Below are 56,504 nucleotides of genomic sequence, written 5' to 3' on the forward strand. Positions count from 1 at the left end.
GGAGTCGATCGGCTTGAGCAGCTCGGTCGATCGGCCCCCGGCCGATCCGACCGCCCCATCCGGAAGCCGGCTCAAAGGCGATCTCGCACGCCCTGGCGGAGCCAGGGCCAAAAATACAGTTGTTCATTTTCCGACCACGCGCCGGACCCCGACCGGGCACGCCCCGGCCCGCTGGCGTCCCCATCATGAGTCGCCCTTCCCCCCGACCCAGGAGGACTCATGATCCGCAAGCGGATCGTGGCCGCGCTCGCCGCGGCGACGCTGGCCGCCGCCGGCGTGGTTACGGCGGCCGTGACGAACACCGGTGAACCGGACGTGGCGCCCGCCGCCGCGGCCGTGCCGGCGTTCGACCACATCGTGCTGGTGATGTTCGAGAACAAGAAGGCCTCGTCCATCACCTCGTCGGCCGCTCCGTACTTCACGTCCTTGGCAAGCCAAGGCGCGAAGTTCACCAGCTCCTTCGCCATCACCCACCCGAGCCAGCCCAACTACGTCGCCCTGTTCTCCGGCGCCACCCAGGGCGTCACGAGCGACTCCTGCCCCGCCAACCTCGGCAGCAAGGCCAACCTCGGCCAGCAGCTGATCGGCGCCGGCAAGACGTTCAAGGGCTACTCGGAGTCCATGCCGTCCGACGGTTACACCGGCTGCTCCAGCGGCACCTACATGCGCAAGCACAACAGCTGGGTGGACTTCTCGAACGTCCCGGCGGCCAGCAACGTCCGCTACTCCAGCTTCCCCACCGACTACACGAAGCTGCCCACGGTTTCCTTCGTGACGCCGAACATGTGCAGCGACATGCACGACTGCTCGATCGGCACGGGTGACACCTGGCTCAAGAGCCACCTCGACTCGTACGCGCAGTGGGCCAAGACGCACAACAGCCTGCTGATCGTCACGTTCGACGAGGACAGCGGCACCTCGGTCAACCAGATCTACACCACGTTCGTCGGCGCCCACGTGAAGCCGGGCAGCTACTCCGAATCCATCAACCACTACACGGTCCTGCGCACCATGGAGGCCTCATACGGCCTGCCGGGTATCGCGGGCGCGGCGAGCAAGTCGCCGATCCTCGACGTCTGGCAGTGATCCCTCCCGCGGGCGCGTCCACTGTGGACACTTTCGGCACAGTGGGCGCGCCCGCGGGCTCCAGAAGGGCGCGTGGCGTGTACCTCTCCACCATCGGCCGCAGCGAGCACAAGGTCTCCCGAGGGAAGATCGCCGCGAACGTGCTCGCGCTCGGCACCGTCAGCCTCGTCACGGACATCTCCTCGGAGATGGTCACGGCGGTGCTGCCCATCTACCTCGTCCTCAGCCTGCACCTGAGCCCCGCGATCTACGGCCTCGTCGACGGCCTCTACACCGGCGCGACGGCGCTGCTGCGGCTCGTCGGCGGCTACCTCGCCGACCGCGTGAGCCGGCGCAAGGCCATCGCCGGGATCGGGTACGCGATCTCGGCCGTCGCGAAGCTCGGACTCGTCGCCGCCGGGGCGTCGGCGGGCGCGATCGGCGCGGTGATCACCGCCGACCGCACCGGGAAGGGCCTGCGCACCGCCCCGCGCGACGCGCTGATCACCTTGTCGGCGCCGCAGGACATGCTCGGGCGCGCGTTCGGCGTGCACCGCGCGATGGACAGCGCCGGCGCGTTCGCGGGACCGCTCGTGGCGCTGGGCGTGCTCGCGCTGGTCGGCGCTTCGAGCACCGACGCGTTCGACGCCGTGTTCGTCACCAGCTTCTGCATCGCGGCGATCGGCGTGCTGCTGCTGATCCTCTTCGTGCGGGACCACCGCACTCCCCGCCCGGCCACGGGCACGGTGTCCCCTCGCGCGGCGGCAGCGTTGCTGAAGTCGGCGCCCGTGCGGCGGCTGCTGATCGCCGCGTGCGTGCTCGGGACGGCGACCATCGGCGACGGTTTCGTCTACCTGCTGCTGCAACGCCGGGAAGACATCGGCACGGGCTGGTTCCCGCTGCTGGCCGTGGGCACGAACCTCGCCTACCTCGTGCTGGCCGCGCCGCTCGGCTCACTGGCCGACCGGTTCGGGCGGCTGCCGGTGGTGCTCTGCGGCTACGGCGCGCTGGTCGTGGTCTACCTGCTGCTGGCCGGGCCGGTGTCGGGCTGGCCGCTGGTGGTGCTGTCGCTCGCGCTCTACGGCGCGTTCTACGCGGCCACCGACGGCGTGCTGATGGCGCTGGCGGGACCGGTGCTGCCGGAAGCCCTGCGCACCACGGGCATCTCGCTCATCCAGACCGGCCAGGCGGTGGCGTACTTCGTTTCCTCCGCGATGTTCGGGCTGGCGTGGCAGGTGTGGGGCATCGGGCCGTCGATGGCCGTGGCGGCGGGCGCGGCCGTGCTCGCGATCGTGGTGACGTTCGGACTCCTTCGGAAGGCGCGATGAAAACGCGGATCTTGGTGGCAGTGGCGGGCGTCGTGGTGCTGGTCGCCGCGGCGGCGGTGTACGTCGGGATGGCGGCGGCGCGCAACCGCGATGTCGCGGCCACCGGCACGGTGTCCCTGGCTCCCGGCCCGCGGCTGCTCGTGCGCAGCACGGCCGACGCCTCGCGTGGCCACGTCGTCACGGTGTCGATCACGGACCCGGGCGGCCCGCGCGCGGTGTCTCCGGTGACGTGCGCGCGCGTCTACGCCGCCGCGGGCACCGGCCTGTGCCTGCGCCAGGACGGCGACCTGACGACGTACCAGCTGGCGGTGCTCGACTCCGGGCTCACGTCGAAGCGCGAGATCCCGCTGGTCGGCCTGCCCAACCGCGCGCGCGTCTCGCCGAGCGGCAACCTGGTCGCGTGGACGGTGTTCGTCACCGGCGACTCCTACAACGGCGGCGTGTTCTCCACCCGCGCCGGCATCCTCGACACGCGCACGGGCGAGCTGGCGCCGTCGCTGGAGGACTTCGCGGTGACGCTGAACGGCAAGCCCTACCAGGCCGTGGACCTCAACTTCTGGGGTGTCACGTTCACCCGCGACGACCACACCTTCTACGCCACGATGTCCACGGCCGGGCACCGCTACCTCGTGCGCGGCGACTTCCGGGCGCACACGATCGTGTCCATCCGGGAGAACGTGGAATGCCCCTCGCTGTCGCCGGACAGCACGCGCATCGCGTTCAAGTCGGCCATCGACGACGACCCCGCGAAGGGCTGGCGCCTGTCGGTGCTCGACCTCGCGTCGGGCCGCGTGACGCCGCTGGCCGAGACCCGCAGCGTCGACGACCAGGCGGCGTGGCTCGACGAGCGCTCCGTCGCGTACGCCATTCCGCGCGGCACCCAGCACTCGGATGTCTGGACGGTGCCGGCCGACGGCAGCGGAGTGCCGCGCGTGCTCGTGCCGGACGCGGAGTCGCCGGCGGCGCTGGGCTGATCGTCGCCCGGACCCCGACGAGTGTCAGACTTGTCCGGAACAGCGGATCTGACACCGAGGGAGAGCGATGAGCACGGAGCCGGACCCGGCCGACGTGCTCGCCGCGGAGCTGGCCGCGCTGCGTGCGAGCGCCGGCAACCCGTCGTTCCGCAAGATGGCCGAGCGCTCCGGCTGCATCTCCCACACCACCTTGCACGAGGCTGTGAAGGGCACGCGGTTCCCGTCGTGGGAGACCACGCGGGAGTTCGTGAAGGCGTGTGGCGCGGACGAAGAGCCGTGGCGGGCGCGGTGGGTGGAGCTCAAGGGCGTGCCGCCGGTGCCGGAACCCGTCGCGGTCGCCGCGCAGGCCGCGCCGGGTCCTGCCGAGCCTCGCAGTCCCGAGCCGGACGTCGAAGGTGTCCGCCTCGCCCCGCCGCCGCGCAAACGCTCCACCCGGCGGAACGCGCTGGTCGTGGCCGCTGCCGTGATCGCCGTGCTCGCGGCGGTGGCCGCGTTCGTCATCCCCGGCAAGCTGAGCACCCCGGCGGGCGACGCGAGCGCCCGCGTCCCCGGCGACAACACCAAGTTCATCGCCGACGTGACGGTGCCCGACGGCACGGCGGTGCACGTCGGCGTGACCGTGCAGAAGGTGTGGGAGCTCGAGAACTCGGGTTCGGTCCGCTGGCACGAGCGCTACCTGCAGCGCATGGACCTGCCGCCCGCGCCGGGCACCTGCCGCACGCCCGACCGCGTGCTGATCGGCGACACCGCACCCGGCGAGCACGTGATGATCAGCGTGCCGGTGACGGCGTCGGACGCGCCGGGCCGCTGCTGGATCGGCTGGAAGATGGTCGACGCGGCGGGCACGGAGTTCTTCACGACGAAGCGTCCGGTGTACGTGCTGGTGACCGTCGTCCCCTGACGCTGTCAGATTCTGTAAGACCTGGTCAGGTCGGTACCGAACACCCCGTTCCCGCCGGAAAATGGATCGCAGCGAAGGCGTGCCTCCCCCGTCTTCGACGGATTCTGGGGGTCGGTCCGTGGGGTGGCCCGGGCGAAGGGTGCCCCACGGACCGCCGATTTCACGCCGTGCGGCGGAATGTGCTCCGGTAGGCGCTGGGCGGCACCCCGAGCGCGCTCTGCAGGTGCTGGCGCAGCGACGCCGCCGTGCCGAAGCCGCAGTCGGTCGCGATGCGGTCGATCGGCAGGTCCGTCTCCTCCAGCAGCTGCCGCGCGCGTTCCACGCGCTGCTGAGTGAGCCACTGCAACGCCGAGATTCCGACCTCCTCCCGGAAGCGCCGCGTGAACGTCCGCACGCTCATCGCCTCCTTCGACGCCAGATCGCGCAGCGTCAGCGGCCGGTCGAGGTGCTCCAGCGCCCACGCCCGCGCGGCGCCCGTCGAGGCGGCCTGCGGCTCGGGCACCGGGCGGCGGATGAACTGCGCCTGCCCGCCCTCGCGGTGCGGGGAGACGACGGTGCCGCGCGCGACCTCGTTGGCCACGGCCGCGCCGAAGTCGCGCCGGATCAGGTGCAGGCAGAGGTCGATGCCGGACGCGACGCCGGCGGAGGTGAAGACGTTGCCGTCTTCGGTGTAGAGCACGTCCGGGTCCAGCTTCACGCGCGGGTACTCCAGCTGGAAATCACACGCCGAACGCCAGTGCGTGGTCGCGCGGCGGCCGTCGAGCAGGCCCGCGGCGGCGAGCACGAACGCGCCGGTGCAGATCGACGCGATGCGCGCGCCGGGGCGGATGCGGTCGATGGCGCCGGCCAGCGCCGGCGGGTACTCGCGGCCGGTGGGCTCGTACTCGAGCGACGACGCCGGGATCACCACCGTGTCGGCCTCGGCGATCGCCTCCGGCCCGACCGCGACGGGGATGACGACGTCGGAGTCGGTGCGGACGTCGCCGGGCTCGGGCGTGCAGGTGACCACCTCGTACAGCGGCTCGCCCTCGGCTGAGCGCGCCTGGCCGAACAGCCGGTGCACGATGCCGAGCTCCATCACGAGCATGCCGTGGCGCACGAGCACCGCCACGTGGTGCCTCTCCGGGTGCCGAAAAACGGACATGGCCGGATTCTTTCACAGGTTGTCCATCGGGCCACTTTTCCCGAGCCAAGCCGGGAGCGACCCTGACGACATGAACGTCCTCTGGCTCTTCGCCCACCCCGACCCGCACTCCCTCGGCGGCGCGCTGCGCGACGATGGCCTGGCGACGCTGCGCGCCCTCGGCCACGACGTGCGCGAGTCGGACCTGTACGCCATGCACTGGAACCCGGTCGTCGACGAAATCGCGACGGTTCCGGACGACGTCCGCGCCGAACAGGCCAAGCTGACTTGGGCCGATGCCGTGGTCTTCCAGTTCCCGCTCTGGTGGTACGGCACGCCCGCCACGCTGAAGGGCTGGTTCGACCGCGTCTTCGTGAAGGGCTACGCCTACGACGTCCACCGCCCCGACGGCCGCCCCGCCCGCTACGGCGAAGGCGCGCTGGCCGGCAAACGCGCACTGGTCGTCGTGACCACCGGCTCGCCCGCCCCGGCCCTCGGCCCGCGCGGCGTCAACGGCCCGCTGCCGGACCTGCTGTTCGGGCTGCAGCACGGCACGCTCTTCTACACCGGCATGTCGGTGCTACCGCCCTTCGCCGTGTACGACGCGGACCGCATGACGGCGTGCGCGTTCGCTTCAGCCGCTTCCGGTCTCCGTTCGCGGTTGCGGGATCTCGCATGCACGGAGCCCCTCCCGTTCCGCCCCCAGAACGGCGGCGACTACGGCCGTGACCTGGTGCTTCGGCCCGAAGTCGCCCCCGGCCGCTCAGGCCTGGACGTTCACCTCGGCTGAGGGCTGCCGGATCACCTCGACGACGCTGGCCACACCGTGCTTTCCGTGGCCCTTCGCGACCGCCCGGTCGAACAGCGCACGCACCGCCGCCGGCACCCGTGCGTCGAGACCCTGTGACGCCTCGACGAGGTGCGCCAGCCCGCGCACGTTGATGTCCACAGAGGACACCTCCGTGCGGTAGTCCCCTGACGCCACCGCCTCTCCGAGCCGCGGCAGGTTCGCCCCCACGGCGTCGAGCCAGCCCGTCGCCACCGGCGTGAACCGCTCCGGCGCCACACCCTCGCCGCCGACCGCCGAAGAGAAGCCGGGCCGACGGCGTGCCGATTGCCTGCGGCAGGGCCCTGATCACGCCGTCGACGTAGGTAATGCCGCGCTGCGAAGCCCACTCTGCCGTGGCACGGGCTTCGGCGGGCGTGCCGGAGGTCAGGTTCACCAGCGTCGTCCCGGCGGGGAGCCGTTCGAGCACCGGCCGCTGGGTGTTGTATGTGGACAGACAGGTGACGACGACCTCACGTGCCTCGGCGGGGTCGGCCAACACGGCGAACCCAGCGGCCTTCCCGGGGCGTGCGGTTCCACACGGTGACGTCGCACCCGGCGCGCCTGAACGCCGCCGCAAGCGCCGAGCCCATCCGCCCCAGCCCGAGCACGCTGACCTGCTTCGGATTCCTTTCCATGGCACCGATGCTGCGGGGTGGCTTTACTGGGATCTCAAGCGCAGCGTGGCGGGGATCAGCGAGAAGATGCTGATCCAGTCGTTGCGCGAACTGGAGCACGACGGGATCGTGCACCGCGAGGCCTACACCGAGATCCCGCCGCGCGTCGAGTACTCGCTCACCGAGCGCGGGCAGGCGCTCAACACCGCACTGCTGAGTCTCGGCGAATGGGGGCGAGACGAACATGCACCACATCGCCACCACCCGAGGCGCGCTGCCCGCGCGCGGTCGCTGACGCCTACCCGGTGAAGAGCGACGCGGCCGACTTCATGGCCGTGTCGTCGGCCAGCACGTCGCCGGGCCTGCTCCCGTTGCCCAGCAGCACACCACCCCAGTGCATGCCCAGATACGCGGCGGTCTTCTCCAGCGTGCCCACCAGCGGGTCGGCCTGCTCGGGCCCCTCGCTCAGCACGCTGACGCCCCACAGCGTCTTGCCCTTCATCCGAGCCTTGAACTCCGCCCCCGGCACCCGCATCCACCCCGACCAGTAGTCCAGGTACAGCTTCACGCTCGCCGCGACCGAGTACCAGTACACCGGCGAGGCGATCACCAGGTCCGTGGCCGCGAACGTCGCGTCCATCAGCACCTTCTCGTTGCCCGCCGGCTCCGGGTGCTCACCGAAGCCGTGCCGCCGGTCCTCGAACGCGGGCAGCGGCACCTCCGGCAGCCGGATCCACGTTTGCTCGTGCTGCCGGGGGATCTCCCTCGCGGCGCGCCGGGCCAGCATCTCCGTGTTGCCCCCGGCGCGAGCGGCTGCCGCCAGGAACAAGAAGCTCCGATCCATCACGATCTCTCCCCGGTCAGATCTATGCATGTGCATTCAAATGTTGTCACTGCATGTACTCTGTCGTCAAGGGGAGGGCCGATGAGCAACGACGAAGACGCCTGGGGCCGGCTGCTCCTGCTCCACACCCGGGTCGAGCAGGAGCTGGCGAAAGCCTTGCAGCGCAAGCACGGCATCGGGTTGTCCGAGTACCGGGCGCTCGGCAAGCTGGCCGCGGCGCCCAAGGGCGAGCTGCGGATGCAGGAGCTGGCCGAGGCGGTGGGGCTGAACCAGAGCTCGGTGAGCCGCATGGTCGCGCGCCTCGAGGACCGGGGCCTGAGCGTCCGCGATCTCTGCGAAGACGACCGCCGGGGCGTCTACTCCGTGATCACCGAAGCGGGCCGCGCCCGGCACGCCGAGGTCGAGACGACCTACCGCACCACGCTCACGGCCGCGCTCGACAAGGCGGGCGCCGACCCGTCACTGGCGGCCGCGATCGCGTCAGTCCGAACCGCCTGACGCCGACCCCCTCGACAAGCTCAGCCCAGCGCGCGGTTGTACGGCGCGAACCGCCGCGCCGCTTCGCCCGGCAGCGACCGACCGCCGTGGACCAGACGGGGGGCCGGGCCGATCGGCAGCAGCCCCGACGCGCGGCACCACTCGGAAAGGCCCGCCTGGGCCAGATCCACGTCCACCCGGATCCGCCCGCCGGCCGCCCGCGCGATGCCGCGGACCAACGCCCGGGCCTGCTCCTCGTCCGGCGCGACCACCGGACCGATCACCGTCACGCCGTCCAGCACCGTGCCCAGAGCGAACCCGTCGTCGGTCACGTGGACGTGCTCGGCCTCGAACAGCAGCCGGTCCAGCAGCGCTTCTCGCGCAAAGCCCTGCGCGCCGGCGTCGAGCGAGTACACCCGGGCCACATCGGCCGGTGTGATCGGCCGCGAAGCCGGACCACCGTCGTCGGCGAGCACGCCGATGTGGCCTTCGCAGCCGCCGTCGACCACGAAGCCCAGCGACTCGTACAGCCGCAACCCGAAGTCGCTCGCGTGCAGGAACACCGTGGCGTCGCCGGCGGCCTCGACCGCTGCGGAGGTCACGCGGCCGCCCAGGCCCTGACGTTCGTGCCGAGCGGCGACCACGACCATCGAGATCGACGCGACCGGTCCCGTCTCGACCAGGATCGAGGTGGCGGCGAGCCCGCCGTCGGGGGAGTCGATGCCGAAGCCGCGGCCGACGTCGAGCAGGATCGACCATTTGCGGTGCTCCCGCGGCCAGTCGCGGTCGGCTCCGAGATCGAGGCAGGCGGACAGGTCGGCGGGCCCGAGCGGGCGGACGGGAAGCACGCCGCCAGCCTATGCCCGGGGAGGCGTACGCCACACGCGAAGCGACCTGGCGGTAGCTAAGCTCCGCTTCATGAGCAGTGCGACGCAGCCGCTCGGGACTCCGCCCGAGGAAGAACCGGACATCCACACCACGGCCGGCAAGCTCGCGGACCTCTACCGCCGCTACGACGAGGCCGTGCACGCCGGATCCGAGCGTGCCATCGAGAAGCAGCACGCCAAGGGCAAGAAGACGGCCCGCGAGCGCATCGACCTGCTGCTCGACGAGGGCTCGTTCGTCGAGCTCGACGAGCTGGCGCGCCACCGCTCCACCAACTTCGGGCTGGAGAAGAACCGTCCGTACGGCGACGGCGTGGTCTCGGGCTACGGCACCGTCAACGGGCGGCCCGTGTGCGTGTTCTCCCAGGACGTCACGGTCTTCGGCGGCGCGCTCGGCGAGGTGTACGGCGAGAAGATCGTGAAGGTCATGGATCTCGCGATCAAGACCGGCTGCCCGATCATCGGCATGAACGAGGGCGGCGGCGCGCGCATCCAGGAAGGCGTGGTCTCCCTCGGCCTCTACGCCGAGATCTTCCGCCGCAACACCCACGCGTCGGGCGTGATCCCGCAGATCTCCCTGATCATGGGCGCGAACGCCGGCGGGCACGTCTACTCCCCAGCGCTCACCGACTTCGTGGTGATGGTCGACGAGACCTCGCAGATGTTCATCACCGGCCCGGACGTCGTGAAGACCGTGACGGGCGAGGACGTGACCTTCGAGGAGCTCGGCGGCGCGCGCACGCACAACACCAAGTCCGGCGTCGCGCACTACCTCGGCTCCGACGACGAGGACGCGATCGCCTACGTCAAGGAACTGCTGTCGTACCTGCCGCAGAACAACCTGTCCGAGCCGCCGGCCTTCGAGCCGGGTGAGCCCGCCGGGTTCTTCGACGACGTGACCGACACCGACCGCGAGCTCGACACGATCATCCCCGACTCGCCGAACACGCCGTACGACATGCACGAGGTCGTCACCCGCGTGCTCGACGACGGCGAGTTCCTCGAGGTCCACGAGCTCTTCGCGCCCAACATCCTCGTGGGCTTCGGCCGCGTCGACGGCCAGAGCGTGGGCGTGGTCGCGAACCAGCCGACGCAGTTCGCCGGCTGCCTCGACATCGCGGCGTCGGAGAAGGCAGCGCGGTTCGTGCGCACGTGCGACGCGTTCAACATCCCCGTGCTCACCTTCGTGGACGTGCCCGGCTTCCTGCCCGGCACCGACCAGGAGTGGAACGGCATCATCCGCCGCGGCGCGAAGCTGATCTACGCCTACGCGGAGGCCACGGTCCCGCTGGTCACCGTGATCACGCGCAAGGCCTACGGCGGCGCGTACGACGTAATGGGCTCCAAGCACCTCGGCGCCGACGTCAACCTGGCCTGGCCGACCGCGCAGGTCGCCGTGATGGGCGCGCAGGGCGCGGCGAACATCGTGCACCGCAAGACACTCGCGGCCGCCGCGGCCGAGGGGCGTGACGTCGACGCGCTGCGCGCCGAGCTGATCCAGGAGTACGAGGACACGCTGCTGAACCCGTACGCCGCCGCCGAACGCGGGTACGTCGACTCGGTGATCGTGCCAGCGCACACGCGCGGCCACATCACGAAGGCGCTGGCGCTGCTGAAGACCAAGCGCGAAACGCTGCCGCCCAAGAAGCACGGCAACATCCCCCTGTGAGGTCTCCCGTGAGCGATCGCCCCTTGCTCCGCGTCGTCCGCGGCAACCCGGACGACGCCGAACTCGCCGCGCTCACCGCTGTTGTCGCGGCGGTGGCGGCGTCTTCGGGTGGCTCGCCCGCGCCCGAGCGGCGGACATCGTGGTGGAACGACCGCGCGACGCGGCTGGGCACGATGCCGCAGCCGGGCGACGGCGCGTGGCGGGCTTCGGCGCTGCCGCGCTGACCCGCGCGCGGTCCCCGCGAGCACGGCGCTGAACTGCGGTCGGCCGAGCCGAACCCGGGGTGAGCGTGCGGTCGGGCGACATAGAATTATGTTGTGGCACAACGTCCTCATGGGCGTCATCGGCCACGCCGTCCATCCCGCAGCGCATCTGGCGGACCCGCACAGCCCTGTGGTCCGAGTCGAGATTCTCGGTGACCTCGCCTTCTCGATCACCGACGACCAACTCTGCCCGGCCGAGCGCTGCCGCGTGCCGGAATACGGCTACTTCGCATCGCTGCTGGACCCAGACCGATGGACACTCGCGGCCGCCTCAGTGGGGAGCAAACGGACCGTCGTCGAGGTGGCGGGACGGTTGCGGCCTGCGCCAGGAACTCATAGGCCTGCACCCGGTCGGATCGCCCGAGTCGTTCACCGCATCCCACGGGGCGGCGCGCGACCGGAACGATCGAGTTGGATCCCGACTGCCTTGGCTCGGACGCCGAGTCGCGGGCCCGGGAACCATTCGGTGCACCCACCGCACCCAATGTGGCATTCGGTGCGTTCAACGCAACCAACGCCGCGTTGAGGCCGGGCGTCAGATGCCCGTGCAACCGTTCACGACGCGGTCGGCCAGCGCGTCGGTGAACTCGCGCGTGACCGGCGCGCCCGTGACCAGCACGCGGTAGTGGACGGGCCCGATGGCCTGCTCCACCAGGCAGTCGAGCTCGGTGTCGGCGGGGAGTTCGCCGCGGGCGACCGCGCGTTCGAACGGCAGCCGGTCGCGTTCGTGCTGCCCGTGGATCTGCTCCGCACGCAGCCGCGCGGCCAGCTCCGGGTCGTGCTGTGCCTGGCCGATCAGCGCGCGGAACACCGCGCCGGCGTCGGCCGTGGTCAGGAAGGTCGCCACAGCCGCAAGGTGCTCCCGCAGGTCGCGGCGCAGGTCGCCGTGGTCGGGCGGCACGAGCTCCTCGGCGAGGTCGTCGCCCAGCGCGTCCAGCAGGATGTCCACTTTGGACGGCCACCAGCGGTAGATCGTCTGCTTCGCCACGCCTGCGGCCGCCGCGATCCGCTCGATCGTGAGCCCGGCGAAACCGTGTTCCACCAGCAGGTCGTCGGCGGCCTCCAGCACGGCGCGGCGTGCGTCTTCGCTGCGGCCGTAGCGGTTCCCGTGATGCCGGCGCGTGTCCGGTGCAGTGGTGTTTCCCACCTCGGCGAGCCTAATCGGCTTCTAGACAAGACGCAACGTCGCGTCTAGCGTAGGCCGCGGCAAAAGGGGGTCACTCGACATGTGTTCCGCGTGTGGCGTGCCGACGCACGTCCTGGAGGAAGGCGGCGGGGACGGCGCCGTCGCGACCGCGCCGCGCAAGTTCGCCGCGCTGTACAACAGGGACTGCCGCCCGTACCTGTTCGGCGCGGCGCTGGCGATGATGGCCGACAACATCGAGCACGTCATCACGTACTGGGTGCTGTGGGAGAAGTTCCACTCGCCCGCGCTCACCGGCTTCGAAGTGATCAGCCACTGGGTGCCGTTCCTGCTGTTCTCGGTGTACTTCGGCGGGCTGGCCGACCGGCACGACTGCCGGCGGATCATCCAGGCCGCGCAGGTGTTGTTCATGCTCGTGTCGGCACTGTGGGGCGTGCTGATCCTCACCGACATGCTGCAGGTCTGGAGCGCGTGCGTGCTGCTGATCTTGCACGGTGTCGCGGGCGCGGTCTGGGGTCCGGGCGAACAGCTGATGCTGCACGACTTCGTCGGCCCGTCCGAGCTGCCGAGCGCGGTGCGGCTCAACGCGACCTTCCGCAGCCTGGGAATTCTCTTCGGCCCGGTCGTCGGGTCGGCACTGCTGCTCGGGCTGGGGCCGGTGGCGGGGATCTTCGTGAACGTCGCGTTCTACCTGCCGCTCACGATCTTCTTGTTCCGCACCAAGTTCACCGGCCACACGCGCGACGGCGGCATTGTGGCACGGCCGCGCGTGGGACTGTTCGACTCGGTGCGGGTACTGCGTGAGGTCGGCGCGAACCCGACGATGGTCGGGATGATCATCCTGGCCGGGCTCGGCGCGTTCTTCGTCGGCGCGTCCCTGCAGAGCGCGATGCCGATCTTCGCTCAGGACCTGGGCGCGGGCAGCGCCGGCACGGCGTACGGCGTGCTGCTGTTCGCCAACGGCGCCGGCGGCGTGCTCGGCGGCATCCTGCTGGAGGCGACGGGCCGGATCAAACCGAGCGTGTTCGCGGCGGTGGTCAGCACGGCGATCTACGGGTTGTCGAGCCTGTTCTTCGCGATGACGGCGAGCTATCCGCTGGCGCTGGTGCTGCTGGTGATCGGCGGCGTCGCGAACCTGGCGTCGATGTCGATCGGGCAGACGGTGGTGCAACTGCTGGCGAAACCGGCCGAACGCGGGCGGGTGATCGGGGTCTACAACGTCTCCGCCAACGGCCTGCGCGCCGGGAGCGGGTTCACCGTCGGCCTGCTCGGCGCGGCGGTGGGGGTGCACTGGTCGCTGGGGTTGAGCGCGGCCGCGCTGACCGTGGGCACGGGTATTTCGGGCTGGTACTCGCTGTGGGGGAAGCGGGCGCGGGAGGCTCGGAAGCAGCTGCAGCACGTGGCCGACTGAGGTTCTGGAGTCCTTTCGGTGCCCGCCGCCCCTTGCCCGGCGGGCACCGTCGTTTGCGCTGGTCACGCACAGCGACCGCGGTTTTGTCGGTGCCGCCGGTTACGGTGTCTTGGTCGGGTCCAAGCCTTGCCATCACCGTGCGCGACAGCGCGCTCACCAGCGCAAATCACACTGGACCCGCCAGTGCGCGAAGTCGTATAGTCCCATTGCATATAGTCCACATGGAATAACCACGCCGGACCACTCGAAAGGATCAACAGCCATGGTTGCGGCGAAGCTGACCGCTCTGGGGGTGGCCGTGCTGGAGCTTCTCCACGAGAAGCCGATGCACCCCTACGAGATGGCTCAGCTCATGCGCGAGCGCTACGTGGACCAGCGCGTGAAGCTGAAGGCCGGGTCGCTCTACCACACCGTGGAACGGTTGCAGCACAACGGTTTCGTCGAGATCGTCGACACCCAGCGCGACGGTCGGCGGCCTGAGCGGACCGTGTACGCGATGACAGCGGCCGGCAAGGACGTGTTCGAGCAGCGAGCTCGGGAAATGCTGGGCGACGTCGCCCAGGAGTACCCGGAGTTCCTCAGCGGGCTGGCGGTCATCGACGACCTCGGCCGGGACAAGTCGCTGGCCGAGCTGGAGCATCGCCTCACACTGCTGCGCGCGAGCGTCGCGGCGGACCAGGTGATGTTCGAGAACGTGCGGGACAACGCGGTCCCCGAGATCTACTGGCTCGACTTCCGCTACGCGGCCGCCCACCGGGCTTTCGAGCTCGAGTGGTGCGAACGCCTGCAGGCCGATCTTTCCTCAGGGCGCATCCGGTTCCAGGACGAGAAGCCCTCCCTCAGCCTCATCACCAAGGAAAATCATGAACGCAAGACAAGCTAACCCTTGGGCCGCGCTGAGCGCGTTGTGCCTGGGGTTCTTCATGATCCTGCTGGACACCACCATCGTGTCCATCGCCGTGCCGAACATGCTGAACAAGCTCAACACCGGCTTGAACTCCGTGGTGTGGGTGATCAGCGTCTACCTGCTGACCTACGCCGTGCCGATGCTGTTCACCAGCCGCCTTGGCGACCGCTTCGGGCCGAAGCGCGTGTTCCTCGCCGGCCTGGTCGTGTTCACGGGCGCGTCGCTGTGGTGCGGCCTGTCCGGCAGTGTCGAGATGCTCATCGCGGCGCGCGCCGTGCAGGGCCTCGGCGCCGCGCTGATGACGCCGCAGACGCTGGCGTTCATCACGCACCTGTTCGCGCCCGCCAAGCGCGGTCCGGCGATGGGCGCGTGGGGCGGCGTCGCCGGCCTGGCCACGATCGCGGGCCCGCTGCTCGGCGGCGTGCTGGTCGACCACCTCGGCTGGGAGTGGATCTTCTTCGTCAACGTGCCGATCGGCGTGATCGCCATCGTGCTGACGGTGCTGCTCGTGCCCGACTGGCAGCCGAAACACGCGCACGCCTTCGACTTCATCGGCATCTTCCTGTCGGCGGCCGGGCTGTTCTGCCTGGTGTTCGGCGTGCAGAACGGCCAGCAGTACGACTGGGGTACGGTCTTCGCCGGCATCACGGTGTTCGAGTTCATCGGCGCCGGCGTGGTGCTGCTCGTGGCGTTCGTGCTGTGGCAGAAATACAACCGCCGCGAACCGCTCGTGCCGCTCGCCGTGTTCGGCAACCGCAACTTCTCCGCGGGCACGCTCACGGCCACCACGGTCGGCTTCACGATGACCGGCATGTTCCTGCCGCTGATCATCTACATCCAGACGGTGCTCGGCCTGAGCCCCACGCTCGCCGGTGTGCTGACCGCGCCGATGTCGCTGCTGTCGGGCGTCATCGCGCCGTTCGTGGGCCGCGCGTCCGACCGCATCAACGGCAAGTACCTCGTGATGGGCGGGCTTTCCCTGCTCGCGCTGGGCATCGGCATCATCGCCGCGCAGGCCCGCCCGGACACCAGCCCGTGGGCGCTGATCCCGGCGCTGCTCGTCTGCGGTCTCGGCATCGGCTGCATCTTCTCGCCGATGAGCAACCTGACCATGGCCTCGGTGCGGCCCCAGCTCGCCGGTACCGCGTCGGGCATCTTCAACACCGCCCGCCAGGTCGGCGGCGTCCTCGGCAGCGCGGCCATCGGCGTGCTCCTGCAGGCCCGCATCAGCGCCTCCATCGCCGACGAGGCCACCACCGCCGCGGCGCAGCTGCCCGAGCAGTACCGCCAGCCCTTCGCCGACGGAATCGCCCACGCCGCCGCGTCCACCGGCGAGTTCGGTTCCTCCGCCGGCCGGGCCGCGCCCATCCCGGGCCTCCCCGCCGACATCGCCGCCCAGGCGGGCCGCCTCGCCTCCGAAGCCGTCCACAACGGTCTCACCGACGCCGCCCGCGCCACGCTGATCCTGCCGATCGCCGTGCTCATCCTGGGCGTCCTCTCGGCGGCCTTCCTGCGCCGCGTGACCCCCCGCCCCGCCCCGACGGCCACCACCCCGACCACGTCGGAAACCCCGGTCACCGCCTGACTCGGCAGGCACGCCAAGCCTCGTGAGCGCGGGCTTCAACTGACGCTCGCGAGGCTTGGCGAGGGCGCAACTCGAGCGGCTCTCGTCCCATCCGCGCCGGCGGAGCGGTAATCGCGTGTCGAACGGCGTCAGCCGCCCGATACACCTGCCACCATCAGGCCTCGGGATTCGGTTTGCGTCGAGACGGCGGCAGCCGCTGGGCTGTGAGTGTGCGGGTCGGTCCTCACCGGCTCCAGGGCTCACAAGTTAATGGCGGAGAGCACAGCTGGAGAACGACTCAAAGGCTCGCGGGCCGCACGCCGTTCGCTGGAGTAGCCGCCCCCTGCTGTCAGGTCGGTGGGCTCAGCTCGACGCTGCCATGAGGACGTGCAAGACACAGATCTTCATCGCGGATGTCGAGGGTGGCAGCGAGATTCATGATCAGCAGAGCAATGCGCAGCGCCGAAACCCGGCTGAGCGCCGGGCTCAACCCACCAAGCCGGATCACCTTAGCGGCGCGAGGCCGCACCGACCTATCCCCGCCTGCCGGACCGGTCGCGTCCTCCGTGGCCTCGGCCGCCGCCGGCCAGCGAGCGTACGGGCCGGTTCTCGCCGACGCCAACCAGCCCACACTCACGGGACTTGGCCAGTACGGCCGAAAAGACGTGCTGCCCCTCGGCCTCCGGTGCGGGAGCCGGGGCCGAGGGGCGGCACGTTTACCGCGGGAGAGAACGTCGAGGGGTCAGCAGTCAGGTGCGGCTGGGGCCAACCGGCCGGTCACCGGCACAGCTCACCCGCGCACAGGCGGGGAGCTCTTCAGCGCCTCAGAACCACCAGCACGAACAGGGTCGCGGTGTTTCGGCGCGCGCAGGCGTGCCCACCACGCGGAGCGCAGCCTGGTCGGCGGCGTGGATTCCATCACCCGGACCGTCATGCGGCACCGTGGTCCTTCCCGGCATCTGCCTTGATACCGTCGAGACGAGCTGAGGTCGATATGTTGCGAGCAACAACAAACTAGCTCCACGATCGGGTGTTGCAGGTCACAATTCGGCAACGCTCGCTACGCGCGGTAGCTTTCACCCGTGCGTCTCGTACTTGCTTCCCAGTCCCCCGCCCGTCTTGCGTTGTTGCGCGCCGCCGGGCTTGAGCCGAGTGTCGTGGTGTCCGGCGTCGATGAGGACGCCGTGGCGGCGGCGCTTACCGATCCGGCGCCCGATGAGCTCGTGATGGCGCTCGCCGCGGCGAAGGGCAACGCCGTGTTCGCCGAGGTGGCCGGTATCCACTCCGACGCGGTGATCGTCGCGTGCGACTCGATGCTGTCGATCGGCGGCGAGATGGTCGGCAAGCCCGGCACGCCGGAGGTCGCGCGGCGGCGGTGGGAGGTGATGGCCGGCAACTCCGGCGAACTGCTGACCGGCCACGCCGTCATCCGCGTCGAGAACGGTCACCGCACCAAGGAAGCCGCCGGCACGCAGCGCACCACCGTCCACTTCGGACGGCCCAGCGCCGAGGAGCTCGACGCCTACATCGCCACCGGCGAGCCGCTGCAGGTGGCGGGCGCGTTCACGCTCGACGGGCTCGGCGGCTGGTTCGTCGAGGGCATCGAGGGTGACCCGTCGAGCGTCATCGGGCTCAGCCTGCCGCTCGTGCGCCGCCTGCTGACCGAGGTCGGCGTGAGTGTCGTGGATCTCTGGACGCCTCCCACATCCTGAGAAGACTTTCACTCCACCGAGTGATCGAAGAAAGTTCATGTTCGGCCCGGTTCGGGCCTGAACGGGAACTTTCGACCTCTGGGGTGGCTTCGTGTCCTTCCTCCGCGCGTACACCAAACCTCGAGTCTTCGCGGCCGCGGTGATCGGCTCGCTCGTCGTGGGCGCGGCGCTCGGCGTCCTCGCCCGGACGACGAGCGCCACAACGCTGACCAACGTCCTCCACGAAATCGGCGAAATCTTCACGACGCTGCTGCAGATCGCGGTGATCCCGCTGGTCTTCACAGCGATCGTGGTCGGCATCACCAGCCTGCGCGGCCTCGGCGGCGGGCGCACGGCCGCGCGGCTCGGCGGCCGGACAGTGCTGTGGTTCGCCATCACGTCGTTCATCGCCTCGCTGATCGGCATCGCGATCGGCAAGCTGTTCAACCCCGGCGCCGGCGGCCTCGGCGCGGGCATCGCGGCCACGGCGAAGAACGCCGACAAGGCCGCCAAGAGCGTGAGCAGCTGGGGTTCGTGGGACTCCTTCATCGACGGGCTGCTCCCCCAGAACTTCTTCTCTGCCTTCACCGACGGCAACACCCTGCAGGTGCTCTTCCTCGCCGTGCTGATCGGCGCCGCGGCCTACAGCCTGGGCGACAAGGCCAAGCCGTTCGTCGACTTCACCACGAGCGTCTTCGAGATCATCCAGCGCTACCTCGGCTGGATCGTGCGCCTGGCCCCGCTCGGCATCGCCGGCCTGATCGGCGCCGCCGTGTCCAACTACGGCGACGCCCTCTTCCGCCCGCTGCTCTCCACCACGGCCGCGGTCTACGTCGGCTGCCTGCTGGTGCTGTTCGTCGTCTACCCGATCCTGCTGAAGTTCGTCGCCAAGATCAGCCCGGCGACGTTCTTCGCCAAGGCCGGCACGGCGATCCAGTTCGCGTTCGCCTCGCAGTCCTCCGCCGCGACGCTGCCGCTCACCCGCCAGGCCGCGGTGAACCTGGGTGTCGAACCGTCCTACGCCGCCTTCGCCACCCCGCTCGCCAGTGCGACCAAAATGGACGGTTGCGCCGCCGTTTTCCCCGCCATCGGCACCATCTTCATCGCCAACCTTTCGGGCGTGCAGCTGAGCATCGGGCAGTACGTGGGCATCGTGGTGGTCGCCGTGCTCGGCGCGCTCGCCACCGCGGGCACCACGGGCTGGCTCACCGCACTCACGCTCACCACCGCGTTCATCGGCCTCGACGCCAAGCAGGTGGCGCTGGGCATCGCGCTCATCTACTCCGTGAACCCGATCATGGACATGATGCGCACGGCCACCAACGTCGCCGGTCAGATCGTGGTCCCGACCATCGTCGCCCGCGCCGAAGGCCTGCTCGACGACACGGTGCGCGACACCCCGGCCCCCAAGGTCCAGGCCGAGCCGGTCAGTGCTTGACCAAATCGCCTGACCAAATCGCCTGACCAAATCGCCTGACCAAGCAGCCTGATCCGACGCGACGGCGGCTGGGCAACAGCACCAGCCGAACTCAGCCGCCGTCCGCACACGGCCGCAGCTCCGAGGCCCGCACCTCAACCTGCGGCCACCCCCTCAGATCCGACGGCGACGCCACCTTCTTGGTACAGCCGAGCTCCATACCGTTGAGCTGGTAGACCTCGGCGAGCACCGGCGCGGCCTGGCACTTGGGCGTGCCCGGTGTCGCATCCGGACACTCGTGCCGCACGACGATCACGTCGGGCCGGCCGTCGGTGTCGACGTCGAAGAGCGAAAGCGTGCCGGCATCGGCGAAGTAGGGCTTCCCGAAGTCGCGCCACACCCCGCCCGAGCCGACGAGCAGCTCGCCGAACGCGCCGCCCGCGCCGTCGCCCCCGCCGACGTCGCCGGTCACGAGGCACGCCGACGTCTCCCCCGCGATGCAGCGCAACGACTCCGCGGTGAGCTTCGCCCCCATCGTGGTGATCGCGAGCTCGAACTCCGTGCCGGGCTGCGGCCCCACTTGCACGCGCCCCCAGCCGCCGGACGCGTCGGAGAGCAGCACGACCGGGGTACCGCCCACGGTCATCGCGGCCAGCTGGCGGCACGCGCCGCTGCCGCAGGTCGCCGCGGTGGGCGCCGCCGGCTCCAAGCTCACGGGCGGAACGCCGGGCGCGCCGTCGGGTTTCGGGCGCAGCACGACGACGACCACCAGCGCCGCCACCGTCACCACGGCGGCGAGCACCGCCGTGAGCAGCGCGGACCGCGGGGTCCGGGTCGGCGAGATCCGCATATCCGAGACTGTAGGCGACCTTGCAGACGGTGGCCGTCTATGTTGTTCCGGTGACGAACCCCAATCTCCCCCCGGCGCTGTACCTGCCGACCGGCCCGGTCTCCGGGACCACCGACGGCGGCACCGGTGCCAACATCGAGCTGCGCCGCACCCCCGACGGCCGCGTGGCCCTGGTCGCGTTCACCGCGCTCGACCGGCTGATCGACTGCTGCGGCGAGCACCAGCCGTGGATCATGATCAACACCGAGCACCTGCCGAAGATCCACCAGGTCAACCCCTACGACGTGATCGTGCTCGACTCCGAACTCCCGGTCGAGCTGCGGCACACCGCGCGGGTATAACGAAACCACCGGGTGGTCCAGCTCTCATCCCAGCGGGTAGTGCGGTCCGTAGACTCCGGGACACCAGGCAGTGGAGCTCACGGGAGGTACCGGGTGACCGAGCAGGACGTCGCGAGCACGGGTGGTCCGGTGACCAAGATTCTCGTCGCCAACCGCGGTGAGATCGCGGTCCGCGTGATCAGGGCGGCGAAGGACGCGGGTCTCGAAAGTGTGGCCGTGTACGCCGATCCCGACCGCGACGCACCCCACGTGCGCCTGGCCGACGAAGCGTTCGCGCTGGGCGGCACGACCGCCGCCGAGAGCTACCTCTCCATCGACAAACTCCTCGACGTGGCCAAGCGTTCCGGCGCCGACTCCGTCCACCCGGGATACGGGTTCCTGTCGGAGAACGCCGATTTCGCCCAGGCCGTACTGGATGCCGGGCTCACGTGGATCGGCCCGAGCCCACAGTCCATTCGCGACCTCGGCGACAAGGTGACCGCGCGGCACATCGCGACGCGCGCCGGCGCGCCGCTCGTGCCCGGCACCAAGGAGCCGGTGAAGAACGCGGACGAGATCATCGCGTTCGCCGACGAGCACGGCCTACCCGTGGCGATCAAGGCGGCGTTCGGCGGCGGCGGGCGCGGCCTCAAGGTTGCCCGCACGCGTGAGGAAATCCCCGAGCTGTTCGAGTCCGCGACGCGCGAGGCGGTCGCCGCGTTCGGCCGCGGCGAGTGTTTCGTGGAGCGCTATCTCGACAAGCCGCGCCACGTCGAGGCGCAGGTACTGGCCGACCAGCACGGCACCGCGATCGTCGTCGGCACGCGCGACTGCTCGCTGCAGCGCCGCCACCAAAAGCTTGTCGAAGAGGCGCCCGCGCCGTTCCTGTCCGACGACCAGCGTCGGCGCATCCACGAATCGGCCAAGGCGATCTGCAAGGAAGCCGGCTACTACGGCGCCGGCACCGTCGAATACCTCGTGGCCACCGACGGCACCATCTCCTTCCTCGAGGTGAACACCCGCCTGCAGGTGGAGCACCCCGTGTCCGAGGAGACGACGGGCCTCGACCTCGTGCGCGAGATGTTCCGCATCGCGCGCGGCGAGAAGCTGCGCATCACCGAAGACCCCGAGCCGCGTGGGCACTCCATCGAGTTCCGCATCAACGGCGAGGACGCCGGCCGCGGTTTCCTGCCGGCGCCGGGCACGGTCACGAAGTTCATTTCGCCCAACGGCCCCGGCGTGCGCGTCGACTCCGGAGTGGAGTCCGGCAGCGTGATCGGCGGCCAGTTCGACTCGATGCTCGCGAAGCTGATCGTCACCGGTTCCGACCGTAACAACGCGCTCGAGCGCAGCCGGCGCGCGCTGGCCGAGTTCGTGGTGGAGGGCATGGCGACCGTGCTGCCCTTCGACCGCGTGATCGTGGACGACCCGGCGTTCATCGGCGACGAGAACGGTTTCTCCGTGCACACGCGCTGGATCGAAACCGAGTTCGACAACAAGATCGAGCCGTTCGTCGCACCTGATGCCGAGGCCGAGGAAGAGGCGCCGCGGCAGAACGTGGTGGTCGAGGTCGGCGGCCGGCGGCTCGAGGTGTCGCTGCCGGGCGGGTTCGCGTTGGAAGGCGCGGGCGGCGGAGCGACGGCCACGAAGGCCAAGCCGCGCAAGCGCTCGGGCGGCGCGAAGGCAGCGGTGAGTGGCGACGCCGTCACGGCGCCGATGCAGGGCACGATCGTGAAGATCGCGGTGGAGGAAGGCCAGCATGTCGAGGCGGGCGAGCTGATCGTGGTCCTCGAGGCGATGAAGATGGAAAACCCGGTCACGGCGCACAAAGCGGGCACCGTCACGGGGCTTTCGGTCGAGGTCGGCGCCGCCGTGACCCAGGGCACGCAACTTCTGGAGCTCAAGGACTGAAGTTGTGCCGAATGTCGTGGGTTCCCGGGCCCGTGGCGGCATACCATCGTCGATGTGACAGAGGTTCCGTCTCCGCAACTGCGGATCAGCGACCAGGAACGGGAATCCGCGCTGAATGCGCTCGGTGAGCACATGAGCGCGGGGCGGATCGACATCGACGAGTACGGCGAGCGCTCGGCGCGCATCACCGCAGCCAAGACGCGGGGTGAGCTGGCGGGGCTGTTCGGCGACCTCCCTGCTCCGCACCCGGTCTACGGCGGTGCGGAGCCTGTGGCGCCCGTTCCCGGCGCGCCTCCGGTTCCCGCCCCTGCTCCGCAGACGGCGGTAGCCCGGCCGGACGGGTGGAACGGTGGCCAGCGAGTGGTGGCCGCGCTGGTACCGCTGGTGTGGATCGCGAGCATCGCGCTTATCGCGACGAGCACGCTGCCCGCGTGGCCGCTGGTCATCGCGCCGATCGCGCTCAGCATCATCGGCCGAGCACTGTGGGGCCACGGCGGCACCCACCACCACGACCACCGGGACCGCCACCGCGAGCACCGCATCGACCACCGCGAAGCCCGTCGCGAGATGCGCGACGAGATGCGCGACGAGTTCCGTCGCCGACGCGACCGCTGGTGAGGCGCACCCCCGTGTCCGACATGCGGTTGAGCGACGAAGAACGCCAGGACGCCCTCGACGTGCTTTCCGAGCACGTCCGCACCGGCCGCCTGGACGTCGACGAATACGGCACCCGTTCGGCCAAGGTCACGGCCGCCAAGCGGGTCAGCGACCTGGAACCGCTGTTCGACGACCTGCCCTCACCCCGGCCGAGCGCGCTGCTGGCCATTTCGCGGCCCGGGGCCACCGCCGTGCCCGCTCCGAGTCCAGCCGGCGACAGTGCGTTGATGCGCTTCGCCCTGCGGTTCGCCGTGCCGATCGCGGTGGTGGTGGCGATCGCGGTGTTCGTGCTGTCGCGCGGGCGGCTCATCCTCGTCTTCGCGCTGCCCCTGGCGATCCTCCTGATCACGGGCTGGCGCCGGCGCTGATCCACCGATCGGTGGAGGCCGGCGTCGAACGGTGGACCCCGGCGTGCGCGTCGAGCTGCGAGAATCGCGCCCATGATGGGTGTGGTGCCGGGTGCCGTGCACCCGCGCGGCGAGCGGCTGGCCGGGCCGCTGTTCGCCGCGATCGGGATCGTGGCGCTCGCCGTGTGCACGATCTGGGCGGCGGGTGACCACGTCAGTTCGGTGACGCTCGTCGTCGCGGGCCTGTCGGCGGCGTGGCTGCTGCTGCTCGTGCCCTTGTTCCCGCGACGGGCGCAGCACCCGTGGCTCGCGGTCGGGTTCTTCGCCGGCCTGCTGACCGGGGCGGCCGCCCTTACGACGCTCGACACCACGTATACGGCCTTCGCGTCGATCGGCTACCCCATCGCGTTCGTGTTGTTCGCCGCCCGCTGGAGCATCTTCGCCGTGACCGCGACGGCCGTGGTTCCCTTGCTGGCCAAGGGAATCTGGGGCACGGACACGCCGACGCCGGCCTGGGTGTTCGTCGCCTCGGTGGTCGGGCCAATGCTGTATGCCGCGTGGTTCGTCGGCGCGGAGAACGACAAGCGGCGACGCGCCAACGCGGCCCTCGCCGAGGCCAACGCGCGGCTCGAAACCGCGCTCGAGGAGAACGCCGGGCTCCACGCGCAGCTGCTCACGCAGGCACGCGAGGCCGGCGTGCACGACGAACGCCAGCGCATGGCGCGCGAAATCCACGACACGCTCGCGCAGGGCCTGACCGGCATCGTCACGCAGCTGCAGGCCGCGGACCGGGCGTCGTCCGCGGAGTCGCGGCAGCGCCACCTCACCCAGGTCCACACGCTCGCCAAGGACAGCCTCACGGAGGCCCGCCGCGCTGTGCAGGCGTTGCGGCCCGAGCCGCTCACGGACTCGCGGTTGCCCGAAGCGTTGGCGGAGCTGGCGCGTCGCGTCAGGGACACCTCGGGCGTCGCGGTGACGGCCGAGACCTCCGGCGAACCCGTGCCGCTGCTGCCGGAGCTGGAGGTGACGCTGTACCGCGTGGCGCAGGAAGCCTTGGCCAACGCCGAAAAACACGCGCGCGCTTCGCGTATCGCCGTCTCCCTCACCTACGCCGGCGACGTCGTCCTCCTCGACGTCCGCGACGACGGCGCCGGCTTCGACCCTGCGTCACCGGCGCGTGGCGACGGCACCGGCTTCGGCCTGCAGGCGATGCGCCAGCGCGTGCGGCGCGTGGCGGGGACGTTCGCGCTCGAATCGGCACCGGGCGAAGGCACCGCGTTCAACGTGCAGCTCCCGGCCATCCCGGCGGACCGATGATCCGCCTCCTGCTCACCGACGACCATCCGATCGTCCGTGACGGCCTGCGCGGCGCGTTCGATGGCTGTCCCGACATCGAGGTGATCGGCGAGGCGGCCACGGGCGTCGAGGCGCTGGCCTTCGTCGCGCGCCACCACCCCGACGTCGTGCTCATGGACCTGCGCATGCCCGAGCTCGACGGCGTCGGCGCGATCCGCCGGCTCGCCACCGAGCACCCCGCCGTGCGCGTGCTGGTCCTCACCACGTACGACTCCGAGTCCGACGTCCTGCCCGCCATCGCGGCGGGCGCCACCGGTTACCTGCTGAAGGACGCGCCCCCGTCGCCGACCTGCAGCACGCCGTCCGTGCTGCCGCCCGCGGCGAGTCCGTGCTCGCGCCCGCGGTGGCTGCCCGCCTGATGGAGCCGCTGCGCCGCCCCAAGCCGGGCGCGTTGACCTCCCGTGAGCTCGACGTCCTGCGGCTGGTCGCCGCCGGCGCCACCAACCGCGCGGCGGGGAACCAGCTGTTCATCAGCGAGGCGAGCATCAAGACGCATCTGCTGCACGTCTACGCCAAGCTGGGCGTGAACGACCGTGCGGCCGCCGTCGGCGAGGCTTACCGGCGCGGGCTGCTCTGACCTTCACCCGTTTGCCGGGCAACGTCCGGTTCGTCTGCTTCGTGAACTCTCCGACAAAGGGGAGGAACTACATGAAGCTCAGAGCACTGGCGGTCGCCGCGGCCGCTGTCGTCGTGACCGGCCTGGGGGCGGTGCCGGCGAGCGCGGACACCTGGCACGCGACCTCGCTGCCCCTGCCGAAGGGGCACGAGGACGCGACCGGCTTCCTCATGGGCACCGATGGCCACGGCGGCTTCGCCGGCGAGTTCGCCATCGACGGCACCTCACAGGTCGTGACGTGGACCAACGGGCAGCCCACCGTGCGCGGGCTTCCGGCGGGTTACGAGTTCGCGAGGGTGGTCGACGAGAACAGCTCCGGAGTCGTCCTCGGCGACGCGGTCGACTACGACACCGGCCTCAGCCGCGGATTCCTCTTGGACGGCAACGGTTTCCACCTCCTGCCGGCGCCTGGGAGCTACGTCGGCAGCCAGGCCACCGCGCTCAACGACCGCGGCGACGTGCTGGCGCTGCTCTTCGCCGACGACCCGGCCAAGGACGCCGTCGCGCTGTGGCCCGTTCTCGGGCAAGGCCTGGTCATCGTCCCGCACACCGGTGAGTGGGCCGACGCACGCGACCTCGACGAGGACGGCACCGTGCTGTTTTCGGACCACCTGTGGAAGAACGGGGTGAGCAGGCCGCTGACCCTTCCGGCCGGTTACTCCTCGGCGTTCGGGCTCGCCATCCGCGACGGCGTGGTGGTCGGGTTCGCAAACCCGGACGGCCCGCCGCCGAGCCAGGCGTTCAGGTGGACCGCCCCGGACCGCCCCGAACCGCTGCCCCAGGGTGACCAGGCCCGGTTCGTCAACAGCACCGGGCTGAGCGCCGGTCAGCTGCCCAATCTGACGACGCCGAACGCCGGCGCGCCGTTCGCCTGGCAGGACACCACGCCACTCGGCAAGTTGCCCCTGCCCGACGGCTACCGCAGCGGCGACGTCCACTCCGTCGGCGACGACGGCACGATCGGCGGAATCGTGTCCAACGGGCCGCTCGACGAGGGTGGCGCACCCGTCATCTGGGAGCGCTGAGGGCCCGGCTCTGGTTACGCTCGTGACGTGGAACCCGTGGAGATCAACGCGGGCGCGTACTACCTGCGCCAGCTGCGGGCGGACCGGCACCTCGACGACCGGGCCGCGCTGTTGGAGGCGTTCGCCGATCCGGAGCACAAGCGGTACGTGCTGAACTACCGGCTGCGGACGCTCGACGAAGCGACCGAGTACATAGCGCTGCGCACAGCGCAGTGGTCGTGCGACGAGCGGTGCTCGTGGGCGGTCGCGGAGCCGACGACCGGACGGCTGCTCGGGGAGGTCGGGTTGCGGGATCTGGACCTGACGTTCGACACCGCCGAGGCCTCCGTCTGGACGCATCCCACGGAGCGGGGCAAGGGCGTGGCGAGCACGGCGCTGAGCGCGGCTCTGCGCTACGGCTTCGGCGGGCTCGGGCTGCAGGAGATCAGTTACCGGCACGAGGAGAGCAACGTCGTGTCGGCGTCTGTCGCCGCGAAGTGCGGGTTCGCGTACGTGGGACCGGAGCGGACGCCGGCGCCGACCGGCGAGCCGTTGATCCGGTGGATCCGAAAGGCCTGAACCGGCGGTGAAAAATTCAGCGAAGGGCGCCTCGGCCGAGCCGGGGCGCCCTTCGGTGCAAAGCCGTGAAGGGCACCTTAAGGGAATCCGAGCCCCTGAAGGTGCCCTTCACAGACCTCAGCTCACCGGCTCGATGATCCCCGACCGAGCCTCCGGCGCCGAAGCGCGCAAGGCGTCCGCCGACTCGTCCGTCGGCTGCGACTGCGACTCGCGTTCGGCCTCCACCCGGGCCGTGTAGACGTCGACCTCGCGCTTGATCGTCTCCGCGGACCACCCCAGCACCTCGCCGACGAGGCGCGCGACCTGGTCGGCGCAGTCGGCGCCGCGGTGGGCGTACTCGATGGAGATGCGGGTGCGCCGCGCGAGCACGTCTTCCAGGTGCAGCGCGCCTTCGTGGCTGGCGGCGTAGACGACCTCGACGCCCAGGTAATCGGGCGCGGAGTCGATCGGCTTGAGCAGCTCGGGACGGCCTTCGGCCAGCGCTAGGACCTCGTGGACCAGCGAGCCGTACCGGTCGAGCAGGTGCCGCACGCGGTAGGGGTGCAGGCCGTGCTGCGCGGCCAGGTGGTCGGCTTGGTTCACGAGCGCGTGGTAGCCGTCTGCGCCGAGCAGCGGCACCTTGTCCGTGATGGACGACGGCGGCCGGCCCGGCAGGTCCACCACGGCGGCGTCGACGGCGTCGGCCGCCATCACGCGGTACGTCGTGTACTTGCCACCCGCGATCGCGACCAAGCCCGGCGCCACGCGCGCGACGGCGTGCTCACGCGAGAGCTTCGACGTCTCCTCGCTTTCGCCCGCCAGCAGCGGACGAAGGCCGGCGTACACGCCCTCGATGTCGTCGTGGGTGAGCGGCGTGGCCAACACCGTGTTCACGTGGTCGAGGATGTAGTCGATGTCGTGCTTCGTGGCCGCGGGGTGCGCCAGGTCGAGATGCCAGTCGGTGTCGGTCGTCCCCACGATCCAGTGGTTGCGCCACGGGATGACAAAGAGGACAGATTTTTCAGTGCGCAGGATCAGTCCCGACTCCGAGACGATCCGGTCGCGCGGCACCACGATGTGCACACCCTTGCTCGCCCGCACGCGGAACCGCCCGCGCCCGCCCGACAGCCGCTGTAGCTCGTCGGTCCACACGCCGGTGCAGTTGATGACCGCGCCGGCCTGGATCTCCGTCTCGCGCCCGTCCTCGACGTCGCGCACCCGCACGCCCGAGATGCGGTCGGCCTCGCGCAGGAACCCCACCACCTGGGTCGACGTGCGCACCACGGCGCCGTAGTGCGCGGCTGTGCGGGCGACGGTCATGGTGTGGCGGGCGTCGTCGGACTGCGCGTCGTAGTAGCGGATGCCACCGATGAGCGACGACCTTTTCAACGCGGGAACCATCCGCAAAGCACCCGCTCGGGTGAGGTGCTTCTGCCCCGGAACGGACCGCGCGCCGCCCATCGTGTCGTACATCAACAGGCCCGCGGCGGTGTACGGCCGCTCCCACCCGCGGTGGGTCAGCGGGTACAGGAAGCTCACCGGCTTCACCAGGTGCGGGGCCAGCTTGGTCAGCATCAGCTCGCGCTCGTGGAGCGCTTCGCGGACCAGCCCCAACTCCAGCTGTTCCAGGTAGCGAAGGCCACCGTGGAAGAGCTTGCTCGACCGGCTCGACGTGCCGGATGCCAGGTCACGGGCCTCTACGAGGGCCACGCGCAGGCCGCGCGTCGCCGCGTCGAGCGCCGTCCCGGCACCCACCACGCCGCCGCCGATCACGACCAGGTCGAAGGTCTCCTTGCCGAGGCGCTGCCAGGACTCCTCGCGCACCGCCGGTCCCAGCTTCGCTTCCGTCACAGCGGCTGCCCTCCTTGCGACTTGCTGTTGTGCACACCCCAGCATCGCACGAGGACCGAGCGTTCCGCCCGGCCGGAAACTTGTCCGTTCCGGCGAGGCAGAGCAGCATGGTAGATCTCGACGCAAGGTGGCGTCGACTTGGGAGGGGAAGCGATGAGCGAGCAAATCTCTCAAAGGTCAACCGGGTGGAGCCGGCTACGCTCGACAATTGGCGGCGAGATGCTCGCCGAGTTTCTCGGGACAGCTGTCATCATCCTCCTCGGCTGTGGCTCGGTCGCGGTCGCGGTGGTGGGTCTCCCCGGGTCCGGCCGGCAATCGGTCGATTTCGGTGCGTCCAACTGGCTGATCATCGCGTTCGGCTGGGGCTTCGCGGTGATGTTCGCGGTCTACATGTCCGCCGGCGTCAGCGGCGCGCACCTGAACCCGGCGGTGACGCTGGCCTTCGCCGTCCGGCGGAAGTTCGCGTGGGCCAAGGTGGCGCCGTTCTGGCTCGCCCAGGTGCTCGGCGCGCTGGCAGGGGCCGCAGTGGTCTACGCCGTGTACCACGATGCCATCGACGCCTTCAACGCCGCGCAGAACCCACCACTGTCGCGACCGAACTCGTTGGGCACGTTCTCCATCTTCGCGACCTTCCCGGCCGAGTACTTCGGCAACGGGGTCTGGGGACCGCTGCTCGACCAGATCGTCGGCACCGCGATCCTCGTCGGGATCATCGCGGCGTTGATCGACAACCGGAACAATGCCCCCGAGAGCAATCTGGGGCCGGCCCTGATCGGCTTCGTGGTCGTGGGGATCGGGCTGTCGTTCGGCACGAACGCCGGTTACGCGATCAACCCCGCGCGTGACTTCGGACCGAGGCTGCTGACCTTGTTCGAGGGGTGGGGGAACAAGGCGTTCCCCGGCAACGGTGATTGGTTCAGCAACTACTGGTGGATCCCGATCGTCGGGCCCCTCGTCGGTGGTTTGGTCGGCATCCTGATCTACGACCTGCTCATCGGCCAGGTCCTGACGGCCCGGGAGAAGGCTCCCGGCGAGTTCCTGCCCGAGCCGGGGCGCGTTCCCGCCGACCAATCGGCCGAGAGCCAGCGGACGAGCGCCGAATGACCGGCAAGATCACCGTTCCGATGGATCTCGCCAGAGCGAGGGAGCAACGATGACTTCGTACGTAGCCGCGATCGACCAGGGCACCACGTCGACCCGCTGCATGATCTTCGACCACTCCGGCCGAGTGGTCGCCGTCGACCAGCGCGAGCACGAGCAGATCTTCCCGAAGGCCGGTTGGGTCGAGCACAACGCCGAAGAGATCTGGGAGAACACGCGCGCCGTCGCCGGTGGCGCGGTCGCGAAGGCCGACTTGCACACGCGCGAAATCGTCGCCGTCGGCATCACCAACCAGCGCGAGACGGCGCTGGTATGGGACCGGACCACGGGCAAGCCGGTGTACAACGCGGTCGTCTGGCAGGACACCCGCACGGACAAGATCGTCGGCGAGCTCGGCGCGCTGGGCGGTGGCCAGGAACGCTATCGCCAGAAGGTCGGCCTCCCGCTCGCGACGTACTTCTCCGGCCCGAAGGTCAAGTGGATCCTCGACAACGTCGACGGCGCCCGCGCGAAAGCCGAGGCCGGTGACCTGATCTTCGGCAACATGGACACCTGGGTGCTGTGGAACATGACGGGCGGCGTCGACGGCGGCATCCACGTCACGGACCCGACCAACGCGTCTCGCACACTGTTGATGGACCTCGACACGCTGCAGTGGGACGCCGACATCGCCTCGGACATGGGCATTCCGCTTTCGATGCTGCCGGAGATCCGCTCGTCGTCGGAGGAGTACGGCAAGGTCCGCGAAAAGGGCGCCCTCGCGGGTGTGCCGATCGCCGGGATCCTCGGCGACCAGCAGGCCGCGACGTTCGGGCAGGCCTGCCTCTCGCCCGGCGAGGCCAAGAACACCTACGGCACCGGCAACTTCGTGCTGCTCAACACCGGCACTGAAAAAGTCATGTCGGACAACGGCCTGCTCACCACGGTCTGCTACAAGATCGGCGCCAACGACACGGTCTACGCGCTCGAGGGTTCGATCGCGGTCACCGGTTCGCTGGTGCAGTGGCTGCGCGACAACCTGGGCATGATCGCTTCGGCGGCGGAGATCGAGGAGCACGCCCGCACGGTGGAGGACAACGGCGGCGCGTACTTCGTGCCGGCGTTCTCCGGTCTGTTCGCACCGTACTGGCGCTCGGACGCGCGCGGCGCCATCGTCGGCCTCACGCGGTTCGTCAAGAAGGGCCACCTCGCGCGGGCCGTGCTCGAGGCGACCGCGTTCCAGTCGCGTGAGGTCATCGACGCGATGAACGCCGACTCCGGCGTGCCACTGAAGTCGCTGAAGGTCGACGGCGGCATGGTCGTGAACGAGCTGCTCATGCAGTTCCAGGCCGACATCCTCGGCGTGCCCGTGATCCGGCCGGTGGTCGCCGAGACCACCGCCCTGGGCGCGGCCTACGCGGCCGGCCTGGCCGTCGGGTTCTGGGAGTCGGAGGACGATATCCGCACGAACTGGGCGCAGGACAAGCAGTGGGACCCGTCGATGGACGAGTCGCGCCGCGAAGCGGAGTACCGCAACTGGAAGAAGGCCGTGACGAAGACGTTCGACTGGGTCGACTGACCCCGCGGCTTCGTTTCGGCGAACGACCCCCGTCCGGTTTCGGACGGGGGTCGTTCGCATTCCTGGATACGGCAGGCGTTCGGGTCAGGCGCCCCAGCCCTCTTGGGTGCCGGACTGCTCGTTGGGTGCCATGAGCTGGAAGGACGCGCCCTGGTTGTCCTTGGCCATGAGCATCCGCCCGAACGGCGTGTCCACCGGGTTCTCGGTCACGGTGCCGCCCAGCTCGGGGATCTTGGCCGCGGCGGCGTCGACGTCGGCGGACCAGAAGTAGGTCATCCAGCCCGGTTCGTAGTCGCCGTTCGCCTGGCCGAGGCCGCCGGTCGGGCGGCCGTCGATGTCGAGGGTGGCGTAGGTGAACTCGTCGTTCGAGATGTCGTTGAACGAGTAGCCGAAGACCTTGCCGTAGAAGTCCTTGGCGGCTGCGAAGTCGCGCGACATGTTCTCGTTCCACGCCGGCGCGCCCGGCGCGAGCGTGACTTCCGTGCCGTGGTGCTCACCCGCCTGCCAGAGGCCGAACACCGACCCCGTCGGGTCGGCCGCGATCGCCATGCGGCCCTGGGTCATCACGTCCATCGGCGGGGCGATGACACTGCCGCCGGCCTCGGTGATGGCGGCCACGGTCTTGTCCACATCGGACACGGCCAGGTACGTGGTCCAGGCGGCCGGCATGCCCGCCTGGTCCGCCGGAGTCTCCCCTACCCCGGCCACCGGACGGCCGGCGAGCTGCGCCATGCCGTAGTAACCCATTTCGGGACCGCCGAACTGAACGTCCCAGCCCAGCAGGCTCTCGTAGAACGTCTTGGCCGCGGTTCTGTCGGGCACCATCAGGTCGACCCAGCACGGCGTGCCGTCGGGCCAGCGTTCGTCGCGGAACAACATCTGCACTCCCCATGATCAGTTGCGATGCGGATTGTGTCTGCGGCCACAGTCTTGCACCGGCCACCGACAAAACCGGAGAACCATCACGAACGAGCAGCGATCAGTGACCGTGGGCGACGAGCCGCGCGTAGACGATCACGTTGTCCTCGTAGTTGTGCGCAGCGCGGTCGAACGCGCCGCCGCACGTGATGAGGCGCAGCTGCGCGTCGGGAGTGTCGCCGTACACCGCGTCGCTCGGGAACACGTCCTTCGGCACCTGGTCCACCTTGGTCACTTCGAACCGCGCCGTGCTGCCGTCTTCCCGCTTGATCGAGACCTGGTCCCCGGGCGCCATTTCCTTGAGGTGGAAAAAGATCCCCTCGTGCTTGTTGCCGTCCACATGCCCGAGCACCACCGCCGGCCCGCGCTCGCCCGGCGTCGGCGAGTACTCGTACCAGCCGGCCTGCAACGGCGTGCTCACCGGCGGCACCTGCACGGTGTTGTCGGCGTTGAGCCCGAGCGGGACGAGCGTGGAGTGCGCGTCGATCTTCGGGATGTCCAGCGACACTGGTTTGGACTTCGGCAGCACCACGGACGTCTCGGGCGCCGGCGGCGTCAGGGAATGCCCCACCTGCGGCGGCGAGGACGAGGCGGACGGAGCGGCGCAGCCACCGAGCACGGCCAGCGCCGCCAGAGCCACCGCGGCGAAAGTCTTTCTGAACATGTCTCCCCCTTCGGGTCCCGAGGGCGCACTGAGCACCCAACCAGGTGACCGAGCGCGGTCGCCGGAGGGGCCGCGACTGCCCTCCGGCGACCGGGTTTCGTCAGCCGCGCGAGCGCCGCCGCGCCAGCACCATGCCTGCGCCGCCGACGGCCAGCACGCCCATCGCGCCCGCGGCCACCGCGAGCCCGGAGGACGAATCGTCGACGGGACCGTCGGTGCCACCGGTCTGCGGCGCCCCCATCGGCACCTTGGTGACCTGCTTCGGCGTCGTCGGTGTGGTCACCACGGCGTCCTTGGCCGGCAGGACCTTGAAGCTCTGCGTGAGCTTGGCCTTGCCGCAGAGGAACGTGACGGTGTAGGTCCCCGGCTTCGCGTTCTTGTTCACATCGGCCGGCGTCTGGTAGACGTACGCGGTCTCGAGCGGCTGCTCGGTCCCGACGGCTTCGAGCTCCCCGAACGTGATCACCGTCGAAGACAGCTTCATGCTCGTCTTCGGCGGGCACACCACGCGCGCCGTGACCGAGTCACCGGCTCTGGCCGCGCGCGGCAGGACCGTGAGCGACGGCTTGGGTTGCCGGTGCTCGCCCGTCGGCGGCGTGGGCTTGTCCGACGTGGGCGGGACCGGCGTCGAGGTGCTCGACGTCGGCTGCGCGGGCGTGGTCGGCGCGGTGGACTCGGCCGCGAAGGCCGGAGCCGCGGTGAGCAGACCGGCCGCGAGAATCGACGAAAAAACCGCAATGCGTTTCATGGAATTTCCCCTCGACTGATTTTCCACAACGGAGGACAGCGGATTCCGCAACCCCACGCGTACAGTTCCCCCTGCCACGCGGCGGTGCTCCTCCGACACCATGAAGACGTCTCCGACCTGCACCGGGTTGTCAATCAGCGTAACGATTCAAGCACGCCGGGAACTCGGGTTGCACACGCGAAAAAGCCGCCGGAAATGGTTTCCGGCGGCTTTTCAGTAAGTCTGGCTGCGCTATTCGGCGAGGCTTCCGTCGCCCGCCTTCGCCGCGCCCGCAGGAACCGTCGCCACCTGGGCGGCCGGCACGGTGAACGTGGCGGCGTAGGTCTTTCCGCCGCACGCCACCGTGAGCGGGTAGTCGCCGGCGGCGGTACCGGACACGAGGTCGGCGTCGGCGGAGACGGTGGCGTGTACGCCGATGAAGGGGCCGAAGTCGTAGTTCGCGAACTTCAGCACAGGCGAACTGAACGTGGTCGAGCCAGCCTTGGCGCCGGGACAGTCGGCGAGGGCGACGTTGGACTCGCCGCGCTGGAAGTGGTTCACCAGCCCGCGCAGGGCCGCCGTGTCCTGGTTCAGCTGCACGGTCACGGCCGGCGCGGGCGCCGCCGCGGGCGCGGGCCCTCCGGTCGCCGCCACCGCTTGTCCGGCCACGGCGACCGTCCCGATCGCCATCGCCGCAACGAAAACCGCCCTCTTGCGCACCCTCGGCCCCTTGTCCCGCTCAGTCATAAGCCTGTCACCGCACAAGACGCGGCGAGCCACGCGGGGTTGCGCGGAAATGGAAAACTGTCCGAACCAGATCGGCCGGGATCAGTCGAGGTCGTCGTGGCGCATCAGCTGACGCCCCGCCTCGGTGATCGAGCCCGACAGCGACGGGTACACCGAGAACGTCAGCGCCAGGTGGTCCACCGTCAGCTGGTTCTGCACGGCCAGCGCGATCGGCAGGATGAGCTCGCTCGCTGACGGCGCCACGACCACACCGCCGACCACCACACCCGTGGCGGGGCGGCAGAAGAGCTTCACGAAACCGCGGCGGAGGCCTTCCATCTTGGCGCGAGCGTTGGTGGCCAGCGGCAGCATGATCGTGCGCGCGGGCACCTCGCCGGAGTCGATGGCGTGCTGGCTGATGCCGACGGTCGCGATCTCCGGGTGCGTGAACACGTTGGCGGCCACGGTCTTCAGCTTGATCGGCGCGACGCCCTCGCCCAGCGCGTGCCACATCGCGATGCGGCCCTGCATGCTCGCCACCGACGCGAGCATCAGCAGGCCGGTGCAGTCACCCGCCGCGTAGATGCCGGGCACGCTGGTGCGCGACACGCGGTCGACGGTGATGAACCCGCCGGGGCCGGGCTCGATGCCCACGCGGTCGAGGCCGATGTCGGCGGTGTTCGGGATGGACCCGACGGTCATCAGCGCATGGCTGGCCTCGATCACCCGGCCGTCGGCCAGGTGCACCGCAACGCCCTTCTCCGTGCGCTCCACGCGCTCGGCGCGCGCGTGCTTCGCGACGGTGGTGCCACGCTGCGAGAAGACCTCTTCGAGCACCGCGGCGGCGTCGGCGTCCTCGTGGGGCAGCACGCGGTCGCGGCTGGACACGACGGTGACCTTCACGCCCATCTCGGTGTACGCGGAGGCGAACTCGGCGCCCGTGACACCCGAACCGATCACGGCGAGGTGCTCGGGCAGCTCGGTGAGGTCGTAGAGCTGGCGCCAGTCGAGGATGCGCTCGCCGTCGGGCACGGCGCCGGGCAGCACGCGCGGGGTGGCGCCGGTGGCGATCAGCACGACGTCGGCGCCCACGGCCTCCGTGGTGCCGTCGGCGTGGGTCACGGCGACTTTGTGCGTCGCCAGGCCCGGCTCCTCGTCGCAGAAGCTGGCGGTGCCGTTGATCACGCGCACACCCTCACGCTGCACGCGGGCGCGGATATCGGCCGACTGCGCGAGCGCGAGGCCCTTCACCCGGCCGTGGACGGTCAGCAGGTCGACGCTCGTGTCGGCCAGATCGGTGTTGATGCCCAGCTCACCGAGGTCGTGCATCTTCGCCAGCGCGCCGGACGACGCGATGAACGTCTTCGACGGAACGCAGTCGTAGAGGACACAAGCGCCGCCCAGGCCATCGCGCTCGACGATCGTCACGTCGGCGCCGTGCTGAGCGGCGACCAAGGCGGCTTCGTAACCCGCCGGGCCCCCGCCCATGATCACGATCCTGGTCACCTGAGGTCCTCCTCGATACGCGTGTGGCCGGTGGGTCCAACGGTACGCGGAGGGGTCCGTCGCCAAGCGAAGTGGCCGGACACGGCATGTGCATCCGCTCGTGCGCTGAGCGGGTCGCTAGGCTGTCGCCCGTGCCGTTGTATGCCGCTTACGGATCGAACATGGAGCCCGCCCAGATGCTGGAGCGCGCCCCGCACGCACCGATGGCCGGCACCGGCTGGCTGGAGGGCTGGCGGCTGACCTTCGGGGGTGAGGACCTCGGCTGGGAAGGCGCGCTGGCCACCATCGTCGAGGACCCGGCCTCCCGGGTCTTCGTGGTGCTCTACGACGTGACCTCGCTCGACGAGGCCGGGCTCGACCGCTGGGAAGGCGGCGAGCTCGGCATGCACAACAAGATCCGCCTGCGGGTCCAGACCATGGACGGCTCGGTGCTCGCCTGGCTGTATGTGGTCGACGCCTACGAGGGCGGCCTGCCGTCCGCGCGCTACCTGGGCGTGCTCGCCGACGCGGCCGAGGCCGCCGGAGCCCCCGCCGACTATGTGGATGACCTGCGCACCCGGCCGTGCTCCGGGATCACCGGCTGACCACAGCCCTGTGGACAACTCGGCGGATTTACGCGCCGACCTGGGCATCATGAACGGTGTTCACCATCAGCCGGCAAAGCTCAGACACCGCTTCACGTTTTTTTCTTGCGACGCTTTGTTTTGCGGCCGTCGTGCGAGTTGTCAAAGGTGCCTATAGGCGGCGTGGAGTGGTTGGGGCGTAGGTAAAACGCTCGTTTCAACCACTTGCCCGAAAGTGCCTCGGTGACTGTTGATCACCCGCTGTGAATAGGCGGGTCGGCGGCTCGACGAGGGTTCACGAGACCGGGTGAAATAGGTGTTCACAGGGCTTTGCCTGGACGCAAAAACCACCCGCTTGAGTTATCCACAGCTCGGCTGGGCTGTGGATAACTCAAGCGGGTGAGGCTGTGGATAACTCAGGCCAGAGCGGCCAGCGCGGTGTGGACCAGCGTGCGGACACCGACCATCAGCGCCCGCTCGTCGAGGGTGAAGGTGGGGCGGTGGATGTCGGCCTGAGGGGCCGGCGGACCGGGCCACACGCCGAGGCGGGCGAACGCGCCCTGGACGTGCTCGAGGTACCAGCCGAAGTCCTCGCCGCCGGAGGACTGCTCCGTGCCGGCCAGGCCTTGCTCCCCGAGCGCGGCTTCGACGCCCGCGCGCAGCAGCGCCGTGTTCTCCGGGTCGGAGACGACCGGGGGCACGCCACGGCGGTAGTCGAGCGAGAAGCCGACCCCGGTGGGCGCGAGCAGCGACTCCACGGACGACGCGACGAGCGGTTCGAGCGCCGTCCACACCTCGTGGTCGGCCGTGCGCAGGGTGCCGCGCAGCACGCCGTCCTGCGGGACCGCGTTGGCGGCCTGGCCGGCGTGCACCGCGCCCCACACGAGCACCGTGCCCGAGCGCGGGTCGACGCGGCGGGACAGCACCGACGGCAGCGACGTGATGACCGTGCCCAGGGCGTACACGAGGTCCGCAGTGAGGTGCGGCCGCGATGTGTGGCCGCCGGGCGAGGTGAGCCGCAGCTCGATCAGATCGGCGGCCGAGGTCAGGGCACCCACGCGGGTGCCGACCTTGCCGACCTCCAGCCGCGGGTCGCAGTGCAGGCCGAAGATCCGCTCGACGCCTTCGAGCGCGCCCGCCGCGATCATGTCCAGCGCGCCGCCGGGCATGACCTCCTCGGCGGCCTGGAAGATCAGGCGCACGCGGCCGGGCAGCTCGGGAGCTCCGGCCAGCGCGCGGGCCGCGCCCAGGAGGATCGCGGTGTGGGCGTCATGCCCGCACATGTGGGCCGCGCCCTCCGTGGTGGAGGCATACGGCAGACCCGTGTCCTCCGTCAGCGGCAGCGCGTCCATGTCGGCACGGAGAGCGACGCAGCGCTCACCCTGGCCGATGTCACACACCACACCGGTACCGCCGGGCAGCACCCACGGCTTGAGCCCGACGGCGCGCAGAAGCGACACGACCAGCTCCGTGGTCGCGAACTCGTGCCGCGACAGCTCCGGGTGGGCGTGGATGTGGCGGCGCCACGCGAGTACGTCGGTGACGTTGGCCCGCAGCCAGTCGTCCAGCCAGAACGGGCCACGCCCCGCACCGAGATCGTCCACAGGTGCCATGCTGACGCCGGCTTCGGTGATCAGCGCGGTGGGCGCCTCGATCGGGTTGGCCATGCGACCCTCGGGGTCACCTGGAACGTCCGGACGTGAGTCAAGCACAGTCACGCCGCACCTCCTCCCGTTCCCGCAACACGGGTGGCGCTTGGGGACCCGCACCGTGCCGTTCGATCTGTCGTACGCATTTGCAGATGATCGTGCACCATGCAGGTGGCAAGCCGCGCCCCGCGACGGGGGACCCGAGACGGCCGGTACCGGATCTGCGTTGAACGGCCCGACGAAATTCGGTCAGGGTGAACCGGGCCGATTCAGCCGTTGCCCTTCTTACGCTTCCGCCGCCCGAAGAACACGATGGCGAGCAGCACGACGGCGACACCGCCCGCGATCAGCTTGTTCCGCGTCTTCTGCGCGTTGGCCTTGTCGGTCTGCGTCGGGTCCAGCACCGGACCCGGTGCCGCCTGCTGCGGGGCCGGGAGCAGTGCTTCCGCAAGTGCCGCGGCCTGCGCCTGGACCTGGGCTTGAGCCTGAGCCGGCGCCTCGACGACGGCCGCCTGAGCCGGAGCCGCGCAGTAGAACAGCGCGCCCAGCAGGCCGACCAGCAGCAGTCCCCGCACCTTCGCCATGACATCCCTTCTACGGCACTGCGTCGCATTCTGCCCGCCGAACGGCCGCGACGTCAGCCGCCACGCGGTGGAGGCCCCGCGCTCAGCCCGTGCCATCGCCCGCCGATCGCCTCTTCACACGGTGACCGGTCGTCACGGAGCGTGGAGCGGTCGTGAGGTCAGACCAAAGTCACTCCGGGGGACCGTTCGTCAAGCCGAACGGGGCCGGTGGGCCACCGAGGGTGGGTTCGGCGGGCCTTTTTTCGCCTCGCGGGCTCGAAAGGGGGTTGGCGGTGGTGGCTTCCAGGGATCTGCGGGGTTGGCGGGTGGCGGCTCCGCAGGCATCTGCGGGTTGGCGGTGGTGGCTTGGCAGATGACTGCGGGGATGGCGGGTGGCGGCTCCGCAGACATCCACAGGGTTGACGGGTGGCGTCTCCTCTTTTATCCACAGAGCGCTCGCAGTGAGCCAGGTTGTCCACAGATTCCGTTTCGGCCGTTTTTCAAGGTCAGGGGCCGATAGACTGGGACGGGGACGCCCCCCAAGGGAGGGCGGGGGCTGTCTGGCGGCGGCTGTCCAGTAAAGACAAGCAACCGACACAAAGACAGCTCAGCCGTCCGTCGGCTCCCCGAAAGCCGTCAAGATCCGCTCCGCCGCCAGCGTCGCCGTCAGCTCGCCGTCGCGGACCGCGCGTTCGATGTCCGCGACCTGAGCTCGCACCGAAGGGTGCGACGTCAGGCGGTCCAGCAATTGCTCCCGCACCATCGACCAGGTCCAGTCGACCTGTTGCCGGCGGCGGCGGTCGGAGAGCTCACCGGACTCCTGCATCAGCGTGCGGTGCCGGCCGATGGTCGCCCATACCTCGTCCAGACCGGAGCCCTCCAGGGCGCTGCAGGTCAGCACGGGTGGCGTCCACGGTGCGTCCTTGCCGTAGATCATCCGCAGTGCGCCCGAGAGCTCGCGGGCGGCGCGGGTGGCGTCGCGGGTGTGCGGGCCGTCGGCCTTGTTCACGGCGATGACGTCGGCCAGTTCGAGCACGCCCTTCTTGATGCCCTGCAGCTGGTCGCCCGTGCGGGCCAACGTCAAAAACAGAAAGGAGTCGACGATGTTGGCCACGGCGACCTCGGACTGCCCGACGCCGACGGTCTCCACCAGCACCACGTCGAAGCCGGCGGCTTCCATCAGCACGATCGTCTCGCGGGTCGCCCGCGCGACTCCGCCCAACGTCCCCGACGTCGGGGACGGGCGGATGAAGGCCCGGGGATCCACGGCCAGCCGCGACATGCGCGTCTTGTCGCCGAGGATCGAGCCGCCCGTGCGGGTGGAGGACGGGTCCACGGCGAGCACGGCGACGCGGTGGCCGGCCGCCGTGAGGTCCGTGCCCAGCTGGTCGATGAAAGTCGACTTGCCGACACCGGGCACGCCCGTGATGCCGACCCGCTGGGCGCCCCCGGCGTGCGGCAGCAGCTCGACGAGCAGCTCCTGCGCCTGTGCCCGGTGGTCCGCCCGGTGCGACTCGACCAGCGTGATCGCCTTGGACAGGGTGCCGCGGTCGCCCGCGAGCACGCCTTTCGCGTAGGCGGCGACGTCGATCCTGCGCGGCAAGGCTCAGGACTCCTGGTGCGCGAGCTGCTCCAGCAGGCCGATCGCCGCGTCGGCGATGACCGTGCCGGGCCCGAAGATGGCGGCGGCACCGGCGGCGCGCAGCTCGTCGTAGTCCTGCGGCGGGATGACGCCGCCCACGACGACCATGATGTCCGACCGGCCCAGTTCGGCGAGCTCGTGGCGCAGCGCCGGCACCAAAGACAGGTGCCCGGCAGCCAGCGAAGACACGCCGATCACGTGCACGTCGGCCTCCGACGCCTGCCGCGCCACCTCACCGGGCGTGGAGAACAGCGGGCCGACGTCGACGTCGAAGCCCAGGTCGGCGAAGCCGGTGGCGATCACCTTCTGGCCGCGATCGTGGCCGTCCTGGCCCATCTTCGCGATCAGGATGCGCGGCCGGCGCCCCTCGTCCTCGGCGAACTTCTCGACCAGCGAGCGCGCCTTCTCGACGTTGTCCGACTTCCCCACCTCTTCCCGGTACACGCCGGAGATCGTGCGGATCTGCCCGGAGTGGCGGCCCCAGATCTTCTCCAGCGCGTCGGAGATCTCGCCGACGGTGGCCTTCGCGCGCGCCGCGTCGATTGCCAGCGCCAGCAGGTTCCCACCCCCCTGAGCACCTTCGGTCAACCGCCGCAACGCGTCTTCCGTGGCCGCCGAGTCACGCTCCTCGCGCAACCGCCGCAGCTTCTCCAGCTGCTGGGTGCGCACGCCGTCGTTGTCGACCTTCAGCACATCGATCTGCTCGTCGTCGGTGACCTGGTACTTGTTCACCCCGATCACGGGCTGGCGGCCGGAGTCGATGCGCGCCTGCGTGCGCGCGGCGGCCTCCTCGATGCGCAGCTTCGGGATGCCCTCGTCGATCGCGCGCGCCATGCCGCCCGCGCTCTCGACCTCCGTGATGTGGCCCCACGCCTTGCGCGCGAGGTCGTAGGTCAGCTTCTCGACGAACGCGCTGCCGCCCCACGGGTCGATCACCCGCGTGGTGCCCGATTCCTGCTGCAGCAGCAGCTGCGTGTTGCGGGCGATGCGCGCGGAGAAGTCGGTGGGCAGCGCGAGCGCCTCGTCGAGCGCGTTGGTGTGCAGCGACTGCGTGTGACCCTGGGTCGCGGCCATCGCCTCGACGCAGGTGCGCGCCACGTTGTTGTAGACGTCCTGCGCGGTCAGCGACCAGCCCGACGTCTGCGAGTGCGTGCGCAGCGAAAGCGACTTCTCGCTCTTGGGATCGAACTGCTTCACCAGCTTCGCCCACAACAGCCGAGCCGCCCGAAGCTTCGCGACCTCCATGAAGAAGTTCATGCCGATCGCCCAGAAGAACGACAGCCGCGGCGCGAACTTGTCCACGTCCAGCCCCGCGTCCACGCCGGCGCGGATGTACTCGACGCCGTCGGCGAGCGTGTACGCCAGCTCCAGGTCGGCGGTCGCCCCGGCCTCCTGCATGTGGTAGCCGGAGATCGAGATCGAGTTGTACTTCGGCATGTGCTGCGAGGTGAACGCGAAGATGTCGGAGATGACCCGCATCGAGGGCTGCGGCGGATAGATGTAGGTGTTGCGGACCATGAACTCCTTGAGGATGTCGTTCTGGATCGTCCCCGCGAGCTGCTCCGGTTTCACCCCCTGCTCCTCCGCCGCGACCACGTACAGCGCCAGCACCGGCAGCACGGCGCCGTTCATCGTCATCGACACGCTCATCTTGTCGAGCGGGATGCCGTCGAAGAGCTGGCGCATGTCGTAGATCGAGTCGATCGCCACGCCCGCCATGCCGACGTCGCCGGACACGCGCGGGTGGTCGGAGTCGTAGCCGCGGTGGGTGGCCAGGTCGAACGCCACCGACAGGCCCTTCTGCCCGGCCGCGAGGTTGCGGCGGTAGAAGGCGTTGGACTCCTGCGCGGTGGAGAACCCGGCGTACTGGCGGATCGTCCACGGCTGGTTCACGTACATCGTGGGATACGGCCCGCGCAGGAACGGCGCGATGCCCGGGTAGGTGTCCAGGAAGTCCACATCGGACAGATCCTCGGCCGTGTACACCGGCTTCACGCCGATGCCCTCGGGTGTCTCCCAGGCCAGCGCGTCGGGGCCCTTGCCGGTGGCTTCCTGCACGGCCTGCGCCCACGCGGCGCGGTCTCCCGGCTCGGGGGTGCCGAGCGGCACGTCGGCGAAGTTCGGGATGCTCATGCCGACGCCTCCATGAGGAGTTGCACGCCGACTGGCCCGGAGGCGTCGGCATGAATATCGATGATTCGCTTGCAAGCTGCGCTCATGCGGACACTCCCAGCTGTACGTGGATGCCGGTCAGGACTTCGAGCGCGTCGCAGCCGGCGAAGACGTTGCCGCTCACACCCGGGTAGCTCGCCTTGCCCGCGAGCAGCACCGTCTCGGCGCCGAGCGACGCGGCGACGTCGGCCGCCTGCTCTTCGTACGCGGCGTCGGTGCCGCAGAGGCACGCGATGCGCGCACCACTTTCCCGGAACGCGCCGGGCAGGTCGTCGATCGCGCCCGGGTTCACGGCCTCGAGGCCGCCGGCCTGGAACAGGTTCGCGGCGAACCCGGCGCGCGTGGTGTGCGCGGCGACGGGACCGAGCGTGGCGAGGAAGACCTTCGGCCGTTCGCCGTGCTCGGCCAGGTACTTGTCGGAGGCGTCGCGCAGCTGCTCGAACGCTTCGGCGTAGCGGTGGCGCGGCAGGCCACCGTCCACAGTGGATCTTACTGCTTCCCTGGTCACGGGTTTCTCGGTGAGGTTCGGGAACTCGCTCACGCCGGTGATCGGGTCTCGGCGCGTGGCCAGGCGCTTCGCGCGCTTGTCCCACGTCGCGGCCAGCCGCGCGGCCAACGCGCCCGATGCCAGCTCGGCCTCGACGCCGCCGGCGCCTTCGATCGCGGTGAACTCGGTCCACGCGGCTTTCGCCAGCTCGTCGGTGAGCTGCTCGACGTACCAGGAGCCGCCGGCCGGGTCGATCACACTGCCCAGCTTCGACTCCTCCAGCAGCACCGCGTTGGTGTTGCGGGCGATGCGCGCGGAGAACGCGTCGGGCAGGCCGATCGCGGAGTCGAACGGCAGTACGGTCACGGCGTCGGCGCCGCCGACGCCCGCGGCGAAGCACGCGACGGTGGTGCGCAGCATGTTCACCCACGGGTCGCGCTGCGTCAGCATCGCGGGCGAGGTCACGGCGTGCTGGTGCATACCACGCGCGGCGGCGGGCGCACCCGAAACTTCGAGCACGCGGTCCCACAGCCGGCGGGCGGCGCGGAACTTGGCGATGGTGAGGAACTGGTCGGCCGTGGCGGCCAGGCGGATCTCCAGCTGCCCGGCCGCGGCAGAGACGTCCAGACCAGCTTCGGTCAGCGCCCGCAGGTACGCGACACCGACGGCGATCGTCGCGCCCAGCTCCTGCGCGTCGGAACCGCCGGCCTCGTGGAACGGCAGGCCGTCGGCCACGAGCGTGCGCACCTTCGGGTACTTCGCGGCGACGCGCGCGGCCAGCTCGGCGGCAGGGGCGACAGGCAGCGCTTCGCCCGCCCGCGCACCGACGCCGATCGGGTCCGCGCCGAGCACGGCGACCGCCTCGCTGGGCGGAATTTCACGCTCGGCCAACACGTCCAGCAGAGCGTCGGCCGCGGCGGCGTACTCCGCGCCGGCGTCGAGGACCACCGGCGCCAGGTCGAGGTAGACCTCGTTGAGCGCGTCGGCCAGCGCGTCGAGCGGGAGCGCTTCGCCGCCGACGCGCAGCCACACGGACGTGGCGCCGCCTTCGAGGTCGGCGAGGATCGCGGTGTTGGTGGCCTTGGCGTCGGCCCGCAGGTGGCGCACGCGCACGTCCCACCCGGTGCCGATCACGCCTTCGGGCCGCGCGCCGCGGACGAACGGCGGCAGTCCCGGATAGCCGGGCTCGCCGACGGCGTCTTCGCGCGTGTACAGCGGCTGGATGTCGATGCCGTCGTACGTGTGGGTGACGAGTTTGCTCTCCGGCGCGCCCGCGAAGTCCTCCGGCAGGCGGCCGCTCTTGCGCAGCACTCCCGCCACGAGTTCCTGCCACCGGGCCCGGTCAGCGGCCGGAAACTCGGCCGCCAGCGCGAGCTCAGCTTCGGAGATCGGCACCGACTCCGGCCCAGCCACGTTCGTCATACCCAGTGATGGTAGAGGCACGCCAGTGCCGGCACCTGTGACTCTAGTCGCCCCACCAGAGTGTTCGGGTGTATCCGCGGAACACGGGTGGGCAGGTCTTGCACACTGGGTCGAACAGTGTCGCTGCCTTACGACACAATCAGGGGGTGTCCTCCTCGAAGGAAGAGCCGAGCCCAGCACCATCGAGCGCAGCCGAGCCGCAGTCCCGTGTGGTCGCCGGGCGCTACCGGCTGCGATCCGTGCTCGGCTCGGGGTCGATGGGCACGGTGTGGTCGGCCTACGACGAGTTCCTCCACCGGCCGGTGGCCGTCAAGGAGATGAAGCTGCCGCCGGGCGTCCCGGCGTCGCAAGCGGACGAGTTGCGTGAGCGGACGCTGCGCGAGGCGCGCGCGATCGCAGTGCTGTCCCACCCGAACGTGATCATCCTTCACGACGTCGCGCGCGACAACAACGAACCGTTCGTGGTCATGGAGCTGCTGCCCTCGCGCAGCCTCGCGCACATCCTGCGCGACCACGGGCCGTTGAACGTGGAGCAGGCGGCCGCCGTCGGCATCGCCGTCGCCGCCGCGCTCGAAGCGGCGCACGACGCGGGCATCACGCACCGCGACGTGAAGCCGGGCAACGTGCTCGTGGCCGGAGACGGGCGGATCAAGCTCACCGACTTCGGCATCGCGCGCAACGTCTCCGAAGCCACGATGACCCGCACCGGGATCATGCTCGGTTCGCCCGCCTACATCGCGCCGGAGGTCGCGTCGGGCGGCGCGGTCACGCCGGCGGCCGACCTGTGGGGCCTGGGCGCGACACTGTTCGCGGCCGTCGAGGGCGCGCCGCCGTACGACGCGGACGGCGATCCACTGGAGACAGTCGGCAAGGTCGTGAACGGCTCGGTGCCCAAGCCGAAGCCGGGCCCGCTGGCCGACGTGATCGCCGCGTTGATGAAGAAGGAGCCGGAGAAGCGGATCTCGCTGCGCGAGGTGCGTCACCGGCTGTACCCGTTGCAGGGCAAGACGGCGCTGGACCTGTTCGGACCGGAGCTGTTCCGCACGCCGGACGGGAAGAAGACTTCGGCGCAGCTCGACGCGACCGACACGCAGGTCTTGGAGACGGTGGCACCGACCGAAAAGAAGTCGGAGGCCAGTGGCGCACTGGCGGCGGACCCGGGTCCGTTGCCGTTCCTGCGGCAGGGCGCCGCTCCGGCTCCTGTTGTCGCCGCTCCGGTTGCTTCTGCTTCGCCGCGACGCAACCCGCGGTCGTCGGCGTTGCTGGCCGTCGCAGCGGTGGTGCTGTTCCTGGTCGCCGGTGTCGGCGGGTTCGCGCTGGCGCGCCTGATCAGCGGGCAGTCGCTGATCCCGCCCGCCGGCAGCGCGGCCTCCGCCGGTGCGCCGGGCACGACGGTGCCGCCGCAAGAGGTGAAGCTGGTGGAGCAGCGCGGCAAAGCGAGCGAAACGGCCAACGCCACGCGCGACACCGAGTACGTCGTCTCGGTGCCGGAAGGCTGGCAGCGCTTCATCGCCGGACGGTCGTCGAACATCGTCGGATCGTCCACGGTGGTGCAGTACGTGTCGCCGGACGGGCACCAGTCGTTGCGCATCGAACGCTTCCCGAACTTCCTCAGGAAGCACGACGTCTCGACCTACGAGGTGAGCCTGCGAGCCTCGGCGGACCCGGGCGGGTTCGCCTTCGCCAAGGTCCCCGAGCAGACCGGCTCCGGGACCGAGATGATCTACCGCACCGTGGAGCACGGCGATTCCGCGCAGAACGGCCCCGATTCCTCGATCACCCGCACGACCTTCGCCTTGCTGAAGACCTCGGGCGAGTCGCTGTGGGCCGTCTCGCTCACTGTGCCGCCGGAGATCGAGCCCGACGGCGCCGCAACGTGGGACCGGATCAAGCAGACGCTGTCGTTCCCGGGCGACCAGTAGGGCCTCAGCCCAGGCCGCCCGGGTAGCGCCGGCCCGACTCCGCCGACTGCGCGAGGCGGCGCAGGCCCGCGAACAGCCGGTCGCCGAGCACCGTGCCGACCACGGCCGCCTCCACGATCCGGTCCAGCGACGGCTGCGCGGCGAGCGTGTCGAGGTCGACCTCGGCGATGCGGTCGGCGAGCGTGGCGTAGTCCTCGATGCGGTCCAGCAGGGCGGGGTGACCGAGCGCGCGGATCGTGCACAGCGTGGTGATCAGCCCGGGCGCCGCGGGGTGCTCGGGCGCGAACTTCCAGCCGTGGGCGGCGGTCAGCTTTTCCAGCAGGTTCAGCGCCCACGCGCGGGCCTCCTCGTCGACGTCGGTCGTGCCGCCCACGAGGGCGCGCTGGGTGACGCCGAGGACCTCATTGGTGGGCTCGCCCGCGTCGATGGCCGCGAGCACGCCGCCGACGGTGGACACCGACAGGCCGCCGACGTCGAGCAACGCGCGGATGAGCTTGAGGCGCTGCACGTGCTCGTCGCCGTAGCGCGCCTGGTTGGGGCTGGTGCGCTCGCCCGGGTGGAGCAGGCCTTCGCGCAGGTAGTACTTGATCGTCGCGACCGGCATGCCGGACTCGGCGCTCAGTTCGGCCATCCGCACGGCCGCATCAACTCCCTTGAACTCGGGACTCGGGTCAGTTCAGGACTCGGGTCATTTCAGGACTCAGGTCATTTCAGGGACATCCCTGAGGACTTCTCAGCTTGGATAGTCTAGCTTTCCATAATGGATACTGTGACTATCCATCCTGGGAGGGCGCCATGACCTTGCTTCCGAGCCGAACGAACACCTGGCACCGGCCGTCCACGCTCTTCGCGGCGGGGCTCGTCGTCACCGCGCTGGCCTGCGTCGTCGCGATGGTGGTGGATCAGCGCACGGTGCTCGGCGCACCCGTGTGGGCGAAGCTGCTGAAGTTCGCCATTTCGGGTGCGCTGTACTTCTTCACGTGGGGCTGGCTGGTGTCGCTGCTGCCGCGCTTCCGCCGGACCGCGCACGTCGCCACGAGTGTGGTGATCGTGTTGTTCGCCGCCGAGTACGTGGTGATGGTCTTCCAGGCGGTGCGCGGCCGGCCCAGCCACTTCAACAACGCGACACCCCTGGACAACACGCTGTTCCAGCTCATGGGCGGCATGGTCGCCACCATCTGGATCGCGACGCTCGTGCTCACCGTGCTCCTGATGTTCACGCGCCTCGAAGACCGCGCCACCCACTGGGCCGTCCGCACCGGAGCGGTCATCTCACTGATCGGCATCGGCCTCGGCGCGCTCATGACCGGCCCGACGGCCGCCCAGCAGCAGGCGTTGAACGCGACCGGCGTGTCGGCCCTCGTCGGCGCCCACAGCGTCGGCGTCCCCGACGGCGGCCCCGGCCTGCCCATCCTCGGCTGGAGCACCACCGGCGGCGACCTGCGCATCCCGCACTTCACGGGGATGCACGCGCTGCAACTGCTGCCGCTGGTTGCCCTGGGGCTGGGCCTGCTCGCCACGCGGGTGCCGCGGCTTCGCGACAGTGCGGTTCGTGTCCGGCTGGTGTGGGTCGCGACATTCGGCTACGCGGGCCTGGTCGCCCTCGTGACCTGGCAGGCGTTGCGCGGCGAGTCGCTGATCCACCCCACCGCTGCGACCCTCGCGGCCGCAGGCGCCCTGCTCGTCGCGGTGGCGCTGGGCGGCTTCGCCTCGGTGTACCGCCCGACCCGCGAGCTCGTGCGATGACCGCGTTCACCGTCACCTTCGGCGGCGGCGAGCCACCCTCCGCCGCCCGCACTCCGCGGCGGCGCGCCGGCCGGGCCGCCGCGCGGTCGGCGGGCCGCCCAACCCATCGGGAGCTCGTGCGATGACCCAGCAGTTGTTCACCTGGACCTTCCCCCTCGCGACGCCCTTCTGGGCGCTGATGATCTTCGCCCCCACCTGGCGGCGGACGCGGCAGATCATGGCTTCGCCGTGGGTGCCGCTGCTGCCCTTGGCGTGTTACTTCGCCATCGCGATCCCGCACTTCGGACAGCTGTGGCAGGCGGTGAGCCGGCCGGACCTCGCCCTGCTGCAAGCGTTTGCGGGGTCGTCGGCGGGGGCGGCGTTGCTGTGGGCGCAGCTGATCGCGTTCGACCTGTTCCTCGGGCGGTGGATGTTCTTCGAGGCGCGGGAGCGGGGGATCCCGTGGTGGCAGGTCAGCCCGGTGCTGGTGCTGACGATTTTTCTGTCTCCGTTCGGGCTGGTGGTGTTCCTGGCGCTGCGCAGTGCCCGGATACGCTCGGCGCCATGACCAACCACGAGGAAGCGGCCGCGGCCGCCATCGCCGAGCGGACCGGCGTCGAGAAGCACGACATCGCCGTGGTGCTGGGCTCGGGCTGGCGCCCGGCCGCGGACGTGATCGGGACGGCCGAGGCGGAGATCCCGTTCGGCGAGCTGCCCGGTTTCACCACTCCCGGCGCCGTGGGGCACAGCGGGACCGCCCGGTCGCTGAAGATCGGCGACAAGCGCGCACTGGTGCTGCTGGGCCGCACGCACTTCTACGAGGGCAAGGGCATCGACCCGGTGGTGCACAACGTGCGCACCGCCGCGGCGGCCGGCGCGCGCACCGTGCTGCTCACCAACGCTGCCGGCGGCGTACGCGAGGGCTTCAGCGTCGGGCAGCCGGTGCTGATCTCCGACCACCTCAACCTCACGGCCCGCTCGCCGATCGTCGGCGCGAACTTCGTGGACCTCACCGACCTCTACTCCGCCCGCCTGCGCGGTCTCGCGAAGGAGATCGACGGTTCGCTGGAGGAAGGCGTCTACGCCGGCCTCACCGGCCCCCACTTCGAGACGCCCGCCGAGATCCGCATGCTGCGCACGATGGGCGCGGACCTCGTCGGCATGTCGACGGTTCTGGAGGCCATCGCAGCCCGCGCCGCCGGGGTCGAGGTGTTCGGGCTGTCGCTCGTCACCAACCTCGCCGCCGGCATGACGGGCGAGCCGCTCAACCACAAAGAGGTCCTCGAAGCCGGCCGACAAGCGGCCACGCGCATGGGTTCGCTGCTCAAGGAGCTCATCGCCCGCGCGTGACGACGTGCGGTGAAGGGCACCTCGAACGCGAGGTGCCCTTCACCCGTCGTCAGACGTAGTCGGGCAGCTGCGCGGCAACCTCGTCCGGCGACGGCATCGCCGCCACCTCCGCCGCCAATGCCCGCACGGCGTCGGCCACCGTCGAGTCCGCCAGAAGCCGCCGCGCGCTCTCCCGCACTGCCTCGGCCGTCACCGCGTTGCCCAGCAGGCGCTCGCCAACGCCAGACCCGGCGACGGCTTCGGCGTTGGTGAACTGGTCGGCGCCCTGCGGCAGCACGAGCTGCGGCACCCCGGCGGAAAACGCGCCCATCGTCGTACCGCTGCCGCCGTGGTGCACGACGAGGTCGACGTGCGGCAGCAGTTCCGACTGCGGCACCCACGCTTCGAGCCGCACGTTGGCCGGCACCTCGCCGAGTGAAGCGACGTCGACCGACGGTCCGGTCGCCACCAGCACGTCGACGTCGAGCGCCGCGAGCCCGGTGATCGCCGCGGTGAGGATGTGCGCCTGACTCATCGGCGTGGTGCCGAGCGTGAGGTAGACGAGCGGGCGGCCGTGGTCCACGACCCCCGCGGGCAGGTCGCCCGGCTCGCTCCAGCCCACCGGCCGCAACGGCAGCCTCCGCGCTCGGGCGATGAACTCGGGCGACTGCACCGACGGCGGGCAGATGTCCACGAACGGGTTGCCCCACGAAGGCCGGTCTCCGCCGGTGATGCCGAGTTCGGCGGCGTAGTCGTCGAGGGCGCCGCGGATCTCCGTCATCAGTCCGTCTGCCGAGACGCGCCCGAATCCGTGGCCCATGGCCGGGATGCCGGCCTTCCTGGCCGCGAACGCGCCGCCGGAGTTGCCGACCTCGTAAATCACCAGGTCGGGCCGCTCCCGCTCGAACAGTGCGCCGAGGTCGGCGACAAAGCGCTCGGGCAGCACGCGGCCGAACACCTGGCCGATGACCTCGGCCATTTCCTCCTCCGACGCCTCCCGCCGGCGCTGGGCCGGGTCACCGGCGTACTTCGCGGCGAACGCGTCGTAGATCGTCAGGCCGGCCTTCTCGGCGCGCAGGCCCGCCTTTTCGAGCACCGGATGGAAATCCTCCGCTGTCGCGAAGGCGACATCGTGCCCGGCACCGCGCGCGGCGACCGCGAGCGGGATCAGGGGGTAGAGGTGGCCGTGGGACGCGAGGGAGGTGAACACAAGTCGCACCACTGCGACGGTAGTGACTTGTGTGCCGCCCCGTCAGGTGAATTCCGCAAGGACCGTGATGGTTCGCCGTTGTTCGGCGAGGGATCCTTGCGGCGAAAAGAAGAATTCGGTCACCCCGGCGTCACGCAGCCGGCCGAGCTGAGTGGCGACCGCGTCCTCGTCGCCCACCAACGCGACGTCGCCGGCGCCGGCCACGCCCTCGCGGTCGAACACCGCGCGGTATTCCGGCGAGCGCGCCGCCAATGCGAAATCCGCCGAAATCCGTTGCCGTACCGAGGTTTCCTCTGCGGTGACGCACACCGGCAGCCCCGCTTGCCGTCCCGATCGACGGCACGACGTGCTCCCCCGACGTCCGCGGCCCGGCCAGCCACGTCACGGTTCCGTCGGCCAGCTTGCGCGCGACCCGCAACATCCCTGGCCACCGAGGACGACGCGGACCGCGCCGACGCCCTGCTCGCCCTCGTCGTGGCCGGAGTCCGGCGGCCGAAACCCGTACGCTGACCCGGTGCAGAACACGATTACTCCCGAGCTGCGCGACGCCGCCTACCGGTGGATCGCCGAGGACCCCGACCAATCGACGCGCGAAGAGCTGCGGCAAGTGCTCGACCGCGCCCTCGCCGGCGACGCCACCGCGGCAGACGACGTCGCCGACCGGATGGCGGGTCCGCTCGAGTTCGGCACGGCCGGGCTGCGCGGGCCGGTGCGCGCGGGGCCGAACGGGATGAACGTCGCCGTCGTCACGCGGACCACCGCGGGCGTCGCGCAGTGGCTCACCGACAAGGGCCTCGCAGGTGGCGTGGTCGTGGTCGGGCGCGACGCGCGGCACGGGTCGGAAGCGTTCGCGCAGGCGGCCGCCGAGGTGCTCACCGCGGCGGGCTTCGCCGTGAAGACGATGCCGCTGCCGTTGCCGACGCCGCTACTCGCGTACTCGGTGAAGCACTACGACGCGATCGCCGGAATCCAGATCACCGCGTCGCACAACCCGCCCGCGGACAACGGGTACAAGCTCTACGACAGCACCGGTGGCCAGATCGTGCCGCCGTCCGACGGCGAGATCGAGCACGCCATCCAGGCCGCGCCCGCCGCGGTCGACGTGCCGCGCGCACCCGGCGCCGAGGTCGTCGACCCGCGCGCCGCGTACCTCGCCGACGTCGCGAACCTGCCCCGGAGCCCGGAGCGCGAGCTGCGGATCGCCGCCACCGCGTTGCACGGCGTCGGCGCGGCGACGCTGGAAGCGGCGCTCACACAGGCGGGGTTCACCGACGTGCACTTCGTCGCCGAGCAGTCGCGGCCCGACGCCGACTTCCCCACCGTCTCGTTCCCCAACCCCGAGGAACCCGGCGCCACCGACCTGCTGCTGGCGCTCGCGTCCGAAGTGGACGCCGACCTCGCCGTGGCGCTCGACCCGGACGCCGACCGCTGCGCTCTCGGCGTGCGCGGCCGCGACGGCGAGTGGCGCATGCTGCGCGGCGATGAGACGGGCGTGCTGCTCGGCTCGCACGTGCTGTCCACAACGGACACTCCCGACCCGCTCGTGGCCACCACCATCGTGTCGTCCTCGCTGCTCGGCGAGCTGGCAAAGGCCGCGGGCGTGCGCTACGCCGAGACGCTCACCGGCTTCAAGTGGCTGGTGCGCGCGGGCGAAGGCCTGATCTTCGCCTACGAGGAAGCGCTCGGCCTCTGCGTGAACCCGGGTTTCGTGCGGGACAAGGACGGCATCGCCGCCTCCGTGTTCGCCGCCGGGTTCGCCGCGGCGCTCAAGGCCGCGGGCCGCACGCCCCTCGACGTGCTCGACGACATCGCCACCGGCCACGGCGTGCACCTGACAGACCAGGTTTCCTTGCGGGTCACCGACCTTGCCGTACGCGACAGGCTGATGGCGGGCCTGCGCGCCGAGCCGCCGGTGACACTCGGCGGCACACCTGTCACGCAGGAAGACCTCCTGCCCGACGCCGACGTGCTGCGGCTGCGCGGCGACGGCCTGCGCGTGGTGATCCGCCCGTCGGGCACCGAGCCGAAGCTGAAGGCCTACCTGCAGGTGGTCACACCGGTGACCGGTGACCTCGCGGCGGCGCGCGAAACCGCGTCCGCCCGGCTCAGCGCAGTGCGGGAGGACATGAACACGTTGCTGAGCTGACCGCGGTCGGGGGCCCGGGTTCCGGGTCCCGGCCCAGCAGGCTCGGCCCGAGCAGGCCGGCGACGTCGACCAGCAGCAGCACCACGAACGCCGCGATGAACTCCCGCCGCCGCGAGAGGATGGCGGCGAGCAGGCCGACCACCGCGGGCACCATCCACGGCCACAGCCGGTCCACCTCACTGGTCCAGCCGCCGGGCGCGAAGATCGCGTCGGCGAATGCGGCGAAGACCAGCGAGAGCGTGCTGACGAGCCCGGCCAAGCCGAGCAGTACGAATGCGGCCACCGCAAGATGGGGCCGCAGTCTGTCCCCCATCACCGGGCCCAGCCTGCCCGCGCGTGGACAAGGGCACAAGTGGCAGGCTGCGGTCATGGCCACGCTGTTACTCGTGCACCACACCCCATCGCCGTCGATGCAGGCGATGTTCGAAGCCGTGCTCGCCGGTGCGAAGCACCCGGACATCGAGGGCGTCGACGTCGTCCGCCGCCCCGCGCTCGGCGCGACCGCGGCCGACGTGCTGGCCGCCGACGGCTATCTGCTCGGCACACCCGCGAACCTCGGCAGCATGAGCGGCGCCCTCAAACACTTCTTCGACACCGTCTACTACCCGTGCCTCGACTCGACGCGCGGCCGTCCGTTCGGCGCGTACGTGCACGGGAACAACGACACGGCCGGCACCGCGCGCCAGCTCGCGTCGATCACCACGGGGCTGGGCTGGACACAGGTGGCGGACCCCGTGCTGCTCACGGGGGAACCCGACAAGGCCGCACTGGAAGCGTTGCAGGAGCTGGGTGCGACAGTGGCCGCGACGCTCATGGGCTGACCGGCCGCTCACAGGCAGGCCCCATAGACGGGCCACCGAAGACCCGGCCCTGGAAAAGTAAGGGGCCTGTCACCGGAAGCCCTGGGGGTCGACCTCCGGCAACAGGCCAGATCAAGGGTTCGCAACGAGGCGATCAACCTTGACCACTCAAGCGTACTACAAATGGCTGATCACGGCGAGCCAGGCGCAGGACAAGATCCCGCTCCGGGTTCCGAACACCCCCAGAGTGCGGACGTGTCCGAAGCGGGACGCGGGCCACTGTAAACCACTGCATACAGGTGGTGTCAACAGGTGCGTACAGTAGACACGCCGTCACCAATCCGGCCGAAAGCAGGCGGGCACCAAGCCGGACGCTCCCGCGTCCGGCAACCATTCCCGCCGTCGCTGTGGTCGGATCGGCAACAGACGGCACAGTACTATCCGGACAAGGGAGAAGGGGGCGGTGATGCCACGGCAACGCACCTTCGCGGAGAAGCTGAGCACGCTCATCGACTCGTCCCGGGCGGACGGCCGCGCACCGCACAGCTACCGGGAGATGTCGGCGGCGATCGAGCGCGCGGGCGGGCCCGCGATGTCCCCGGCGTACCTGCAGCAGCTGGCGACCGGAAAGCGGATCAACCCGAAGATCCACTACGTCGAGGCACTGGCGAAGCTGTTCGCAGTGCCGGTCACCTACTTCTTCGACGACGAGGACGAGCGCGCCTCCGGAGACGCCCCGGCCGTCGAGGCCAAGCTGATGGCCATGCGCGCGCAGGAGCTCTCGCCGCAGGGCCGCCGTCAGGTCATGGACCTGCTCGACCTCGTCGAGCGCTACGAGCGCGCCGAACGGGAAGGCCACAGCGGACCGTGAAGGAACGCGAACTCCGCAAACGCTGCCGGCGGCTGCTGAAAGACCTCGACATCAGCCCGCCGCTCGACGTCGGGCAGCTCTGCGAACGCCTCGGCGAGCGCCGCGACCGCCCGATCCGGCTCATGGCCTACCCGCTCGAAGTGCCCGGCCCGTTCGGCTGCTGGATCGCGACCGCCTCGGCCGACTACATCTTCTTCCAGCAGGAAACCACGAAAGCCCACCAGGACCACATCATCCTGCACGAGCTCGGCCACCTGCTCGCCGACCACGAACCGGGCGGAGACGCGGAACCGGCCGATTTTCTGCGGGGTCCGGCCGTGGAAAGCCTCGACGGGGACGCCGTGCGCCGCGCGTTGCGCCGCACCTCCTACGACGAGGCCCACGAGTGGGAGGCCGAGACGGTCGCCACGATCATCCTCGAGTGGGCGTCGGTGCTGAACTACACGATCCCGCGCGCCGCGGCCGACCACGACCTGCGGCGCATCCAAGGTACGTTGGGCGACCACCAGGGCTGGCTGTGACCGCTGCCATCTTCGTCCTCTTCGCCGCGGCGCTCGCCTGGCGCCTCTTCCAGCTGGCGCGCTCGCCACGGCTGCCGAACTGGGCCGTCACGGTCACGATCGCCGCGTTCGCGCTGGCGTTCCTCGCGCAGCAACGCGGGGTCACCACGTGGTTCGACGGCCTGACCGCACCAGGTGGCGCGCGACTGGCGAACAACGTGCTGCTCTCGTCCGGCGTCTGCTCGCTGCTGATCTTCTTCCTCGGCTCCGCGATCGGCCCGCGCCAGGCGCGCCGCGTCGCGCTGGAGCTCGTGCCGCTGGCGGCCGCGATCGCCGTGATGACGTTCGCGGTGGCGATCACGCCGGTGCCGCTGCGGGGCGCCGCGCTCGGGCCGGACACGGTGCACGAGCCCGGGATCGCGTTGTTCTACTTCAGTGGCGGGGCGTACCTGATCTACGCGATCACGGCGTGCGCGGTGTGGATCGTGCGCTACCAGCGCGTGGCCGACCCGCACCTGCGCACGGGCCTGCGCATCGGTGCGGCGAGCCTCGTCGCGGCGGCCGCCGGCAGCGTGTTGCGGGCGATCTACCTGGTGCTGGCGTGGGTGTTCGACGTGACCGTGCCGGCGTTGCTGTGGCTCGGGGTACCGCTGGTGATCCTCGGCAGCGTGCTGTTCCTCGCGGGCATCACCTATCCCGGCGTACGGGCTCGCGTGGCGGCTGTGGTCCGGCGGCGCAGGCACCGGGCCGACCACCACCGGCTCGCTCCACTGTGGACGCTGCTGGTGGCCGCGTACCCGAGCATCGTGCTGCGGACGCCGCCGGGCAACAGCCTGCGCGACCGGTTCGCCGTGCACCGCCGCTATTACCGGCGCGTGATCGAGATCCGCGACGGGCTGGTGCAGCTGAGCCCGTACCTGGAGACGGACCTGGCCTCGCTCGCGGCCGACGATCCCTCCGCCGCGGCCGCGGCACTGCGGACCGCGCTGGCCCGCCAGGCCTCGGGTGAAGCGAGCGACGGGCGGGCCAAGCTCGTGCTGCCGGGCGGCGGCGCGGACCTGGAATCGGACGTGCGGCCGCTGCTGTCGCTGTCGGCAACGCTTGTGGGAAAGGAAAACTGAACGTGGACACCCTGATCACGGCGGCCCGGGTGCTGCCCCGGCCCTCGACCCCGATCGACGGCGGCGCCGTGCTGGTGCGCGACGGCGAGATCGTCGCGGTCGGCCGGCCCGACGAGGTGGACGCGGCGGCCGTCGACCCCGCGGTGCGCGACTTCCCGGACGCGACCGTGCTGGCGGGGCTGTTCAACTCCCACGTGCACCTGTGTTTCGACGCGACGCGCGAGATGCTGCCGAACTTCCTGGCCGGTGATGACACCGATGTCGCGAACGGCGCGGAGGAACGGCTCGGGCAACTGCTGCGCAGCGGCGTCACGACCGTGCGCGACCTCGGCGGCCGCACCGTGGTGAAGCCGGCCGGCGGACCGCGGGTGCTCGCGGCCGGGCCGCCGCTGACCGTCCCGGATGGACACTGCCACTTCTTCGGCGGCGTGGTCTCCTCCGACGCCGAGATCCGCGCACGGATCGATGCCAACGCGGCCGCGGGCGCCGACGTGATCAAGGTGATGGCGGGCGGCGGCCAGATCACGCCGGGTGGCGCCCAGATGTGGGAGTCGCAGTTCGACGCGCGGCAGCTCGGTGTGGTCGTCTCGCAGGCCGCGCGGCGCGG

The 56,504-nt window shown here is 70.4% G+C and carries 57 protein-coding genes and 1 pseudogene (1 of these 58 running past the window's edge); 35 read left to right on the plus strand and 23 right to left on the minus strand.

Features of this window, described 5'->3' with window-relative positions; translation table 11 throughout:
- Positions 1-219 precede the first annotated feature (219 nt).
- From AB0M56_RS28975 to AB0M56_RS28990, 4 genes are all read left to right on the plus strand, one after another.
- Positions 220-1,086 carry an alkaline phosphatase family protein gene (locus tag AB0M56_RS28975; protein WP_364181436.1) on the plus strand — a complete coding sequence of 289 codons (867 nt, stop codon included), beginning with the start codon at positions 220-222 and terminating at the stop codon, positions 1,084-1,086.
- A gap of 77 nt (positions 1,087-1,163) precedes the next feature.
- Positions 1,164-2,393, plus strand: a complete 1,230-nt coding sequence (locus AB0M56_RS28980) for an MFS transporter (RefSeq protein ID WP_364181842.1) — start codon at positions 1,164-1,166, stop codon at positions 2,391-2,393.
- Entirely contained in the window at positions 2,390-3,367 is a 978-nt protein-coding gene (locus AB0M56_RS28985; protein ID WP_364181439.1) for a hypothetical protein, read from the plus strand. The genes AB0M56_RS28980 and AB0M56_RS28985 overlap by 4 nt, the downstream gene beginning before the upstream one ends.
- A gap of 67 nt (positions 3,368-3,434) precedes the next feature.
- Positions 3,435-4,268 (plus strand): NBR1-Ig-like domain-containing protein, encoded by an 834-nt coding sequence (locus AB0M56_RS28990; protein ID WP_364181442.1) that lies wholly within the window; start codon positions 3,435-3,437, stop codon positions 4,266-4,268.
- Between the two features lie 160 nt (positions 4,269-4,428).
- Here the strand turns inward: AB0M56_RS28990 and AB0M56_RS28995 are convergent, their stop codons facing one another.
- Entirely contained in the window at positions 4,429-5,412 is a 984-nt protein-coding gene (locus tag AB0M56_RS28995) for a helix-turn-helix domain-containing protein (protein WP_364181444.1), read from the minus strand.
- Between the two features lie 70 nt (positions 5,413-5,482).
- Here AB0M56_RS28995 and AB0M56_RS29000 point away from each other — a divergent pair, with 70 nt between their 5' ends.
- Complete coding sequence (locus tag AB0M56_RS29000) at positions 5,483-6,181, plus strand: NAD(P)H-dependent oxidoreductase (protein ID WP_364181447.1); 699 nt, start codon at positions 5,483-5,485, stop codon at positions 6,179-6,181.
- Here the strand turns inward: AB0M56_RS29000 and AB0M56_RS29005 are convergent.
- Together AB0M56_RS29005 and AB0M56_RS29010 are read right to left on the minus strand one after the other, a co-directional pair.
- On the minus strand, positions 6,155-6,457 hold the full coding sequence (locus tag AB0M56_RS29005; RefSeq protein WP_364181450.1) for a hypothetical protein: 303 nt from the start codon (positions 6,455-6,457) through the stop codon (positions 6,155-6,157). The genes AB0M56_RS29000 and AB0M56_RS29005 overlap by 27 nt on opposite strands.
- Before the next feature lie 233 nt (positions 6,458-6,690).
- Positions 6,691-6,855 carry an NAD(P)-binding domain-containing protein gene (locus tag AB0M56_RS29010; protein ID WP_364181844.1) on the minus strand — a complete coding sequence of 55 codons (165 nt, stop codon included), beginning with the start codon at positions 6,853-6,855 and terminating at the stop codon, positions 6,691-6,693.
- Between AB0M56_RS29010 and AB0M56_RS29015 the strand changes: the two genes are divergently transcribed.
- Positions 6,844-7,143 (plus strand): winged helix-turn-helix transcriptional regulator, encoded by a 300-nt coding sequence (locus AB0M56_RS29015; RefSeq protein WP_364181846.1) that lies wholly within the window; start codon positions 6,844-6,846, stop codon positions 7,141-7,143. The two genes, AB0M56_RS29010 and AB0M56_RS29015, sit on opposite strands and share 12 nt — an antisense overlap.
- On the opposite strand, the gene AB0M56_RS29020 is transcribed toward AB0M56_RS29015, so the two are convergent.
- On the minus strand, positions 7,133-7,678 hold the full coding sequence (locus tag AB0M56_RS29020) for an NAD(P)H-dependent oxidoreductase (protein WP_364181452.1): 546 nt from the start codon (positions 7,676-7,678) through the stop codon (positions 7,133-7,135). The two genes, AB0M56_RS29015 and AB0M56_RS29020, sit on opposite strands and share 11 nt — an antisense overlap.
- An 81-nt stretch (positions 7,679-7,759) precedes the next feature.
- Here AB0M56_RS29020 and AB0M56_RS29025 point away from each other — a divergent pair, with 81 nt between their 5' ends.
- Positions 7,760-8,176, plus strand: a complete 417-nt coding sequence (locus AB0M56_RS29025; protein ID WP_220246315.1) for a MarR family transcriptional regulator — start codon at positions 7,760-7,762, stop codon at positions 8,174-8,176.
- Positions 8,177-8,196: 20 nt separating this feature from the next.
- On the opposite strand, the gene AB0M56_RS29030 is transcribed toward AB0M56_RS29025, so the two are convergent.
- Complete coding sequence (locus tag AB0M56_RS29030) at positions 8,197-9,003, minus strand: GNAT family N-acetyltransferase (protein WP_364181455.1); 807 nt, start codon at positions 9,001-9,003, stop codon at positions 8,197-8,199.
- 70 nt (positions 9,004-9,073) lie between these two features.
- Here AB0M56_RS29030 and AB0M56_RS29035 point away from each other — a divergent pair, with 70 nt between their 5' ends.
- Positions 9,074-10,708, plus strand: coding sequence for an acyl-CoA carboxylase subunit beta (locus AB0M56_RS29035; RefSeq protein ID WP_220246313.1), 1,635 nt, complete (start codon positions 9,074-9,076; stop codon positions 10,706-10,708).
- Positions 10,709-10,716: 8 nt separating this feature from the next.
- Positions 10,717-10,932 (plus strand): acyl-CoA carboxylase subunit epsilon, encoded by a 216-nt coding sequence (locus tag AB0M56_RS29040; protein ID WP_364181459.1) that lies wholly within the window; start codon positions 10,717-10,719, stop codon positions 10,930-10,932.
- Positions 10,933-11,506: 574 nt separating this feature from the next.
- Here AB0M56_RS29040 and AB0M56_RS29045 read toward each other — a convergent pair.
- Complete coding sequence (locus AB0M56_RS29045; protein ID WP_364181462.1) at positions 11,507-12,118, minus strand: TetR/AcrR family transcriptional regulator; 612 nt, start codon at positions 12,116-12,118, stop codon at positions 11,507-11,509.
- Between the two features lie 97 nt (positions 12,119-12,215).
- Here AB0M56_RS29045 and AB0M56_RS29050 point away from each other — a divergent pair, with 97 nt between their 5' ends.
- The 3 genes from AB0M56_RS29050 (at position 12,216) to AB0M56_RS29060 (ending at position 16,018) form a co-directional block, all read left to right on the plus strand.
- On the plus strand, positions 12,216-13,526 hold the full coding sequence (locus AB0M56_RS29050; protein WP_364181465.1) for an MFS transporter: 1,311 nt from the start codon (positions 12,216-12,218) through the stop codon (positions 13,524-13,526).
- A 262-nt stretch (positions 13,527-13,788) separates the two neighbouring features.
- Entirely contained in the window at positions 13,789-14,409 is a 621-nt protein-coding gene (locus AB0M56_RS29055; protein ID WP_364181468.1) for a helix-turn-helix transcriptional regulator, read from the plus strand.
- Positions 14,390-16,018, plus strand: a complete 1,629-nt coding sequence (locus tag AB0M56_RS29060; protein ID WP_364181471.1) for a DHA2 family efflux MFS transporter permease subunit — start codon at positions 14,390-14,392, stop codon at positions 16,016-16,018. The genes AB0M56_RS29055 and AB0M56_RS29060 overlap by 20 nt, the downstream gene beginning before the upstream one ends.
- A 328-nt stretch (positions 16,019-16,346) precedes the next feature.
- Here AB0M56_RS29060 and AB0M56_RS29065 read toward each other — a convergent pair whose 3' ends face one another.
- Positions 16,347-16,487: a hypothetical protein gene (locus AB0M56_RS29065; protein ID WP_364181474.1), complete on the minus strand. Its 141-nt coding sequence runs from the start codon at positions 16,485-16,487 to the stop codon at positions 16,347-16,349.
- 592 nt (positions 16,488-17,079) lie between these two features.
- Here AB0M56_RS29065 and AB0M56_RS29070 point away from each other — a divergent pair.
- Both AB0M56_RS29070 and AB0M56_RS29075 read left to right on the plus strand, forming a co-directional pair.
- Positions 17,080-17,709 (plus strand): nucleoside triphosphate pyrophosphatase, encoded by a 630-nt coding sequence (locus AB0M56_RS29070; protein ID WP_364181477.1) that lies wholly within the window; start codon positions 17,080-17,082, stop codon positions 17,707-17,709.
- Positions 17,710-17,800: 91 nt separating this feature from the next.
- On the plus strand, positions 17,801-19,126 hold the full coding sequence (locus AB0M56_RS29075) for a dicarboxylate/amino acid:cation symporter (RefSeq protein ID WP_364181480.1): 1,326 nt from the start codon (positions 17,801-17,803) through the stop codon (positions 19,124-19,126).
- A gap of 91 nt (positions 19,127-19,217) precedes the next feature.
- Here AB0M56_RS29075 and AB0M56_RS29080 read toward each other — a convergent pair whose 3' ends face one another.
- Positions 19,218-19,955, minus strand: a complete 738-nt coding sequence (locus tag AB0M56_RS29080) for a hypothetical protein (protein ID WP_364181482.1) — start codon at positions 19,953-19,955, stop codon at positions 19,218-19,220.
- Between the two features lie 50 nt (positions 19,956-20,005).
- On the opposite strand from AB0M56_RS29080, the gene AB0M56_RS29085 reads away from it, so the two are divergent.
- The 8 genes and pseudogenes from AB0M56_RS29085 to AB0M56_RS29120 all read left to right on the plus strand — a co-directional run bounded on the left by AB0M56_RS29085 (position 20,006) and on the right by AB0M56_RS29120 (position 26,745).
- Positions 20,006-20,296, plus strand: coding sequence for an SAV_915 family protein (locus AB0M56_RS29085; protein ID WP_285970436.1), 291 nt, complete (start codon positions 20,006-20,008; stop codon positions 20,294-20,296).
- 93 nt (positions 20,297-20,389) lie between these two features.
- Positions 20,390-22,186 (plus strand): acetyl/propionyl/methylcrotonyl-CoA carboxylase subunit alpha, encoded by a 1,797-nt coding sequence (locus AB0M56_RS29090; RefSeq protein ID WP_360583463.1) that lies wholly within the window; start codon positions 20,390-20,392, stop codon positions 22,184-22,186.
- Positions 22,187-22,240: 54 nt separating this feature from the next.
- A complete protein-coding gene (locus AB0M56_RS29095; RefSeq protein ID WP_364181487.1) occupies positions 22,241-22,804 on the plus strand; it encodes a DUF1707 domain-containing protein in 564 nt (187 codons plus the stop codon).
- 11 nt (positions 22,805-22,815) lie between these two features.
- Positions 22,816-23,211, plus strand: a complete 396-nt coding sequence (locus tag AB0M56_RS29100) for a DUF1707 domain-containing protein (protein WP_364181489.1) — start codon at positions 22,816-22,818, stop codon at positions 23,209-23,211.
- A gap of 72 nt (positions 23,212-23,283) precedes the next feature.
- On the plus strand, positions 23,284-24,507 hold the full coding sequence (locus AB0M56_RS29105; RefSeq protein WP_364181491.1) for a sensor histidine kinase: 1,224 nt from the start codon (positions 23,284-23,286) through the stop codon (positions 24,505-24,507).
- Positions 24,504-25,123 (plus strand): annotated as a pseudogene (locus tag AB0M56_RS29110) (response regulator transcription factor). Before AB0M56_RS29105 ends, AB0M56_RS29110 begins: the two are co-directional and overlap by 4 nt.
- Before the next feature lie 71 nt (positions 25,124-25,194).
- Entirely contained in the window at positions 25,195-26,187 is a 993-nt protein-coding gene (locus tag AB0M56_RS29115; protein WP_364181492.1) for a hypothetical protein, read from the plus strand.
- A 27-nt stretch (positions 26,188-26,214) separates the two neighbouring features.
- Entirely contained in the window at positions 26,215-26,745 is a 531-nt protein-coding gene (locus AB0M56_RS29120; protein ID WP_364181494.1) for a GNAT family N-acetyltransferase, read from the plus strand.
- Between the two features lie 117 nt (positions 26,746-26,862).
- Here the strand turns inward: AB0M56_RS29120 and AB0M56_RS29125 are convergent, their stop codons facing one another.
- Positions 26,863-28,620 carry a glycerol-3-phosphate dehydrogenase/oxidase gene (locus tag AB0M56_RS29125; protein WP_364181497.1) on the minus strand — a complete coding sequence of 586 codons (1,758 nt, stop codon included), beginning with the start codon at positions 28,618-28,620 and terminating at the stop codon, positions 26,863-26,865.
- Positions 28,621-28,728: 108 nt separating this feature from the next.
- Between AB0M56_RS29125 and AB0M56_RS29130 the strand changes: the two genes are divergently transcribed.
- Entirely contained in the window at positions 28,729-29,679 is a 951-nt protein-coding gene (locus AB0M56_RS29130; protein ID WP_364181500.1) for an MIP/aquaporin family protein, read from the plus strand.
- Between the two features lie 49 nt (positions 29,680-29,728).
- Complete coding sequence (glpK, locus tag AB0M56_RS29135) at positions 29,729-31,234, plus strand: glycerol kinase GlpK (protein ID WP_364181503.1); 1,506 nt, start codon at positions 29,729-29,731, stop codon at positions 31,232-31,234.
- 84 nt (positions 31,235-31,318) lie between these two features.
- Here the strand turns inward: glpK and AB0M56_RS29140 are convergent, their stop codons facing one another.
- The 5 genes from AB0M56_RS29140 to AB0M56_RS29160 form a co-directional block, all read right to left on the minus strand.
- Positions 31,319-32,113: a VOC family protein gene (locus AB0M56_RS29140; protein WP_364181505.1), complete on the minus strand. Its 795-nt coding sequence runs from the start codon at positions 32,111-32,113 to the stop codon at positions 31,319-31,321.
- A gap of 100 nt (positions 32,114-32,213) precedes the next feature.
- The gene (locus AB0M56_RS29145; RefSeq protein ID WP_364181508.1) at positions 32,214-32,816 is read right to left on the minus strand and encodes a class F sortase; all 603 of its coding nucleotides are present in this window, start codon (positions 32,814-32,816) and stop codon (positions 32,214-32,216) included.
- A gap of 100 nt (positions 32,817-32,916) precedes the next feature.
- Positions 32,917-33,564: a hypothetical protein gene (locus tag AB0M56_RS29150; protein ID WP_364181511.1), complete on the minus strand. Its 648-nt coding sequence runs from the start codon at positions 33,562-33,564 to the stop codon at positions 32,917-32,919.
- A 231-nt stretch (positions 33,565-33,795) separates the two neighbouring features.
- Positions 33,796-34,233, minus strand: coding sequence for a hypothetical protein (locus AB0M56_RS29155; protein WP_364181514.1), 438 nt, complete (start codon positions 34,231-34,233; stop codon positions 33,796-33,798).
- Positions 34,234-34,371: 138 nt separating this feature from the next.
- A complete protein-coding gene (locus AB0M56_RS29160) occupies positions 34,372-35,775 on the minus strand; it encodes an NAD(P)H-quinone dehydrogenase (protein WP_364181517.1) in 1,404 nt (467 codons plus the stop codon).
- A gap of 131 nt (positions 35,776-35,906) precedes the next feature.
- On the opposite strand from AB0M56_RS29160, the gene AB0M56_RS29165 reads away from it, so the two are divergent.
- A complete protein-coding gene (locus AB0M56_RS29165) occupies positions 35,907-36,359 on the plus strand; it encodes a gamma-glutamylcyclotransferase (protein WP_364181519.1) in 453 nt (150 codons plus the stop codon).
- Between the two features lie 395 nt (positions 36,360-36,754).
- Here AB0M56_RS29165 and AB0M56_RS29170 read toward each other — a convergent pair whose 3' ends face one another.
- From AB0M56_RS29170 to AB0M56_RS29190, 5 genes are all read right to left on the minus strand, one after another.
- Positions 36,755-38,056 (minus strand): amidohydrolase, encoded by a 1,302-nt coding sequence (locus AB0M56_RS29170; RefSeq protein WP_364181522.1) that lies wholly within the window; start codon positions 38,054-38,056, stop codon positions 36,755-36,757.
- Positions 38,057-38,256: 200 nt separating this feature from the next.
- Positions 38,257-38,571, minus strand: coding sequence for a hypothetical protein (locus tag AB0M56_RS29175; protein WP_364181525.1), 315 nt, complete (start codon positions 38,569-38,571; stop codon positions 38,257-38,259).
- Positions 38,572-39,157: 586 nt separating this feature from the next.
- Positions 39,158-40,153, minus strand: a complete 996-nt coding sequence (meaB, locus tag AB0M56_RS29180) for a methylmalonyl Co-A mutase-associated GTPase MeaB (protein ID WP_364181528.1) — start codon at positions 40,151-40,153, stop codon at positions 39,158-39,160.
- Between the two features lie 3 nt (positions 40,154-40,156).
- Entirely contained in the window at positions 40,157-42,325 is a 2,169-nt protein-coding gene (scpA, locus tag AB0M56_RS29185; protein ID WP_364181530.1) for a methylmalonyl-CoA mutase, read from the minus strand.
- Between the two features lie 82 nt (positions 42,326-42,407).
- On the minus strand, positions 42,408-44,273 hold the full coding sequence (locus AB0M56_RS29190) for a methylmalonyl-CoA mutase subunit beta (RefSeq protein ID WP_364181533.1): 1,866 nt from the start codon (positions 44,271-44,273) through the stop codon (positions 42,408-42,410).
- A 209-nt stretch (positions 44,274-44,482) separates the two neighbouring features.
- Between AB0M56_RS29190 and AB0M56_RS29195 the strand changes: the two genes are divergently transcribed.
- Positions 44,483-46,195 carry a serine/threonine-protein kinase gene (locus AB0M56_RS29195; RefSeq protein WP_364181849.1) on the plus strand — a complete coding sequence of 571 codons (1,713 nt, stop codon included), beginning with the start codon at positions 44,483-44,485 and terminating at the stop codon, positions 46,193-46,195.
- Positions 46,196-46,199: 4 nt separating this feature from the next.
- Here the strand turns inward: AB0M56_RS29195 and AB0M56_RS29200 are convergent, their stop codons facing one another.
- Positions 46,200-46,826, minus strand: coding sequence for a MerR family transcriptional regulator (locus AB0M56_RS29200; protein ID WP_364181851.1), 627 nt, complete (start codon positions 46,824-46,826; stop codon positions 46,200-46,202).
- Between the two features lie 164 nt (positions 46,827-46,990).
- Between AB0M56_RS29200 and AB0M56_RS29205 the strand changes: the two genes are divergently transcribed.
- The 3 genes from AB0M56_RS29205 to AB0M56_RS29215 all read left to right on the plus strand — a co-directional run bounded on the left by AB0M56_RS29205 (position 46,991) and on the right by AB0M56_RS29215 (position 49,270).
- A complete protein-coding gene (locus AB0M56_RS29205; RefSeq protein ID WP_364181536.1) occupies positions 46,991-47,941 on the plus strand; it encodes a hypothetical protein in 951 nt (316 codons plus the stop codon).
- Positions 47,942-48,062: 121 nt separating this feature from the next.
- Positions 48,063-48,488, plus strand: coding sequence for an ABA4-like family protein (locus AB0M56_RS29210; protein ID WP_364181539.1), 426 nt, complete (start codon positions 48,063-48,065; stop codon positions 48,486-48,488).
- The gene (locus AB0M56_RS29215) at positions 48,485-49,270 is read left to right on the plus strand and encodes a purine-nucleoside phosphorylase (protein ID WP_364181542.1); all 786 of its coding nucleotides are present in this window, start codon (positions 48,485-48,487) and stop codon (positions 49,268-49,270) included. The genes AB0M56_RS29210 and AB0M56_RS29215 overlap by 4 nt, the downstream gene beginning before the upstream one ends.
- A gap of 49 nt (positions 49,271-49,319) precedes the next feature.
- On the opposite strand, the gene AB0M56_RS29220 is transcribed toward AB0M56_RS29215, so the two are convergent.
- Entirely contained in the window at positions 49,320-50,468 is a 1,149-nt protein-coding gene (locus AB0M56_RS29220) for a glycosyltransferase (RefSeq protein WP_364181544.1), read from the minus strand.
- Between the two features lie 33 nt (positions 50,469-50,501).
- The gene (locus tag AB0M56_RS29225) at positions 50,502-50,711 is read right to left on the minus strand and encodes a hypothetical protein (RefSeq protein ID WP_364181547.1); all 210 of its coding nucleotides are present in this window, start codon (positions 50,709-50,711) and stop codon (positions 50,502-50,504) included.
- 262 nt (positions 50,712-50,973) lie between these two features.
- On the opposite strand from AB0M56_RS29225, the gene AB0M56_RS29230 reads away from it, so the two are divergent.
- Positions 50,974-52,605: a phospho-sugar mutase gene (locus tag AB0M56_RS29230; RefSeq protein ID WP_364181550.1), complete on the plus strand. Its 1,632-nt coding sequence runs from the start codon at positions 50,974-50,976 to the stop codon at positions 52,603-52,605.
- On the opposite strand, the gene AB0M56_RS29235 is transcribed toward AB0M56_RS29230, so the two are convergent.
- Positions 52,565-52,888, minus strand: a complete 324-nt coding sequence (locus AB0M56_RS29235) for a hypothetical protein (RefSeq protein ID WP_364181552.1) — start codon at positions 52,886-52,888, stop codon at positions 52,565-52,567. The two genes, AB0M56_RS29230 and AB0M56_RS29235, sit on opposite strands and share 41 nt — an antisense overlap.
- Positions 52,889-52,973: 85 nt before the next feature.
- Here AB0M56_RS29235 and AB0M56_RS29240 point away from each other — a divergent pair, with 85 nt between their 5' ends.
- The 5 genes from AB0M56_RS29240 to AB0M56_RS29260 form a co-directional block, all read left to right on the plus strand.
- A complete protein-coding gene (locus AB0M56_RS29240) occupies positions 52,974-53,426 on the plus strand; it encodes an NAD(P)H-dependent oxidoreductase (RefSeq protein WP_360583500.1) in 453 nt (150 codons plus the stop codon).
- Positions 53,427-53,871: 445 nt separating this feature from the next.
- Positions 53,872-54,276 (plus strand): XRE family transcriptional regulator, encoded by a 405-nt coding sequence (locus AB0M56_RS29245; protein ID WP_364181554.1) that lies wholly within the window; start codon positions 53,872-53,874, stop codon positions 54,274-54,276.
- The gene (locus AB0M56_RS29250; RefSeq protein WP_364181557.1) at positions 54,273-54,797 is read left to right on the plus strand and encodes a hypothetical protein; all 525 of its coding nucleotides are present in this window, start codon (positions 54,273-54,275) and stop codon (positions 54,795-54,797) included. The genes AB0M56_RS29245 and AB0M56_RS29250 overlap by 4 nt, the downstream gene beginning before the upstream one ends.
- On the plus strand, positions 54,794-55,897 hold the full coding sequence (locus AB0M56_RS29255) for an MAB_1171c family putative transporter (RefSeq protein WP_364181559.1): 1,104 nt from the start codon (positions 54,794-54,796) through the stop codon (positions 55,895-55,897). Before AB0M56_RS29250 ends, AB0M56_RS29255 begins: the two co-directional genes overlap by 4 nt.
- Before the next feature lie 2 nt (positions 55,898-55,899).
- On the plus strand, positions 55,900-56,504 hold the 5' portion of the coding sequence (locus tag AB0M56_RS29260) for an amidohydrolase family protein (RefSeq protein ID WP_364181561.1). Its footprint extends 544 nt past the window's final position; only the first 605 of its 1,149 coding nucleotides appear in the window; its start codon is at positions 55,900-55,902; its stop codon lies beyond the right edge, outside the window.

The sequence above is a fragment of the Amycolatopsis sp. NPDC051372 genome, assembly GCF_040682095.1.
Classification (GTDB): domain Bacteria; phylum Actinomycetota; class Actinomycetes; order Mycobacteriales; family Pseudonocardiaceae; genus Amycolatopsis.

Coding starts and splice junctions, on each gene's coding strand:
- AB0M56_RS28975 (WP_364181436.1), top strand. CDS start 220: ATGATCCGCAAGCGGATCGTGGCCGCGCTCGCCGCGGCGACGCTGGCC.
- AB0M56_RS28985 (WP_364181439.1), top strand. CDS start 2,390: ATGAAAACGCGGATCTTGGTGGCAGTGGCGGGCGTCGTGGTGCTGGTC.
- AB0M56_RS28990 (WP_364181442.1), top strand. CDS start 3,435: ATGAGCACGGAGCCGGACCCGGCCGACGTGCTCGCCGCGGAGCTGGCC.
- AB0M56_RS28995 (WP_364181444.1), bottom strand. CDS start 5,412: ATGTCCGTTTTTCGGCACCCGGAGAGGCACCACGTGGCGGTGCTCGTG.
- AB0M56_RS29000 (WP_364181447.1), top strand. CDS start 5,483: ATGAACGTCCTCTGGCTCTTCGCCCACCCCGACCCGCACTCCCTCGGC.
- AB0M56_RS29010 (WP_364181844.1), bottom strand. CDS start 6,855: ATGGAAAGGAATCCGAAGCAGGTCAGCGTGCTCGGGCTGGGGCGGATG.
- AB0M56_RS29020 (WP_364181452.1), bottom strand. CDS start 7,678: ATGGATCGGAGCTTCTTGTTCCTGGCGGCAGCCGCTCGCGCCGGGGGC.
- AB0M56_RS29025 (WP_220246315.1), top strand. CDS start 7,760: ATGAGCAACGACGAAGACGCCTGGGGCCGGCTGCTCCTGCTCCACACC.
- AB0M56_RS29035 (WP_220246313.1), top strand. CDS start 9,074: ATGAGCAGTGCGACGCAGCCGCTCGGGACTCCGCCCGAGGAAGAACCG.
- AB0M56_RS29055 (WP_364181468.1), top strand. CDS start 13,789: ATGGTTGCGGCGAAGCTGACCGCTCTGGGGGTGGCCGTGCTGGAGCTT.
- AB0M56_RS29060 (WP_364181471.1), top strand. CDS start 14,390: ATGAACGCAAGACAAGCTAACCCTTGGGCCGCGCTGAGCGCGTTGTGC.
- AB0M56_RS29080 (WP_364181482.1), bottom strand. CDS start 19,955: ATGCGGATCTCGCCGACCCGGACCCCGCGGTCCGCGCTGCTCACGGCG.
- AB0M56_RS29105 (WP_364181491.1), top strand. CDS start 23,284: ATGATGGGTGTGGTGCCGGGTGCCGTGCACCCGCGCGGCGAGCGGCTG.
- AB0M56_RS29115 (WP_364181492.1), top strand. CDS start 25,195: ATGAAGCTCAGAGCACTGGCGGTCGCCGCGGCCGCTGTCGTCGTGACC.
- AB0M56_RS29125 (WP_364181497.1), bottom strand. CDS start 28,620: ATGCTGGGGTGTGCACAACAGCAAGTCGCAAGGAGGGCAGCCGCTGTG.
- AB0M56_RS29130 (WP_364181500.1), top strand. CDS start 28,729: ATGAGCGAGCAAATCTCTCAAAGGTCAACCGGGTGGAGCCGGCTACGC.
- glpK (WP_364181503.1), top strand. CDS start 29,729: ATGACTTCGTACGTAGCCGCGATCGACCAGGGCACCACGTCGACCCGC.
- AB0M56_RS29140 (WP_364181505.1), bottom strand. CDS start 32,113: ATGTTGTTCCGCGACGAACGCTGGCCCGACGGCACGCCGTGCTGGGTC.
- AB0M56_RS29145 (WP_364181508.1), bottom strand. CDS start 32,816: ATGTTCAGAAAGACTTTCGCCGCGGTGGCTCTGGCGGCGCTGGCCGTG.
- AB0M56_RS29150 (WP_364181511.1), bottom strand. CDS start 33,564: ATGAAACGCATTGCGGTTTTTTCGTCGATTCTCGCGGCCGGTCTGCTC.
- AB0M56_RS29155 (WP_364181514.1), bottom strand. CDS start 34,233: ATGGCGATCGGGACGGTCGCCGTGGCCGGACAAGCGGTGGCGGCGACC.
- AB0M56_RS29175 (WP_364181525.1), bottom strand. CDS start 38,571: ATGGCGAAGGTGCGGGGACTGCTGCTGGTCGGCCTGCTGGGCGCGCTG.
- scpA (WP_364181530.1), bottom strand. CDS start 42,325: ATGAGCATCCCGAACTTCGCCGACGTGCCGCTCGGCACCCCCGAGCCG.
- AB0M56_RS29190 (WP_364181533.1), bottom strand. CDS start 44,273: ATGACGAACGTGGCTGGGCCGGAGTCGGTGCCGATCTCCGAAGCTGAG.
- AB0M56_RS29200 (WP_364181851.1), bottom strand. CDS start 46,826: ATGGCCGAACTGAGCGCCGAGTCCGGCATGCCGGTCGCGACGATCAAG.
- AB0M56_RS29205 (WP_364181536.1), top strand. CDS start 46,991: ATGACCTTGCTTCCGAGCCGAACGAACACCTGGCACCGGCCGTCCACG.
- AB0M56_RS29210 (WP_364181539.1), top strand. CDS start 48,063: ATGACCCAGCAGTTGTTCACCTGGACCTTCCCCCTCGCGACGCCCTTC.
- AB0M56_RS29215 (WP_364181542.1), top strand. CDS start 48,485: ATGACCAACCACGAGGAAGCGGCCGCGGCCGCCATCGCCGAGCGGACC.
- AB0M56_RS29240 (WP_360583500.1), top strand. CDS start 52,974: ATGGCCACGCTGTTACTCGTGCACCACACCCCATCGCCGTCGATGCAG.
- AB0M56_RS29245 (WP_364181554.1), top strand. CDS start 53,872: ATGCCACGGCAACGCACCTTCGCGGAGAAGCTGAGCACGCTCATCGAC.